This is a genomic window from Enterobacter sp. GD03975 (assembly GCF_029838645.1).
In the GTDB taxonomy this organism is placed as follows: Bacteria; Pseudomonadota; Gammaproteobacteria; order Enterobacterales; family Enterobacteriaceae; genus Enterobacter; species Enterobacter quasihormaechei.
The window spans coordinates 1-57,671 of record NZ_JAOBZC010000018.1 but is presented as its reverse complement, the minus strand read 5'-3'; the positions used below and the strand labels follow the sequence as shown (position 1 = coordinate 57,671).

At 55.1% G+C, this 57,671-nt stretch carries 43 protein-coding genes (1 of these 43 running past the window's edge); 22 read left to right on the top strand and 21 right to left on the bottom strand.

Features of this window, described 5'->3' with window-relative positions:
- A protein-coding gene (gene ilvY, locus N5C09_RS20335; RefSeq protein ID WP_063449990.1) for an HTH-type transcriptional activator IlvY crosses the window boundary here: on the bottom strand, window positions 1-556 show its 5' portion. The gene continues 335 nt to the left of window position 1, outside the view; only the first 556 of its 891 coding nucleotides appear in the window; it begins with the start codon at window positions 554-556; its stop codon lies beyond the left edge, outside the window.
- A gap of 152 nt (window positions 557-708) precedes the next feature.
- Between ilvY and ilvC the strand changes: the two genes are divergently transcribed.
- A complete protein-coding gene (gene ilvC / locus N5C09_RS20330; RefSeq protein WP_063865878.1) occupies window positions 709-2,184 on the top strand; it encodes a ketol-acid reductoisomerase in 1,476 nt (491 codons plus the stop codon).
- A gap of 38 nt (window positions 2,185-2,222) precedes the next feature.
- On the opposite strand, the gene trmL is transcribed toward ilvC, so the two are convergent.
- The 5 genes from trmL to lldP all read right to left on the bottom strand — a co-directional run bounded on the left by trmL (window position 2,223) and on the right by lldP (window position 7,874).
- Complete coding sequence (gene trmL, locus N5C09_RS20325; protein ID WP_022649772.1) at window positions 2,223-2,696, bottom strand: tRNA (uridine(34)/cytosine(34)/5-carboxymethylaminomethyluridine(34)-2'-O)-methyltransferase TrmL; 474 nt, start codon at window positions 2,694-2,696, stop codon at window positions 2,223-2,225.
- A 46-nt stretch (window positions 2,697-2,742) separates the two neighbouring features.
- Window positions 2,743-4,083: an aromatic acid/H+ symport family MFS transporter gene (locus N5C09_RS20320; protein WP_279749761.1), complete on the bottom strand. Its 1,341-nt coding sequence runs from the start codon at window positions 4,081-4,083 to the stop codon at window positions 2,743-2,745.
- A 181-nt stretch (window positions 4,084-4,264) separates the two neighbouring features.
- Window positions 4,265-5,452: an FMN-dependent L-lactate dehydrogenase LldD gene (gene lldD, locus N5C09_RS20315; RefSeq protein WP_063865875.1), complete on the bottom strand. Its 1,188-nt coding sequence runs from the start codon at window positions 5,450-5,452 to the stop codon at window positions 4,265-4,267.
- Window positions 5,449-6,222: a transcriptional regulator LldR gene (lldR, locus tag N5C09_RS20310; protein WP_063865871.1), complete on the bottom strand. Its 774-nt coding sequence runs from the start codon at window positions 6,220-6,222 to the stop codon at window positions 5,449-5,451. The genes lldD and lldR overlap by 4 nt, the downstream gene beginning before the upstream one ends.
- Entirely contained in the window at window positions 6,219-7,874 is a 1,656-nt protein-coding gene (gene lldP / locus N5C09_RS20305; protein ID WP_279749760.1) for an L-lactate permease, read from the bottom strand. Before lldP ends, lldR begins: the two co-directional genes overlap by 4 nt.
- A 1,097-nt stretch (window positions 7,875-8,971) precedes the next feature.
- Between lldP and N5C09_RS20300 the strand changes: the two genes are divergently transcribed.
- Genes N5C09_RS20300 through N5C09_RS20285 form a run of 4 tightly spaced genes read left to right on the top strand, consistent with a single transcriptional unit; the run spans window position 8,972 to window position 13,847 of the window.
- Window positions 8,972-9,553 carry a fimbrial protein gene (locus tag N5C09_RS20300; RefSeq protein WP_193528307.1) on the top strand — a complete coding sequence of 194 codons (582 nt, stop codon included), beginning with the start codon at window positions 8,972-8,974 and terminating at the stop codon, window positions 9,551-9,553.
- Window positions 9,554-9,583: 30 nt separating this feature from the next.
- Window positions 9,584-10,258, top strand: coding sequence for a molecular chaperone (locus N5C09_RS20295; protein ID WP_204644164.1), 675 nt, complete (start codon window positions 9,584-9,586; stop codon window positions 10,256-10,258).
- Window positions 10,224-12,743, top strand: a complete 2,520-nt coding sequence (locus N5C09_RS20290; protein WP_279749759.1) for a fimbrial biogenesis outer membrane usher protein — start codon at window positions 10,224-10,226, stop codon at window positions 12,741-12,743. Before N5C09_RS20295 ends, N5C09_RS20290 begins: the two co-directional genes overlap by 35 nt.
- Window positions 12,744-12,752: 9 nt before the next feature.
- Window positions 12,753-13,847, top strand: coding sequence for a fimbrial protein (locus tag N5C09_RS20285; protein WP_063865862.1), 1,095 nt, complete (start codon window positions 12,753-12,755; stop codon window positions 13,845-13,847).
- A 137-nt stretch (window positions 13,848-13,984) separates the two neighbouring features.
- Here N5C09_RS20285 and N5C09_RS20280 read toward each other — a convergent pair whose 3' ends face one another.
- The 5 genes from N5C09_RS20280 to N5C09_RS20260 form a co-directional block, all read right to left on the bottom strand.
- On the bottom strand, window positions 13,985-19,555 hold the full coding sequence (locus N5C09_RS20280; RefSeq protein ID WP_279749758.1) for a DUF3320 domain-containing protein: 5,571 nt from the start codon (window positions 19,553-19,555) through the stop codon (window positions 13,985-13,987).
- Window positions 19,556-19,823: 268 nt separating this feature from the next.
- On the bottom strand, window positions 19,824-20,186 hold the full coding sequence (locus N5C09_RS20275; RefSeq protein ID WP_063449976.1) for a YibL family ribosome-associated protein: 363 nt from the start codon (window positions 20,184-20,186) through the stop codon (window positions 19,824-19,826).
- A 58-nt stretch (window positions 20,187-20,244) separates the two neighbouring features.
- The gene (gene mtlR / locus N5C09_RS20270; RefSeq protein WP_063865860.1) at window positions 20,245-20,835 is read right to left on the bottom strand and encodes a mannitol operon repressor MtlR; all 591 of its coding nucleotides are present in this window, start codon (window positions 20,833-20,835) and stop codon (window positions 20,245-20,247) included.
- The gene (gene mtlD / locus N5C09_RS20265) at window positions 20,832-21,980 is read right to left on the bottom strand and encodes a mannitol-1-phosphate 5-dehydrogenase (RefSeq protein WP_279749757.1); all 1,149 of its coding nucleotides are present in this window, start codon (window positions 21,978-21,980) and stop codon (window positions 20,832-20,834) included. The genes mtlR and mtlD overlap by 4 nt, the downstream gene beginning before the upstream one ends.
- Before the next feature lie 102 nt (window positions 21,981-22,082).
- A complete protein-coding gene (locus N5C09_RS20260; protein ID WP_063865856.1) occupies window positions 22,083-23,990 on the bottom strand; it encodes a PTS mannitol transporter subunit IICBA in 1,908 nt (635 codons plus the stop codon).
- A 436-nt stretch (window positions 23,991-24,426) separates the two neighbouring features.
- On the opposite strand from N5C09_RS20260, the gene N5C09_RS20255 reads away from it, so the two are divergent.
- From N5C09_RS20255 to selB, 3 genes are all read left to right on the top strand, one after another.
- A complete protein-coding gene (locus tag N5C09_RS20255; protein ID WP_279749756.1) occupies window positions 24,427-25,035 on the top strand; it encodes a glutathione S-transferase in 609 nt (202 codons plus the stop codon).
- A 103-nt stretch (window positions 25,036-25,138) separates the two neighbouring features.
- On the top strand, window positions 25,139-26,524 hold the full coding sequence (gene selA / locus N5C09_RS20250; protein WP_193528311.1) for an L-seryl-tRNA(Sec) selenium transferase: 1,386 nt from the start codon (window positions 25,139-25,141) through the stop codon (window positions 26,522-26,524).
- Entirely contained in the window at window positions 26,521-28,359 is a 1,839-nt protein-coding gene (selB, locus tag N5C09_RS20245; protein ID WP_279749755.1) for a selenocysteine-specific translation elongation factor, read from the top strand. The genes selA and selB overlap by 4 nt, the downstream gene beginning before the upstream one ends.
- 3 nt (window positions 28,360-28,362) lie before the next feature.
- Here the strand turns inward: selB and N5C09_RS20240 are convergent, their stop codons facing one another.
- Complete coding sequence (locus N5C09_RS20240; RefSeq protein WP_063865848.1) at window positions 28,363-29,247, bottom strand: ROK family protein; 885 nt, start codon at window positions 29,245-29,247, stop codon at window positions 28,363-28,365.
- 166 nt (window positions 29,248-29,413) lie between these two features.
- Between N5C09_RS20240 and aldB the strand changes: the two genes are divergently transcribed.
- From aldB to N5C09_RS20220, 4 genes are all read left to right on the top strand, one after another.
- Window positions 29,414-30,952, top strand: a complete 1,539-nt coding sequence (gene aldB / locus N5C09_RS20235) for an aldehyde dehydrogenase AldB (protein WP_063865846.1) — start codon at window positions 29,414-29,416, stop codon at window positions 30,950-30,952.
- 244 nt (window positions 30,953-31,196) lie between these two features.
- Window positions 31,197-31,382, top strand: a complete 186-nt coding sequence (locus N5C09_RS20230) for a type II toxin-antitoxin system HicA family toxin (RefSeq protein WP_057979982.1) — start codon at window positions 31,197-31,199, stop codon at window positions 31,380-31,382.
- A gap of 14 nt (window positions 31,383-31,396) precedes the next feature.
- Window positions 31,397-31,801, top strand: a complete 405-nt coding sequence (locus N5C09_RS20225; RefSeq protein WP_193528314.1) for a type II toxin-antitoxin system HicB family antitoxin — start codon at window positions 31,397-31,399, stop codon at window positions 31,799-31,801.
- Between the two features lie 209 nt (window positions 31,802-32,010).
- Window positions 32,011-32,466, top strand: coding sequence for a 4Fe-4S dicluster domain-containing protein (locus N5C09_RS20220; RefSeq protein ID WP_279749754.1), 456 nt, complete (start codon window positions 32,011-32,013; stop codon window positions 32,464-32,466).
- A gap of 7 nt (window positions 32,467-32,473) precedes the next feature.
- Here N5C09_RS20220 and avtA read toward each other — a convergent pair whose 3' ends face one another.
- Both avtA and N5C09_RS20210 read right to left on the bottom strand, forming a co-directional pair.
- Window positions 32,474-33,727 (bottom strand): valine--pyruvate transaminase, encoded by a 1,254-nt coding sequence (gene avtA, locus N5C09_RS20215; protein ID WP_063865841.1) that lies wholly within the window; start codon window positions 33,725-33,727, stop codon window positions 32,474-32,476.
- Window positions 33,728-33,857: 130 nt separating this feature from the next.
- Complete coding sequence (locus N5C09_RS20210) at window positions 33,858-35,888, bottom strand: alpha-amylase (protein WP_279749753.1); 2,031 nt, start codon at window positions 35,886-35,888, stop codon at window positions 33,858-33,860.
- A gap of 313 nt (window positions 35,889-36,201) precedes the next feature.
- On the opposite strand from N5C09_RS20210, the gene N5C09_RS20205 reads away from it, so the two are divergent.
- Entirely contained in the window at window positions 36,202-37,026 is an 825-nt protein-coding gene (locus tag N5C09_RS20205; RefSeq protein ID WP_071888809.1) for a protein bax, read from the top strand.
- Window positions 37,027-37,061: 35 nt separating this feature from the next.
- On the opposite strand, the gene xylR is transcribed toward N5C09_RS20205, so the two are convergent.
- From xylR to xylF, 4 genes are all read right to left on the bottom strand, one after another.
- Complete coding sequence (xylR, locus tag N5C09_RS20200) at window positions 37,062-38,240, bottom strand: D-xylose utilization transcriptional activator XylR (protein ID WP_063449964.1); 1,179 nt, start codon at window positions 38,238-38,240, stop codon at window positions 37,062-37,064.
- 34 nt (window positions 38,241-38,274) lie between these two features.
- Window positions 38,275-39,456, bottom strand: a complete 1,182-nt coding sequence (xylH, locus tag N5C09_RS20195; protein WP_003860151.1) for a xylose ABC transporter permease XylH — start codon at window positions 39,454-39,456, stop codon at window positions 38,275-38,277.
- Complete coding sequence (locus N5C09_RS20190; protein WP_279749752.1) at window positions 39,434-40,975, bottom strand: xylose ABC transporter ATP-binding protein; 1,542 nt, start codon at window positions 40,973-40,975, stop codon at window positions 39,434-39,436. The genes xylH and N5C09_RS20190 overlap by 23 nt, the downstream gene beginning before the upstream one ends.
- Before the next feature lie 72 nt (window positions 40,976-41,047).
- Complete coding sequence (gene xylF, locus N5C09_RS20185) at window positions 41,048-42,040, bottom strand: D-xylose ABC transporter substrate-binding protein (RefSeq protein WP_279749751.1); 993 nt, start codon at window positions 42,038-42,040, stop codon at window positions 41,048-41,050.
- A 371-nt stretch (window positions 42,041-42,411) separates the two neighbouring features.
- Here xylF and xylA point away from each other — a divergent pair, with 371 nt between their 5' ends.
- Window positions 42,412-43,734 (top strand): xylose isomerase, encoded by a 1,323-nt coding sequence (gene xylA / locus N5C09_RS20180; RefSeq protein WP_063449989.1) that lies wholly within the window; start codon window positions 42,412-42,414, stop codon window positions 43,732-43,734.
- Window positions 43,735-43,801: 67 nt separating this feature from the next.
- Window positions 43,802-45,256 carry a xylulokinase gene (gene xylB, locus N5C09_RS20175; protein WP_279749750.1) on the top strand — a complete coding sequence of 485 codons (1,455 nt, stop codon included), beginning with the start codon at window positions 43,802-43,804 and terminating at the stop codon, window positions 45,254-45,256.
- Window positions 45,257-45,310: 54 nt separating this feature from the next.
- Here the strand turns inward: xylB and N5C09_RS20170 are convergent, their stop codons facing one another.
- A complete protein-coding gene (locus N5C09_RS20170; RefSeq protein ID WP_279749749.1) occupies window positions 45,311-46,306 on the bottom strand; it encodes an acyltransferase in 996 nt (331 codons plus the stop codon).
- 184 nt (window positions 46,307-46,490) lie between these two features.
- Here N5C09_RS20170 and N5C09_RS20165 point away from each other — a divergent pair, with 184 nt between their 5' ends.
- The 3 genes from N5C09_RS20165 (at window position 46,491) to glyS (ending at window position 49,947) form a co-directional block, all read left to right on the top strand.
- A complete protein-coding gene (locus N5C09_RS20165) occupies window positions 46,491-46,796 on the top strand; it encodes a YsaB family lipoprotein (RefSeq protein ID WP_063865825.1) in 306 nt (101 codons plus the stop codon).
- A gap of 160 nt (window positions 46,797-46,956) precedes the next feature.
- The gene (gene glyQ, locus N5C09_RS20160) at window positions 46,957-47,868 is read left to right on the top strand and encodes a glycine--tRNA ligase subunit alpha (protein ID WP_003860141.1); all 912 of its coding nucleotides are present in this window, start codon (window positions 46,957-46,959) and stop codon (window positions 47,866-47,868) included.
- Between the two features lie 9 nt (window positions 47,869-47,877).
- A complete protein-coding gene (glyS, locus tag N5C09_RS20155; protein ID WP_063449957.1) occupies window positions 47,878-49,947 on the top strand; it encodes a glycine--tRNA ligase subunit beta in 2,070 nt (689 codons plus the stop codon).
- A 128-nt stretch (window positions 49,948-50,075) separates the two neighbouring features.
- Here glyS and fadA read toward each other — a convergent pair whose 3' ends face one another.
- Both fadA and fadB read right to left on the bottom strand, forming a co-directional pair.
- The gene (fadA, locus tag N5C09_RS20150) at window positions 50,076-51,239 is read right to left on the bottom strand and encodes an acetyl-CoA C-acyltransferase FadA (RefSeq protein WP_063865822.1); all 1,164 of its coding nucleotides are present in this window, start codon (window positions 51,237-51,239) and stop codon (window positions 50,076-50,078) included.
- Window positions 51,240-51,248: 9 nt separating this feature from the next.
- Window positions 51,249-53,438 carry a fatty acid oxidation complex subunit alpha FadB gene (fadB, locus tag N5C09_RS20145; RefSeq protein WP_279749747.1) on the bottom strand — a complete coding sequence of 730 codons (2,190 nt, stop codon included), beginning with the start codon at window positions 53,436-53,438 and terminating at the stop codon, window positions 51,249-51,251.
- A gap of 190 nt (window positions 53,439-53,628) precedes the next feature.
- Here fadB and pepQ point away from each other — a divergent pair, with 190 nt between their 5' ends.
- From pepQ to hemG, 4 genes are read left to right on the top strand one after another with little or no spacing between them, the layout of a single operon-like run.
- Window positions 53,629-54,960: a Xaa-Pro dipeptidase gene (pepQ, locus tag N5C09_RS20140; protein ID WP_107534180.1), complete on the top strand. Its 1,332-nt coding sequence runs from the start codon at window positions 53,629-53,631 to the stop codon at window positions 54,958-54,960.
- Window positions 54,960-55,574 carry an IMPACT family protein gene (locus N5C09_RS20135; protein ID WP_064910954.1) on the top strand — a complete coding sequence of 205 codons (615 nt, stop codon included), beginning with the start codon at window positions 54,960-54,962 and terminating at the stop codon, window positions 55,572-55,574. Before pepQ ends, N5C09_RS20135 begins: the two co-directional genes overlap by 1 nt.
- Window positions 55,575-55,615: 41 nt before the next feature.
- Entirely contained in the window at window positions 55,616-57,067 is a 1,452-nt protein-coding gene (gene trkH, locus N5C09_RS20130) for a Trk system potassium transporter TrkH (protein ID WP_063865811.1), read from the top strand.
- A gap of 10 nt (window positions 57,068-57,077) precedes the next feature.
- Window positions 57,078-57,623 (top strand): menaquinone-dependent protoporphyrinogen IX dehydrogenase, encoded by a 546-nt coding sequence (hemG, locus tag N5C09_RS20125; RefSeq protein ID WP_064910952.1) that lies wholly within the window; start codon window positions 57,078-57,080, stop codon window positions 57,621-57,623.
- The last annotated feature ends 48 nt before the right edge of the window (window positions 57,624-57,671 follow it).

Genomic DNA, 57,671 nt, shown 5'->3' with positions numbered 1-57,671 from the left:
GTTTCTCAACAGATATCTGATTACGCACCGGGCAGGGCAGCGCCGGAGCAATCAGCACCACCGCCAGATTCTCCAGCATCGAGAACGCCACCGCGCCCGGCAGCGTTTCGGGCTTCCCGGCAATGGCCAGATCCGCTTCACCGGTCACGACTTTTTCCATGGCGTCGGCGGCATCGCCGGTAGTGAGTTTAATTTCAACCGACGGATGCTCCGCGCGGAAGCGGTCAAGAATGGGAGGAAGATGGCTATAGGCTGCCGTTACGGAGCAGAAAATATGGAGCTCACCAGAGAGCGACGGCCCCTTCTGGTCGATGGTGTGCCGCAGCTGCTGGTACTGCAACAAGGTTTGTTGGGCAAAAACCCGCAGCTCGTCGCCCGCTTCCGTAAGGGTAACGGTACGGTTATCGCGCACGAAAAGCGGCTGGCCGAGGTCTTCCTCAAGGCGCTGGATCTGGCGCGAAAGCGTGGAGGGGCTGACGTGCATCGCCCGGGCGCTGCGGCCAAAGTGACGGCTTTCCGCCAGGTGCAGGAACATTTTTAGATCGCGTAAATCCACCGATTCCACTCCCTCTTTTTTCATTGCAAAAATTGCAATGTGACGTTGTGAATATATCAATTTCCGCAATAAATTTCCTGTTGTAATGTGGGTACATTCTCGCTGAAACGCGAACCGAACAATAAGACACACAACATCACGAGGTATTACCCATGGCTAACTACTTTAATACACTGAACTTGCGCCAGCAGCTGGCGCAGCTGGGCAAATGCCGCTTCATGGCGCGCGATGAATTTGCCGATGGCGCGAGCTACCTTCAGGGTAAAAAAGTGGTCATCGTCGGCTGTGGCGCACAGGGCCTGAACCAGGGCCTGAACATGCGTGACTCCGGGCTGGATATCTCCTACGCCCTGCGTAAAGAAGCGATTGCTGAAAAGCGTGCCTCCTGGCGCAAAGCGACCGAAAACGGCTTTAAGGTGGGTACCTACGAAGAGCTGATCCCGCAGGCGGATCTGGTGGTGAACCTGACGCCGGACAAGCAGCACTCTGACGTTGTGCGTTCCGTTCAGCCGCTGATGAAAGACGGCGCCGCGCTGGGTTACTCCCACGGCTTCAACATCGTTGAAGTGGGCGAGCAGATCCGTAAAGACATCACCGTAGTGATGGTGGCGCCGAAGTGCCCGGGTACGGAAGTGCGTGAAGAGTACAAGCGTGGCTTCGGCGTACCGACGCTTATCGCAGTTCACCCGGAAAACGATCCGAAAGGCGAAGGCATGGCGATTGCCAAAGCCTGGGCAGCGGCCACCGGCGGCCACCGTGCGGGCGTGCTGGAATCTTCCTTCGTTGCGGAAGTGAAATCTGACCTGATGGGCGAGCAGACCATTCTGTGCGGTATGCTCCAGGCCGGCTCTCTGCTGTGCTTCGACAAGCTGGTGGAAGAAGGTACCGATCCGGCCTATGCAGAAAAACTGATTCAGTTCGGCTGGGAAACCATCACCGAAGCGCTGAAGCAGGGCGGCATTACGCTGATGATGGACCGCCTGTCCAACCCGGCAAAACTGCGCGCGTTCGCACTCTCTGAACAGCTGAAAACCATCATGGCGCCGCTGTTCCAGAAACACATGGACGACATCATCTCCGGCGAGTTCTCTTCCGGCATGATGGCGGACTGGGCGAATGACGACAAAAAACTGCTGACCTGGCGCGAAGAGACCGGTAAAACCGCGTTCGAAACCGCACCGCAGTACGATGGCAAAATCACCGAGCAGGAGTACTTCGATAAAGGCGTACTGATGATCGCAATGGTGAAAGCAGGCGTTGAGCTGGCGTTCGAAACCATGGTGGATTCCGGCATCATCGAAGAGTCGGCGTACTATGAATCACTGCACGAACTGCCGCTGATTGCGAACACTATCGCCCGTAAGCGTCTGTACGAAATGAACGTGGTGATCTCCGATACCGCCGAGTACGGTAACTACCTGTTCTCTTACGCATGCGTGCCGCTGCTGAAAGAGTTCATGACTACCCTGCAAGCAGGCGATCTGGGCAAAGCGATTGCGGAAGGTGCGGTTGATAACGCGCAGCTGCGTGACGTAAACGAAGCGATTCGCAGCCATGAAATCGAGAAAGTGGGCCAGAAACTGCGCGGCTACATGACCGATATGAAACGCATCGCGGTAGCAGGCTAAATACGACGAATCGGGTGGCGCAAGCCACCCGAAGTGTTTCAGCTACGCAGTATCGCGCCGGGATATCCCAGCTGGCGCCACGCCTCATACACCACCACCGACACCGCATTCGACAGGTTCATGCTGCGGCTGTCCGGCATCATCGGAATACGAATTTTTTGCTCGGCTGGCAGGGCATCCAGAATGGTGGCCGGCAGGCCGCGGGTTTCCGGACCAAACATCAGATAATCCCCGTCCTGATAGCTTACGGCGCTGTGCGCTGGCGTACCTTTGGTGGTCAGGGCGAACATGCGCTGCGGCTTCTCGGCGTCCAGAAACGCGGCGTAATCGTGATGACGAACGACGGCAGTAAACTCATGGTAGTCCAGCCCCGCGCGGCGCAGGCGTTTGTCGTCCCACGTGAAGCCCATCGGCTCAATGATGTGCAGACGAAAACCGGTGTTGGCGCACAGGCGGATGATATTGCCGGTATTGGGTGGGATTTCTGGTTCGAATAAGACGATGTTAAGCATGCTGCCCCCTTAATTGCGGGGGGCAGAATAGCAGAAAAGAGAGGGACTACGCGACGCCCGGTTCCTGTATACGGCAACGCAGCATTTTGTAGCAGGTCGCCGCCGCAGCCACCAGAGCGGGCACGCTGAGGATCATTAAAATACTGTCTGCCTGCCACTGCATGGAAAGAAGCTGGGCGCTGGTCATGGTGCCCGCCACGCCACCGAAGCGGCCGATCCCCTGCATCCAGGCGATACCCGTCGCGCGGCACTCGGTAGGGTAAAAGGTAGCGGCCAAAGTTTGCATGCCTGACTGCGCGCCGTTCATGGCGATCCCCATCAGGAATATCAGCCCGCCAAACATGACGATATGGTTATGCTCAATGCCCAGTAAAAGAATAAGGCCCATCGTCAGCACGAAACCACCCGCGACCACCTTATGCGCTTCCCAGCGGTCCATCATCCAGCCGGCGAGCAGAATGCCTGCGGTACCGCCGAAGGTAAACAGGGAGGTCAGCCAGGCGGACTCCACCAGCGCATAGCCCATCCCCTGCATCAGCGTCGGCATCCAGCTAAGCAGGACGTAGTAAATGACCAGCCCCATAAAATAGGTGACCCACAGCATCAGGGTACCGGGTAGCCAGGGCATGGAAAAAAGCTGTGCCACGCTCCCTTTTTTAGACGCCACCTTTTCTTCCGCCAGGAAAAAGCCCGTGACGCTATCGAGCGTGCTGCGGGCGAACCGGCTGGCGATGCGGCGAACCTGCGCGACGTCTTTCCCGCGCTGAACCAGAAACTTCACCGATTCCGGCAGCAGCAGCGCCAGCAGCACGGTTAAAATCAGCGGCGCAATCGCGCCGGTCAGCAGTACGCTTCGCCAGCCGTGGTGAGGGATAAGCCAGGAAGAGATCGCCCCGCCGCCCGCCGCACCCAGCGGAAAGCCGCAGTACATGGTATTGATCGCCATGGCGCGGCAGCGCTGGGGAGCAAACTCCGAGATCAGCGTGATGGCGTTAGGCATTGCGGCACCCAGCCCGAGGCCCGTCAGAAATCGCCACAGCGTCAGCGTATTCAGGCTTTGCGCCCAGGCCGTACCCAGGCTCGCCAGGCCGAAGAACAGACACGAAAAGACCAGCACGCGCTTGCGTCCCATGCGGTCCGATACCGGACCTGCAATAAGCGCCCCCAGCGACAGCCCCAACAGCGCCGCACTCAGCACCGGCCCCAGATCCTGTTTATCTATTCCCCACTCCGCCGACAGCGTAGGCGCAATGTAACCCATCGCTGCGGTATCGAACCCATCGATCGCCAGCACCAGAAAGCCCAGCACAATAAGAAGCCAGTGAAACCCTGAAAAGGGACTTTCATCGATCACCTGTTGAATATCCACCCGACCTGAATACGTCATATGCGCCTCTCCGATGTGATGTTGTTTTTGTGTTCTTGTATTTGCTTGTCTATACAATTGCGGAGGGGCAGGGTGTGTCAAATTTTCTTATCCAGAATGTTACGTAGGTGTTATTTTCGACAAAAAAAAGCGCCCGAGGGGAAAACCGGGCGCAGGGAAAAGGTGGGGTAACGGGAGAAGATCAGGCCGCGTCGCCATGTGACAGCGGAGCCAGCGCCGCCGGTAGTTTACTCAGCTCCTGTACCAGCGAATCCTTACTGATTTCGCTAATCGACTTCGCACCGGTCAGGGTCATCGCCACCTTCATCTCTTTCTCGATCAGGTTCAGCAGGTTCGCCACGCCCGCCTGACCGCTGGTGGCCAGGGCATAGAGGTACGCGCGGCCCAGCAGCACGCTGTCTGCGCCCAGCGCAATCATGCGCACCACGTCCAGCCCGTTACGAATACCGCTGTCGGCCAGGATCGCAATATCGCCCTTCACCGCATCGGCAATGGCGGGCAGCGCGCGAGCGGAAGAGAGCACCCCGTCGAGCTGGCGTCCGCCGTGGTTAGAAACGACGATCCCGTCGGCGCCGAAACGCACCGCGTCGCGGGCATCTTCCGGATCGAGGATCCCTTTGATCACCATCGGGCCATCCCAGAATTCGCGGATCCACTCCAGGTCCTTCCATGAGATCGACGGATCGAAGTTATTCGCCAGCCAGCCGATGTAATCTTCCAGCCCGGTCGGTTTACCCAGGTAGGCCGAAATATTTCCCAGATCGTGCGGACGGCCGTTCAGCCCCACATCCCACGCCCACTGCGGATGCGTCACCGCCTGCCAGTAGCGGCGCATCGCGGCGTTCGGGCCGCTCATGCCGGAGTGGGCGTCGCGGTAGCGGGCGCCGGGCGTGGGCATATCGACGGTAAAGACCAGCGTTGAGCAGCCCGCCGCTTTGGCGCGCTCCAGCGCGTTACGCATAAAGCCGCGATCGCGCAGGACGTACAGCTGGAACCACATCGGGCGCTTGAGGGTCGGCGCGACCTCTTCAATCGGGCAGACTGAGACGGTAGAAAGCGTAAATGGAATGCCTTTGGCATCCGCTGCGGCGGCAGCCTGCACTTCGCCCCGGCGGGCGTACATGCCGCATAAGCCAACGGGCGCAAGCGCCACCGGCATGGAGAGCGTTTCGTTAAACAGCTTTGTCTCAAGGCTCAGGTCAGACATATTCTTCAGCACACGCTGGCGCAGGGCCACCTCAGAGAGATCCTCCACGTTACGGCGCAGGGTATATTCGGCGTAAGCCCCGCCGTCAATGTAGTGGAACAGGAACGGCGGCAAAATGCGCTGCGCCGCGGCGCGATAGTCACTGGCTGCTGAAATAATCATGCTTTGTTCTCCCTGGAAATATCACTCTCGCCAGGCAGACGGGTAATACGCGCCTGTCGGGCCTGATCTTCATCGAATCGTTTAATGGTGGTGTGCACGAACCCGAGATGCGCCATCATCGCTTTACGCGCGGCCTCGGCATCGCCGGCAAGAATGGCGTTGAGCACGGCTTCATGCTGTTCGGTCAGCTGAGCGAAGACCGGCGGGACCAGATACATGCGCTGGCGGCTCTGCTTCACGGAGGATTGCAGCAGGTCGAAGAACCCGCGCATGGTTTGCAGCAGCACGACGTTATGGGACGCCTCGGCAATCGCCAGATGAAAACGCACGTCGGCCTGCGAGGCGATATCCGGGTCGCTGCTTTGCGTGGCGTCAAAACAGGCTTTGAGCTTCTCTTTGTCGGCGTCGGTCGCCCGCATCGCCGCGTGCCACGCGGTGCTGGTCTCGATGGCGTGACGCGCTTCGAGGATGTCAAAGCTGTAGTCCGGGTCGTTTTCCATCAGCGTTTTCAGCGGCTGAACGATGTTTTGTTCGGACCAGTCATCATGCTGCCAGCGCACGAAAGTGCCGCCGCCGCGACGGCTCAGCAGCACACCTTCGCTGACCAGCGTTGCCAGCGCCTCGCGCAGTGAATTGCGCGACACGCCAAGCTGGGCGGCAAGCTGGCGTTCGGCGGGCAATCTCATGCCCGCCTCCAGCTGTTGTTCTTCAATCAGCGCCCGCACGCGAGTGGCAATCTCGTCGGAAAGGCGTCTGGGCATCACTATCATGGAATCATCCAGGTTAAGACATAGGCCTGCAATGTGGTGATCACGCCCACCATGCAGGTAAATATCAGGCTGTGTTTAACGGTAAAGCGGAACAGATCTGACTCTTTTCCTACCAGTCCCACCGCGGCACAGGCAATGGCGATGGACTGCGGCGAGATCATCTTCCCGGTTACGCCGCCCGTCGTGTTTGCTGCCACAAGCAGGACGTCAGAAACGCCAATCTGCTGTGCGGCCGTGGCCTGTAAGGCGGCAAACAGGGCGTTAGACGACGTATCGGAACCGGTCAGGAACACTCCCAGCCAGCCGAGGAACGGCGAGAAGAAGGTGAATGCGTGCCCGGTGTGCGCCAGCGCTAACGCCAGCGTCGACGACAGGCCGGAGTAGTTCGAGATAAACGCGAACGCCAGCACCATGCCGATGGAGTAGATCGGCAGCATCAGCTCTTTAATCGTTGCCGCAAAAGTCTGCACCGCGGCGGCAGGCTTCATGCGCAGCCATATCACGGAAAGGATAGCCGCAAACAGGATGGCCGTGCCGGTGGCGGAGAACCAGTCAAACTTAAACACAGCCGCATACGGCGTGGCGTCGTGCACCACCGGCGGCATACGGGCGACCATCTTGTCGAGGAACGGCACGGAGATGTTAATCACCATGTCGTACAGCGCGCCGCCCGGGGCGAACAGCGCCTTAAACGGCGGTATGCTCCACAGCGTCACGGTGGCGGTCAGGAACAGGAACGGCGACCACGCGCGGACGATCTGCCCGGCGGTATAGCCGGTGCGGGCGAGGGTCTGATCCACGTGCGATGCGCCCATGTCCGCAAAGCGGAAGATACGTACCGGCTGCCAGCGCTTCAGGAACAGCGTCAGACAGACCAGCGACACCAGGGAAGAGATGATGTCCGGCAGTTCCGGGCCGAGGAAGTTTGAGCTGAGGTACTGGGCAATGGCGAACGAACCGCCTGCCACCATCACCGCAGGCCAGGTCTCCTTCACGCCGCGCCAGCCGTCCATAATCGCCATGATCCAGAACAGTACGATAATGGTCAGGAACGGCAGCTGACGGCCCACCATCTGGCCAATCTCGAAGCTGTCCAGCCCGGTCACCTGACCCGCAACCAGAATCGGAATGCCCATCGCGCCAAACGCCACCGGCGCAGTGTTCACAATCAGGCACAGGCCAGCGGCATACAGCGGGTTAAAGCCCAACCCGACCAGCAGCGCGGCGGTAATCGCTACCGGCGCGCCGAATCCTGCCGCGCCTTCAAGGAACGCCCCGAAGGAGAAGCCGACTATCAGCATCTGTAAACGCTGGTCCGGGGTAATAGAGAGGATCGACGAACGAATAATGTCGAACTGCCCGGTTTTGACCGAGATTTTGTAGACAAAGACCGCGGCGATGATGATCCACGCAATCGGCCACAGGCCGTAGAAGAAACCATACACCACGGAGGTCAGCGCGCGATCGACCGGCATTTTATAGAAGAACAGCGCCACCAGCAGGGCGATGGCAACGGTATACGTCGCCGCAAGATAGCCCTTCAGCTTGAGCTTAATCAGCGCAAAGAAGAAGAACAGGATCGGTAGCGATGCGATCAGGCTCGACAGCCAGATATTCCCGGCTGGGTCATAGTTTTGTTGCCAGAGGCTCATGCAGGTCTCCTGAGGACCACACAGCCTGGGTTGCGGGTGAGTCTCCGCTCAACTCTGCGTCACAGTCTGCGTAAAAGTGGTCCATCCAATTTTGTGTTGTAGGGGTTATGGTAATGAATGGTTAATCAAGTGTTGCTATTCAGCAATGGTTTTGTGAAGTGAAGCAGTAAAACTGTGAACGGTGGTTCGCTTTAAAGCGCATTGGTAGGACCAAAAGGCTCGTGCCGTCCGTCCGTTTGCGGCGCGGGCCGTAGCAGCGGGCTGCACATCTTTTCATCAATCGGAGCGGATGTGGCGTGTTAAAGACGATAATAAAAAAGCATCAATGCGGAACTTAGGTTAACAGTGAGATATATTTTTGTTTATATTAAGTGTGTAATTGATGGTTAACGTGTAGATAAAATGGCGGATTTCAGAGAAATATAAATTTTTTTTAGGTAAAAATGCGAAATCCAATATGTAGCAAAAAATTTTAATTAAGATAAATTTCACATATAGATTTTAACAGCGTATTACAAACGATCAATTGCTGATCAATAAGGAAATATCCTGCGTTTGGCTGATTTCGCAGAATAATGTCTAAGCATGGCATCCCGGTTCAACGTTTCCTTCTAATAATAATCCGAAATAAATTGATCAAACATTGATCAGTCAACTCTTTTTTTAATTTAGAAAGGGGATTAGAAGGGCACTAATAGTGTGGGACGTGAGGAAAACAGGTTAAATTTGTTGTTTTAATGTTAACTTTAAATGAGTTATAAGCGATGCTGCACGCCTTTTGGTGCGTAGACGTTATAGAGCATTTGATTTACTATTTATGAAGATGCTGCGTTACAAAAGAAATGACGTTCTTTTTTAACCTTAATGTATTCATTGTTATTTTCTGCCTGAAGCTATTCCTCTGTTGGGGAATAAATGCGTATGGGTCAAAGAAAATAAATGGATTACCACACCGGGATGGACCCCACGTTATTCTATGAGGTCGCGTCACCACCTCTATTTGTACCCTTTTGTGACGTTTTAATTCCTTATAGCAATGACCGTATTTGGCACGACAATTCTAAATCTGTTTAATGTACAGAGGGGTTTGCTTTCAAATGAAAATCAAAAATGTGGCGCTGGCGATTGCTGCGGCGGGGCTGCTGTTATCTTCTCAATCGGTACTGGCAAGCAATGATTCAGGTGTTAATACTAATCTGGATACAGGCGCAGGTACGCAGAGCACGGGCGGGGTAATCAACTTCACTGGCAAAATTACCCTTATTTCCTGTGATATTACTCCAGCGTCAAAAAACAAAACGGTAGACCTTGGGGCATGGGCGAAAAACTACTTCGATGAGCACGTCGAAACCACACCACGTGAGTTCAAAATCAACGTAGAAAATTGTCCGCCAGCGGTTGAATCCGTTGCGGTGCTGTTTGACGGCAATAAAGATGCGCAGGATGACACGCTGTTACAGGTCACGCCGGGTACGGGGATGGCGACGGGCGTCGGGGTGAAGCTTTATAACAGCGATCGCAGCACCTCTATTAAACCGGGCACGGTTTCAAAAACCACCGCACCAGATGGTGAAGGCAATGCAGAATTAACGTTCTATGCCGCACTGGACAAAGATGGAGCGGAAATCAACGCGGGCGATGTGAACGCCGTGTCTAACTTCCTGATGGTTTATAACTGATTTCACTTTCAGCCACCTCCAGAGATAATAATGATGAAACGTTTATCGTATATTATGCTCACTGCATTAATGATTAGCTCTGCGTCAGTTTCCGCTGGCGTTGTAATGGGTGGGACACGGATCGTATACCCGCAAAACAGCAAGGAGGTGGCATTTTCTGTTTCTAATATGGAAAGTGCGGTTCCTTACCTTATTCAGTCGTGGGTTGAAGGTGATGTGCAGGATAAAAATAACGCCGCGCCCTTTATCGTCACGCCACCGCTGTTCAGGCTTGATCCGGAGCAGACCAACACGCTGCGTATTCAATATACCGGCGCACCGCTGCCCACAGATCGTGAATCCGTATTTTGGCTGGATATTAAAGCGATTGCGCCCAAGCCAAAAGAGAGCAATAACGAATTACAGGTTAACGTCAAATCGAAATTTAAAATTTTCTACCGCCCGGACAACCTGAAAGGGGATGCCGCCACGGCCTGGCAGAAAATAACATTTTCGCGGACGGAAAAAGGGCTTAAGGCCTCCAACCCGACGCCATATTACGTCTCTTTTTATCGGCTGACCGTCGGTGGGCATAAAATTGAGCAGCCAGGCATGATCGGTCCAGGTGAAACCCGCGAATGGCCTGTGGCTGCCTCCGGTGGCGTAAGCTGGTCGGCTATTAATGATTTCGGTGCCATTACCGCCACCCGCTCTCAACCGCTTTAACACCATGCCTTTTCGCCTGTTTCGTTACGCGCCGCTTTCGGTGCTGCTGCTCAGCTTCAGCCGCGCCGGGATGGCCGAGGATTATTTTGATCCCGCCGCGCTGGAGCTTTCCTCTTCCGAACAGAAAACGGCGGATCTGCATTATTTCTCTGAAAAGGGCGGGCAAATGCCCGGCACCTGGCTCGTAACGCTGGAGATTAATGGACGCGAGGAGCGGCATCAGGAGATCGCCTTCGTCAATGAGAAAGGCCGCCTGCAACCCGTTTTTAGCCTATCGCTGCTGGAAGCGCTTGGGGTGAACGTGAGTGCGATTCCGGCATTCTCGCGGTTGCACGAGGGAGAGACCTTCACGCACCTCGACGATTTTATACCGGCAGCGCGAACCTCTTATGATTTCAACCAGCAGCGCCTCTTTCTCAGCCTGCCGCAGGCGGCGATGAAACACCGCAGCCGCGGCTACGTGCCGCAGTCGCAGTGGGATGATGGTATCCCGGCGGCATTTGTTGATTACAGCCTGTCGGGCGGCCAGGCCCGCCATCAGAGCGGCGTCACGACGTCCAGCTATCTGAGCCTGCGAAATGGCGTCAATCTGGGAGCGTGGCGATTGCGCAACACCTCGGCCTGGAGCCACAGCGACTCGGGTGGGGATCGTTTCCAGTCACAGAGCAGCTGGCTGACCCGGGATATCCGCAGCCTCAACAGCCAGCTGCGGATAGGCGATGCGTGGACCGCAGGCGACGTGTTCGATAGCGTGGCGTTTCGCGGGGTGCAGCTCTCATCAAGCGAGAGCATGTTGCCCGACAGCCAGCGCGGATTTGCCCCCACCATCCGCGGCGTCGCACACAGCTTCGCCAAAGTCTCCGTTTCGCAAAATGGCTATGTGATCTATGAAACCTGGGTGGCCGCCGGGCCATTCATCATTAACGATCTGTTCCCCGGTGCGCAAAGTGGCGATCTACAGGTTACCGTCACGGAAAGTGACGGCTCGACGCGCGTTTTTACCCAACCCTATTCTGCGGTGCCGTTTATGCGACGCCAGGGCAGCCTGAAATACAGCCTCAACGCCGGACGGTTTCATTCCGGCTCCAGCGATGCGCGTTCGCCCGAATTTGTTGAGGGCGCTTTCTTTTACGGTTTGCTTTCCAGGATGACGGTGTATGGCGGCTTTCGTACGGCAAACAACTATCAGGCCGGTGCGATCGGCATAGGCAGAGGGTTTGGCGCATTCGGCTCGCTGGGCATTGACGATACGCTGGCAAAAAGCCGTTTACCCAACGGCAAAAGCGCGATGGGGCAGGCGTGGCGCATTCAGTACCAGAAAGATTTCAGCGCTACCGGCACCGCCTTCAACCTGGCGAGTTATCGCTATGCCTCGCGCAATTACTACGAATTTAACGAACTGAATCAGTCCGACAGCCAGCAGCTGCAACTCAATAATCGCCGTAGCCGCTCGCAGGTCACTTTTTCACAGACGCTGGGTCAGTTCGGCAGCCTCAACGTCTCGGCGTGGATGCAGGATTACTGGCATACGTCCGGCCAGGATAAAACCATCCACATCGGCTGGTACACCAGCTGGCGGGGTATTTCCTGGGGCGCGGGGTATGACTACACCGACTCAGCGCTTGAGCAGCATCCCGATCGCACCGTGTCGTTTAACGTCAATGTTCCGCTAGGCAACTGGCTACCGGGCAGTTCGGTCAGTTACTACGCCAACCACAACAATCGTGGGATGACCACGCAGCAGGTGTCACTCAACGGCAGCGCGCTGGCGAACCGCAACCTGAATTACAGCGTTCAGCAGAGTAAGACCAGTGAGGGAGAGGCCGACAGCACCAGCCTGGCGCTGCAATACAACGGTGGCTACGGCAACGTCAGCCTCGGTTATGACCACAGCCGAAACGGTAGCAACGCGAGTCTTGGACTCGCCGGAGGCGTCATCGCCACGCAGTATGGCGTCACGCTCAGCCAGCCGCTGGGCGATACCGTTGCCCTGCTGCGCGTGCCCGGCGCGGCGAACGTTGAGCCGGAGGGCTACAACGGGATCCATACCGACAGCCGCGGCTACGCGGTCATGCCAACGCTCTCGGCCTACCGCAAGAATACCGTCAATCTGGATACGGCGACGCTTGGCGAGAACGTCGACGTCGAGCAGAGCGGTCTGACGCTCATTCCCACCAGCGGCGCGGTGGTGCTGGCCAATTACACAACTCACATTGGGTATCGCGTTCTGTTTTCCCTGCGCTATCACGGCGAACCGCTGCCGTTTGGCGCACAGGCTGAAGTGGTGGAGCAGAACCGCCGTTCAGCAAACCGAAGCATGGTCGCTGACGGCGGTCAGGCCTACCTGAGCGGGGTACCGGAGCGCGGCACCCTGCGCGTCACCTGGTATGAGGGCGGGGAACAGCATCAGTGCCAGACACCTTTCAGGCTGGGCGAAGCTCACATGGCCCCCGGCATCGCCACGCTGTCTCTTGCGTGTCATTAGAGGATTATCATGCGTCGTTTTATTCACTGGTTTTTCTATCTGAGCCTGCTTTCGCTTTTTGGCATGCTGAGTTTTCATGCCCATGCTCAGACCTCACCTTGTCGCACCACCCGCGATCAGTGGGTCGTTCAGGTGCCCTACGCCATAGGGTATGCGCCTGGCACGGCAGACTGGACGCCAGTTTCCGCGCCGATACAGTCTACCGGGGCGGATTTCTACAGCTGTGATGGCGGGAATGACGCCTGGCGTAGCATCGGCTTTGTCGACATGGATAACCCCGTCGGTACCGTGGTGGGTGAAGACGGCGCGGCGCGCCACGTTTACAAAACCCAGATCGACGGTATCGGCTACGCGCTGGGGTTCCGTGAGCAGCAGTACTGCGGCGCCGATGCGGTACGCTATATTGACGGCACCAGCCCGGTGGAGGGCAATGAGTCCCGGCGCATTTGCGACGCGTCGCAAAACCCCGCCTTTGCCAGCGCCTCAACGTACAAGATGCAGTTCTGGGTGGTGTTTTACAAAATCCCGACGACCAGCGCCATGCCTGATGATAACGCCAACTCCCAGGAGCAAAATGTCGGATCGCTGATCTTGCAGGCGGGAGAAAATAAAGCCAGCGCTACCAACGTGGCGACACCGGTACAAATCCATCTCGCCAGCTTCACCGTCAGGCGTACCAGCTGTTCAGTAGGCTCTCGCAGCATTCTTGTTCCCATGGGAAGCGTGAGCCAGCGTGAATTTCACGGCCCAGGCTCACGGGCCGGAGGCGGGCGCTTCAGCATTCCGGTGACCTGCGAAAATAATACGGCGGTGAAGATGGGTTTCTTTGGCGATACCACACCGGCCAACGATCGGGCACTGGCACTGACGAAGCAGGAGGATAGCGCCAGCGGTGTCGGAATCGAACTGCTTTACGGTGACAATACCGGTTCGGTTCAGGGGCAGGTGGTACAGTGGAACACCCCGCAGGTGTCAGCGCTTGGCCAGGTGGGGGATAACCAGACGCAGACCTTCTGGTTTGACGCGCATTACATTCAGACAGAAGAGAACGTCTCGGCGGGAAAAGCGGATGCGATGGCGACGTTTAACCTGATCTACAACTGAGTTTCCCCTGCCGCAGGGCAGGGGAGAGCGATCAGAATTCGGTCTTACAAAAGCCCGTCATCTCTTTCAGGCCCATTTCGCGGCGATCGCCCAGTAATGGGTAGTCTCGCGGAAAGGGTTAAATAAATGAGGATGAATTAAACAATATTTCTGATGCTATCAACCTGAGGCTCTTCAATCACAATAAGACCATCATGTTGCTTAAGGTGCTTATCTTTAATCTGTTGCTCAATAGTATCGGAGATGACTCTCTTCAGAACGCTGCTGGTTGATTTAAAACCTAGCATTCTCGACACAGCTGTAATGATTTCATCCTCTGTTGCGCCCAAGCTAGCCCTGACAATTTGCATTGCTCCAGCAGCGATTTCTTTTGGAGCAATCAATTCTGGTTTACGTAAACCCGTAGATATCACGTTCTGCCTGTTTCGAAGTTTAACCATTACTTCCTTATGAAAGAAAAATCCGTTTTCTTCGTAAATTTTATCTTTCTTACACGCAATTTGAGCAGCCTGGCTGACAACGCTTTCTATCCTAGCTCCTGCCCGTTGTAATCCCCATGCAGTACGAAGGCGTGTAATGACTTCATTAATGTGAATAGGTGATTCTGTGAAGACAACTTTTTCAATCATGTCAGCGAGAATACCAGTTGGTGTTTCATGTAAAGCATACGAAAGATGAGCATCAAGCTTTGCCTCTTCGTAATTGTTAGACTGATCGTTTGCGGTGTCGGCTCGATCTAAACCTATCTCAATAATATCTTCTCGTTCAACGGTAACGATATCAACAGGAACGGCTCGCGAATGATCTGCGTTATATTCTGTTCTGCCATTCAGCTCTGATTTTGCATTCTCAATAGCTTTGATAACTCTTTGCAATTGCTCCTCAGGCCTTTGGAACCAGTCAGTACTCCAGATACGGTGTATGATCCAGCCATGATCTTCAAGAACTGCCTGACGCAAACGATCGCGTTCTCGCGCAGAGCGAGAGGAATGGTAAGCACTGCCATCGCATTCAATACCTAGCAGATATCGCCCGGGTAGTTCAGGATCGGCAATCGCCAGATCGATAAAGAAGCCAGCAATCCCAACTTGTGGATGCACTTGATAACCTCGAGCCAGCAGGGCTGAAGCGACTTGTTCCTCGAATATACTGTCCATTGGGCGCCCGGAAGGGGAGGAGATTGATAATCGTCCTGTGCGCGCGTACTGAAGGAAAAGCTTAAACGCAAAAACGCCAACGCCTTTAGCACGCTCAAGATCAATATCTTCATCTGTGATCGATGCAAAAACCTCACATCGGCGTTTTGCACGGCTAATCAGCACATTCAACCGTCGTTCACCACCTTGCGAACCTAGAGGACCGAATCGCATTGCCAAATAGCCTTGTTTATTTCGCGCATATCCAACAGAGATCATAATGACATCACGTTCGTCACCTTGAATATTTTCAAGGTTTTTAATGAAGAATGGCTCGCCAGGATGAGAATTAAAGAAATCTTCATATTGAGGATTTAAACGGCGGAGAAACTCTAACTCATCCTGAATAGCCTTACGTTGTGAAACGGAGAATGTTGCGACTCCCAATGACAATTCAGGATTCTGCTGTACATGCTCAAGAATTGCGGTAGCAATCCTTTTCGCCTCAATAGGATTGGCATTACCTGAACCTGACTCGAAAATACCGTTTTCCACATAATGGAATCGCAAGCCCATACCAGCCTCTTCGGTATATGGGCTTGGGACGATAAACAGTTTATTTTCATAGAACTGACTATTGGAAACCGCAATAAGCGACTGGTGTCGACTGCGGTAATGCCAGCGAAGCATTCTTTGTGGCAAGCCTCTGGCAACAAACAGACCAAGTATGCTTTCGATATCGGCTACTTGCGTCGAATCTTCATCTCCATCATCGTTACTGGCTTCAGTCATACGAGAGAAGAAACTGGTTGGCGGTAATTGTCTTTCGTCGCCAACAACAACAACTTGCTGACACCGAGCAATTGCACCTATGGCATCGACAGGCTGAATCTGGCTGGCTTCATCCATTACAAGCAAATCAAATTTTTGCTTACCAGGTATCAAGAATTGTGCGACAGAAAGCGGGCTCATCATCATGACCGGTTTGATTGCCTGAATTGCTGGACCCGCTTTAAGCATCAATTGGCGAATAGGCATATGGCCTCTTTTCCTTGCCATTTCAGCGCGCAGGACTCCAACGGGACCAGCCGCTCCGATTTTTGAAGGAATACGGCGATGGTGTGCTCGGGCAACCTCAATACTTGAGCTTTTTATACGGCGTAAATCCATTTCGGCAAAGTACTGAACTTTTCGGTTATGAAGATCCCCGTCGAAGCGGGAAAGGGAAGGTGACTCTTTAGCCATTAAACTGAACAGCGATTCATAATAGGTATATTCGACAGAACTGTAACAAGTGGATAATGGTAAGCGCCCATCCTCAAGCCGTTCTACCACTTCTGACAGTCCCTGATTATTCGCCTGATTACGCCGGTGTTGCCAGACAACCCATTTAGACAATTGTTCGGCATTTTCAGTCCAGGAGGTTAGTTTGCTCAGAACGCTATCGATACGTAAATGTTGATTATCCAAATGGAATAAATCGTTGGTAGACGATTCGAGTTCGTTGGCCAGGTTTTCAAGTTCGTCAATGATAGAGACACGTGATGCTGAAAGTTGATTAGCAGAATTCAGTAACTCATCGCGATTGTTTATGGTTGCGCAGATGAAGCGTAATTCACCGTGTTTCTCCATCCATGTATAATCTCTAACGAGATTGTGCCAGTTTGACCGTGTGTCCAGCCATGCACTACCCAATGCTGCATTTCCCAATTCGGATTGAGATTCAATGACCTTCTTTTGATATTGCAGTGCAATAATCTTCTTAACCAGCGTCAGGCGTTCACCGGGGCGTTCTGCCGGTACTTTAAAGACCTGATGTGATGTTGAATCTATACGACTGAGTTTTTGCGCCAGAGCGTCAACATAGCTTAATGGAACACGCTTAATAGAATAATGATTATCAAACCAGGATTCAGCAGTTTCGCCAAACGCTTTCCAAAGTTGCTTCAGTTCGATGCCGGTTTGATTCAGAAGCTGATCCAGTTTCTGGCTAAGGTGCCTCAAAGTTTCACGATCAGACAGTTGGCTCGCAAGTATACGCGCTTCTGAACCAACATCTTTAAGCGTTGCCATCCATTCGACTAACGCTTTCAGCGCACCGCTGTCACTGTTCTCACCACGCCAGTGTGAGCGAAACGCACTATTTCCAAACTCGCTAGCGTTGGCGATATTTTTTCGTAGCATTTGCGCCTGAATTACATTATCCAAAAGCTCGATTTGCTGCTGAATAGGTTGATTTGTATCTCGAATGAGAGAGCGGACAAGCGCACGTGAACGGCGCCATTCGCTGTTCAAAATTTTGAACATCCCAGTATGTATCGCGAGGTTATGACGATGTTGTGTAAGGTCGGTATCCCAAATGGTTTCCGATACAAGGGGATCAATTTTCTGACGCAAAGAATTTAAATCAGCGATCGAAATGACTAACTCCCTCGCTTGTTCGACACCATGTTCCCATACAGAAGCGACAAAGGCTTGTGGACTCGCATCGGGAGCATCTGCCACACGTATGCTCAGTTCGATCAGATTTTTAATTTCATGGGATGAACGATAAAGAGCTTCAGTACCTAGTTCTTTCGTCAGATGTGCCACTGTTAACTGAATTTGGGGTAATAGCGGTAACAATGCTTTTGCGGCTGAGAAGGCATCTGGCGAAAGATCCTCCGGGATTGTTTGTAGCTCATCCCGGAATTCAAACAGAGGGGTGTCAAACTGATTGTCATGAAGCAGATCTTTAATTTCTTGGAAATTATCCTGATACGTTTCACCCTGTTCAATTAGACTTTTTATTTCGTTTAGAGAGTTAGTCCAGACAGGATTTACTAATGCTGCTTCCTCAAACTCAGGTGCCTGATTTATGAGGTTAGCAATCTGAACAATTTTGTCTGCCTCTTTGAAATGTACGGGTTCAGGTGTTATCCCAACTCGGGCAGCCAGACCCACTATAGTGTTTTGAAAGTCATGTGCTTTGTGCAACAACGTAGTGATTTTAGGCATTAGGCGATCGAGTTCACCAGGCAAAACGGATTCTCGTTTTACGCCATTCCACGGGTGATTATGGGGAAGCCCAATATCTTCAATTCGCTCAATAAGCTCTTTAACGAGATCCAGTCGTTTTATCAAATCGTTATTGCTCCATTCATCGAAGCCATAAAGAAAGAAGTCTGTAGGTGTTTGCCCATTTTGACGCAATCTTACCAATTGCCCGATGACCTGGTAGGGGGTCAAACCTGAAGGTGTGTAGACTTTATGGAGGCGCGCTGGGTGGGCATTGAGAGAATCACGGGCTTCTGTTAAGTTCTCAATCAATTCATCAGGAAATTCGCCGCGGGGCGAACCTAAATCCCATACTCGTTTCAATTCTTCAAGTAAAATTCGTTTATTGGCCTTATTGCTGTGAAGTTCTAAACAGGCATCACCCACTCCTGTTTGGTCGAGGCGCCGTTTGACCACTTCAAGAGCTGCCATTTTTTCTGCAACGAAAAGTACCGTTTTTCCATCTGCGATGGCAGATGCAATGATATTGGCTATCGTTTGCGATTTACCCGTCCCCGGTGGCCCTTGTATAACAAGGTTTCGACCTCTTCTTACTTCATGAATTGCGAGCGTCTGAGAGCTATCGCTATCCATTATATGAAGCATATCTCTCGGCGTGATAATGGGGTCTATAGGGCTATCTTCTGAGAGAAGTCCATCACTTTCATCGAACCCTTCTTCCATCAACGCACGGATAAGGTATTTTGATGTAATAGCTTCTTCATCGGGCCAGTGTGCAGGATCGAGATCTCGATACATCAAAAATTTAGAAAATGAGAACAAACCAAGGATTATGTCGTTGGGTATAACTTCCCAATCTGATTTCAATGCTATTGCTTGCTGTACAGCGTCAAAGTAACCACTTATGTTAATTTCATCGTCGTCAGATTGCATTACTGGTAATGTGATCTGGTGTACGCGTTCAAGGAAGGCTTCAAGAGAAAGGTTAGGGATGATGTCTTCTGAACGCGCTTTTAGTTTGAATCTTTCTCCAGCACTGCCGCGTTCCAGACTGACTGGCACCAGTATCAACGGGGCATAACGGAGATTCTCTTTATTCGCTGGATCTACCCACTTCAATGTGCCCAATGCCAAGAAAAGAATGTTTGCTCCTTGCTCTTCTTCAAGCGTTTTGGCGTCGTGATACAAATCGAGTAATCGAGTCTGCAATCCTTTAGGTGTCAAACGAGTCTGTAGTTTAGTATCAAGATGCTGCGATTTTATTTCAGCATCTGCTTCATCAAATTGATAAATAAAAGATTTTTCCTCTGAAAGAGTATCTTCTATCTCCAGGTCGTCTTCTTTTCCTGATTTACCATGTAAAAATGTGAACGTCTTTTTTTCATCGAACAGAAGTTTGTAGACCAGTTCAGAACGCTCATCAATCACTTCCAGGAAACGTGTATTCTTCGAACGTGGAATGTTGAGTAAGCGGTTCCTTGCCCCTAGATCCAGAAGTTCAGCCCTGGCTTTTTCAAGTTTTTGTTCTAAAGAAAGGGCGCTGTTTTGAAAGGTTGAGCTCTCAGTAGAATTCATAAAATTTATAACCTAATGCAATGACATACCATCAAGCCAAAGAAAATATATTATATTTCATTGGCGTGCCGTGTGTATTAGTTAGATCGCAAGAAATGAATGCCCACTTTACTCTTAACAATGAGAATTGTGAACCCGCAGAGTTTACTATTACTTGTTTACATTTTCTGGCAGCAGTCCGGTATTTTTAGGCAATAAAAAAAGCCCAATACATTCTTTGGGTGAATATATTGGGCTGGTCTGTATTTAATTTAACTTAAATTAAGTTTCAGAATTCAGTCTTACAAAAGCCCGTCATCTCTTTCAGGCCCATTTCGCGGCCAAGCTCGGTCATCGGGTGCACCACCACCAGGCCACGGACGCTTTTCTTCAGCTTGCCCATGTCGGCCTGCTCTTTTTTGGTGATCGCGCGGCGATGCGGCATGTTCATCAGCTTCTGTGCTTCTTTACTCAGCTTCTGGCCTTTCACTTCGCGCAGGCGCTCGATTTCCGCTTCCAGCTTCACGGACTCTTTTTCCAGCTCGGCGTATTTCTCGGCGGAATCGACCAGGGAGAGACCGGCCATTTGATGGCGGACCAGATCCAGACGGTCGCTCAGGCGTTTAATTTCGTTCTTTTCGACTTCTTTCATGACAAATAACTCTGAAAACGGGGAATTTACAGGGAAGGATACACCAATGTGTGCGGGCTTACTTCTGAAACGCTTTTTTTAAGCTGATTTTAGAAATCAGCTCAGTCAGGGAAAGCACCATGGTGGAGCGGACAACCTGTTGATAACGCAGCTTTTGCATCGCGTACAGCTCAGGGTCGCTGTTATCAAACGGAGGTGCAGGAGGCAGGGCGGATACGCAGTGCAGCTCGCCGAAGGGACCGAGGATCTCATCATCGGTAAAGGTATACTCGTTACCGTCATGATTGAGCTCTTCGCGCAGCGCCATTAAGAGCTCGGCGTCTTCATACTCCTGGCGGTTGAGCACGCCAAGACCGTAGATCAGCTTCAGCCGTACCGATAAATCGCCCAGCGGTCCGTCTCCGTCCAGCAACGGTTCAACAGCATACTTTACCGCGTAGTCGTCTTTGCGAAACACCTGAAGCACCAGAATGTTCACCGCCTCGGTTAACAGCTCGACGGCGGCAATCAGAAAGCTTCGTACGGTTTTGCCAGCATTCAGACGCTCAAGCACACGATTTTCAAAGGCCTGGGTTTGTTCCATTGTTGCCTGCATATCTGACAATCTGTTATTCGGGCGCAGGCTCACCTGCGCCGGATTCTGCATCATTTGGTTGCGTTGTATGCGTTAACCGCCTCCGCAACCACGTCGCTGCTGGCATCCAGACCGGAGATCTGCGCCAGCGCAGCCTGCGCGCCTTCGTCATCAATCAGCTGAGCCAGCTCAATCGCCTGCGGGTCCTGCTCGCTGCGGTAGTGCATCGCGGCAGCAATCCCTTTCACCAGGTTGGCGTGCGGCAGGCCGTATTCCAGCGTGCCCAGCAGCGGTTTAATCAGGCGGTCGCCCGCGCTCAGCTTACGCAGCGGCTGACGGCCCACGCGCTCAACGTCATCTTTCAGATACGGGTTTTCAAAACGACCGAGGATTTTCTGGATGTATGCTGCGTGTTTATCAGCATCAAAACCGTAGCGTTTGATCAGCACCGCGCCGCTCTCTTCCATTGCGCCTTTGACCACCGCACGGATGTTCTCATCGAGGATCGCGTCGCGAATGGTCTGATGACCGGCCAATTTTCCGAGGTACGCGGTTATAGCATGCCCGGTGTTCAGCGTGAAGAGTTTACGTTCGACAAATGCCATCAGGTTATCAGTGAGTTCCATTCCCGGAATGGTCGGCAGCGCGCCCTTGAACTGGGTTTTATCGACGATCCACTCGCTGAAGGTTTCCACGGTCACTTCCAGCGGATCGTTGGTGGCGGATTCGGACGGCGGAACGATGCGGTCTACGGCGGAATCCACAAACCCGACGTGCGCTTCAACCCAGGCTTTATCTTCCTCTGCAACGGCGGCAAGAACGTGGCCTTTCAGCTGCGTGGTGCCGCGCACCATGTTTTCACAGGCGATGATGTTCAGCGGTGTTTCAATGCCCTGTGCTTTACGCTTCGCCAGGCCTTTTGCGACCGCCGGGGCGATGCGTTCGAGCACTACCGGCCCTACGGCTGTGGTGACCAGGTCAACGTTTGCGATGAGGTCAATCACGTCGTCGCCAATGCTGCTCACCGCGTTCACGCCAGAAACCGTTTCAACCTGCTCGTTTTCACCGACTACATGTACCTGATAGCTATGACGGGCGTTCAGGGCATCCAGAACCACCTGATTCACATCGGCGAATGTCAGGGTAATGCCCGCGTCTGCCAGCAGTTTACCGATAAAGCCACGACCAATATTACCTGCGCCAAAATGTAATGCTTTCATAGTATTAACCTTCATCAATGTTTTTACCCGAGAGGGCTGGGGTGAGAAACGTTTTCCCCTCACCCTAGCCCTCTCCCCGTCGGGGAGAGGGAAGAGACGCTGTTATTTGTTGAGCAGCGCCAGCACTTCTTCAACGCTGGTGGTATTAGCCAGACGCTCGATGACCGTTTCATCATCCAGGGCGTTGGTCAGGCTGGTAATCACCTGAATGTGCTCGTTGTTGCGAGCGGCGATACCAATCACCAGACGGGCGATGTCGTCTTCTTCTTCACCGAAGCGCACGCCGTCAGGATACTGACAGAACACCACGCCGGTTTTCAGCACGCGGTCTTTCGCTTCAACCGTACCGTGCGGAACCGCGATGGATTCACCCAGGTAGGTAGGCGTCAGCTTTTCACGCTCCAGCATCGCGTCAACGTATTCAGGCTGAACGTAGCCACCTTTCACCAGCTGCTCACCGGCGAAGCGAATCGCCTCTTCTTTATTGGTCGCGGTGCGGCCGAGGAAGATGTTTTCCGCGCCCAGTCTGAACAGATGCGCGTTGCTCTCGTCAAAGCTGTCTTGCAGGCTGGAGCGCACCTTCACTTCGTTATCTTCATGGCGCTGGGCCGCAACCAGACGTTCGGTCAGGCTGGTGTACAGGCCGCTGTCCAGGAAGTTGGTCAGGGAAATGTGCTGCGCCTGCGGCACCTGACGCATGGCGCGCTCGGTCAGATCGCGGTGCGTGATCACCAGGTCAACGTCCGGCGGCAGGTTGTTAATCGCGCTGTTGGTCACGGAGATGTTGGTCAGACCCGCATCCTGCACTTTCTTACGCAGCACGCCGGCACCCATTGCGCTGGAACCCATACCGGCGTCGCAGGCCACGATGATTTTACGCACGTGGCTCAGGTCGTTAGAGACATCGCCTGCCGCCAGCGGCGTAGCGCCTTTGGATTCGGCTTTCATGTCGTGCATACGGCGGGTTGCCGCTTCGATATCGTCGTCTTCCTTCACCTTGCTGGTTTTCAGCAGGATAGCGGATGCCACGAAGGAGACCGCCATGGCCGCACAGATTGCCGCGATGTTCGCGAAGTACGCGCCTTTCGGCGTCATCGCCAGCACCGCCAGGATAGAGCCCGGAGAAGCAGGGGAGACCAGACCGCCGCCCAGCACGCTCAGGGTGAACACGCCGGTCATACCGCCGAGGATAACGGCCAGGATAAGACGCGGGTTCATCAGCACGTACGGGAAGTAAATTTCGTGGATACCGCCCAGGAAGTGGATGATAGCCGCGCCGCCAGCAGACTGTTTCGCGCTGCCGCGACCAAAGAACATGTACGCCAGCAGAACGCCCATGCCCGGACCCGGGTTGGCTTCAATCAGGAAGAAGATGGACTTGCCGAGATCGTGAGACTGCTGAATACCCAGCGGGGAGAAGATACCGTGGTTGATGGCGTTGTTAAGGAACAGGATTTTCGCCGGTTCAACGAAGATAGACGCCAGCGGCAGCATGTCGTGCGCCACCATGAAGTTAACGCCCGCCGCCAGCAGTTTGGACAGCACTTCAACCGCCGGACCAATGCCGAGGAACGCCAGAATCGCGAGGATCATCCCGATGATGCCCGCGGAGAAGTTGTTCACCAGCATTTCGAAGCCGGACTTGATCTTGCCATCGACCCAGACGTCGAATTTCTTAATCGCCCAGCCGCCCAGAGGACCGGCAATCATCGCACCGAGGAACATCGGCATATCCGCACCGACGATCACGCCCATGGTTGTGATGGCACCCACGACGCCACCGCGGTCACCGCCCACCAGACGACCACCGGTATAACCGATGAGCAGCGGCAGCAGGTATGTGATCATTGGGCCAACAAGTTTCGCCAGCGTTTCGTTAGGCAACCACCCTGTCGGAATAAACAATGCGGTGATAATACCCCACGCGATAAACGCGCCGATATTTGGCATCACCATGTTGCTGAGGAAACGACCAAAGCTTTGCACTTTGATCTTGAAATCGGATGACATAAAACACCCCTTCTTATGTTTACGCTTAGGCTTATGGCCCGAGGTTTATCGTTAATGTGCGGCGGCAGAGGTAGCCGGGCCCTGTTCTGATGCTGTGAAATCTGGCACTGAATCGTTCAACTGTCCAGACAGCGAAATTTTGTGTGATCGCAGTCACGTAAATGTAGGGGGTGTGGTGATTAATGAAGTGATGGAGATCACATAATGAGTGTGTAAAAAAAATACATCGCGCAAAATTGCGCCAGATTGGCGTGCTTTTTGTGATAATAATCACATTTCTAAGTTGGCGGTTTGTTTCTGGATTGTGATTTGATTCACAAAATATTTTTATACGGATTCCTCCCGTATCGCCTGAAGTCAGGAATGCGATACGCATACCTGCCTTTTTTCACGGCGTGATCCATACTGACCTCTTTGTGGGCATTAAGGATAAGCAATGAAACTCATCGGCAGTTATACCAGTCCTTTCGTGCGTAAGATTTCGATTCTCCTGCTGGAGAAAGGGATTGAATTTGAATTCGTGAATGAACAGCCCTACAACGCTGAGAACGGCGTTGCGCAGTACAACCCGCTGGGTAAAGTTCCGGCGCTGATCACGGACGAGGGTGACTACTGGTTTGATTCCCCAATCATTGCGGAATACATCGAGCTGCTTGGCGTTGCGCCAGCCATGCTGCCGGCGGATCCAAAAGCGGCGCTGGCGGTGAAGCAAATTGAAGCGCTGGCCGATGGCATTATGGACGCAGCGTTAACGTCCGTGCGCGAGCAGGCGAGGCCCGCCGCACAGCAGTCAGAGGATGAACTGCTGCGTCAGCGAGAAAAAATCAGCCGCAGCCTGGATAGGTGTGAACAGCTGATCCGCGACGGTAAAATCCAAAGCGATAGCCTGAATCTGGCGACGATCGCCATCGCCTGCGCCATTGGCTACCTCAATTTCCGCCGGGTCTCGCCTGGGTGGTGTGTGGATCGCCCGCTGCTGGTTAAGCTGGCGGAGACGCTCTTCCAGCGCGAAAGTTTTGCCCGCACCGAACCACCAAAGGCTTGATGCGGGTTATAACACTTCCCGGCAGGAGGCGGTACAATCCCCCCACATGTTAACTCCCTCTCCCGTCGGGAGGGGGGAAGATATTTACTCGCCAGGCGCATTCATGACTACTCATCATTCCCTCTACAGCCAGATCCCCGCAACCGATCGTCTGCTTCGTGACCCGCGCATAGCCGCGGTGCTGGCGCAGTTTGGCCATACTGCAACGGTCGACATGCTACGCCAGCTTCAGGATGACGCGCGTCGTCATATTCAGGCTGAGAACGCGCTTCCTGGCTGGTGCATGGCGTGGGAGCAGGAAGTTGAACGGAGGCTGAATGAGCGCGCGCAAAGCGCGTTGCGCCCGGTCATTAACCTGACGGGCACGGTTCTGCACACCAATCTGGGCCGTGCACAACAGGCGGAAGAGGCGATACAGGCCGTCACCCGGGCCATGCGCTCGGCGGTGACGCTGGAGTACGATCTGGACGGCGCCGGGCGCGGGCATCGCGATCGCGCGCTGGCCGATCTGCTCTGCCAGATCACCGGCGCGGAAGATGCCTGCATTGTGAATAACAACGCGGCGGCGGTGCTGTTGATGCTGGCGGCTACCGCGAGCGGGAAAGAGGTTGTCGTCTCTCGCGGCGAGCTGGTGGAGATCGGCGGGGCATTTCGAATTCCGGATGTCATGCGCCAGGCGGGGTGCACGCTGCATGAAGTGGGCACAACCAACCGTACCCATGCTAAAGATTATCGCGCGGCGGTGAATGAAAACACCGCGCTGCTGATGAAAGTGCATACCAGCAATTACCATATCGAGGGGTTCACCAAAACGGTGGATGAGGCCGAGCTGGCTGCCATTGGGCGCGAACTTAACGTGCCGGTGATCGCCGATCTCGGCAGCGGGTCGCTGGTGGATATGCGCCAGTACGGTCTGCCGAAAGAGCCAATGGTGCAGGAAATGGTTGCCGCGGGCGTAAGCCTGGTCAGTTTCTCTGGCGATAAACTGCTGGGCGGACCACAGGCGGGGATTATCGTCGGCAGGCGCGAGCTGATTGCGCAGCTACAGCAACATCCGCTGAAGCGCGCCCTGCGGGCCGATAAAATGACGCTGGCCGCGCTGGAAGCCACGCTGCGGCTCTATCTTCACCCGGAGAAACTGGCTGACCGCCTGCCCACGTTGCGTTTGCTAAGCCGTAATGCAGCCTCCATTCGCGCGCGCGCGGAAGCGCTACTGCCGCAGGTTGCTCCTCACTACCCTGAATTTGATGTTCGTATCGAGCCCTGTCTGTCGCAAATTGGCAGCGGCTCGCTGCCCGTGGACAGATTACCGAGCGAAGCGCTGACGTTCACCCCGCGCGACGGACGCGGAAGCCAGCTTGAGGCGCTGTCGGCGCGCTGGCGTGCATTACCGACGCCGGTGATTGGCCGTATCGGTGATGGCCGCATGTGGCTGGATTTACGCTGTCTGGAAGATGAAGTGCGGTTTCTGGAGATGATGTTGAAATGATTATTGCCACCGCCGGTCACGTTGACCACGGCAAAACCACGTTATTGCAGGCCATTACGGGCGTAAATGCCGATCGCCTGCCGGAAGAGAAAAAGCGCGGCATGACCATTGACCTGGGATACGCCTACTGGCCGCTGTCCGATGGCCGCGTGCTGGGCTTTATCGACGTGCCCGGCCACGAGAAGTTTCTGTCCAATATGCTCGCGGGCGTGGGCGGTATCGATCACGCTCTGCTGGTGGTCGCGTGCGATGACGGGGTGATGGCGCAAACGCGCGAGCATCTGGCTATCCTGCAACTGACGGGCAGCCCGCAGCTGACCGTCGCCCTCACCAAAGCGGACCGTGTGGATGAGGCGCGTATCGATGAGGTGCGTAAAGAGGTGCTGGCGACGCTCGATGAATACGGTTTTAAGGATGCGTCACTGTTTGTCACCGTGGCGACAGAAGGCCGCGGTATCGACGCCCTTCGCGACCATTTGCAGCAGATCCCGTCTTGTGAGCATGCCAGCCATCACCGTTTCCGTCTGGCGATCGACAGGGCGTTCACCGTGAAAGGTGCTGGGCTGGTGGTGACCGGCACCGCGCTGAGCGGCGAAGTGAACGTGGGCGATACCCTGTGGCTGACGGGCGTAAATAAACCGATGCGCGTGCGCGAACTTCACGCGCAAAACCAGCCGGTGGAACGGGCCCATGCCGGGCAGCGTATCGCCCTGAACGTTGCCGGGGATGCCGGGAAAGAGCAGCTCAACCGTGGTGACTGGCTGATGGCTGACGCGCCGCCAGAACCTTGCGGGCGGGCGATCGTCTCTCTCCAGACCCACACGCCGCTGACCCAGTGGCAGCCGCTGCATATCCACCACGCGGCCAGCCACATCACCGGGCGCGTGTCGCTGCTGGAAAACGATCTTGCCGAGCTGGTGTTCGACTCCCCGCTCTGGCTGGCGGATAACGACCGCCTGGTCCTGCGCGATATTTCGGCGCGGGAAACGCTGGCGGGCGCGCGCGTGGTCATGCTTAATCCGCCCCGTCGCGGCAAGCGTAAGCCCGAGTATTTACAGTGGCTGGGCGCGCTGGCGAAGGCCCGCGATGATAAGTCTGCGTTAGATATCCACCTTGAACGTGGTGCGGTGGATCTGGCTGCGTTCGCCTGGGCGCGCCAGCTCAGCGGCGAAGGATTGCGGCTTCTGACGCAGGAGCCAGGTTTTATTCAGGCCGGTAACAGCCTGCTGAACGCGCCGGTGGCGGCGCGCTGGCAGCGTAAGGTGCTGAGCACGCTGGCCACCTACCATGAACAGCATCAGGATGAGCCAGGCCCGGGCCGTGAGCGTCTGCGGCGCATGGCGTTGCCGATGGAAGACGACGCGCTGGTGCTGCTGCTGATTGAAAACATGCGCGCCAGCGGCGCGATCGCAAGCCATCACGGCTGGCTGCACCTGCCGGAACACAAGGCGGGTTTTACCGCCGAGCAGGACGCGGTCTGGCAAAAGGTGGCGACGCTGTTTGGCGATGAACCGTGGTGGGTACGCGATCTGGCGCGTGAAACCCATACTGATGAGCAGCTAATGCGTCAGGTACTGCGCCATGCGGCCCAGCAGGGCATGATTGTGGCGATCGTGAAAGATCGTTATTACCGCAACGATCGGATCGTGGCGTTTGCGAACCTGATCCGCGAGCTGGATCATGCGCGCGGATCGACCTGCGCCGCTGACTTCCGCGATCGGCTGAACGTGGGACGCAAGCTGGCGATTCAGATCCTGGAGTACTTCAACCGCATCGGGTTTACACGTCGTCGCGGCAATGACCATGTGCTCCGCGACGCGCAGTTATTTCCGTAAGCGTTAAGCGCTGCGCGCCTGCTTCTGCTTAGCCAGCCAGACCGCACCCAGCCTTCCCGCCTGGTTGCCCAGCTCGCAGGGGAGGATGGGCACCCGGAGCGCTTCCCACTCCTCGAATCGCTGTAAGTATTTATCCAGCAGGAGATAAATTTTCTCCTGCTCGCTAATGCCCCCGCCAATCAGCACCGCCTGCGGATCGAACATAGAGATCACGCTGTAGATGCCGCGCGACAGACAGTGCGCCCACTCTTCAATGGCCTCGCGCAGATGCACGTCGCTGTCCATGCGTTTAAACAGCTCCTCGCCGTCAGGCATTTCGTCTTCCGACACGGCCAGCGCGCGGCGGCAGGCTTTCATCAGGCCGCTGGCAGACGCCACTTCATGCATCGGTTCGCCCTCATTGCCCACGGGCAGCACGCCAAATTCACCCGCCCGATAGTGCGATCCGCGGTAGAGATCGCCCTCCATGACGATACCGCCGCCGATGCCGGTACCGATGGTGATGCAGACGAAATGCTCATAGTCCTTGCCCGCGCCCTGCCAGCGCTCGCCCAGCGCCGCGCAGTTGGCATCGTTTTCGATTGTCACGGGGAGATCGGTCAGCTGTGCGAACAGTTCGCACAGGTTTTCGCCGTCAAGATAGTCCAGCGCCCCGGCTTTGGCCGCTTCGCCGGTGTGGTGATTGATGTGTCCCGGAAAACTCACACCAATGCCGGCGATCTCGTGCTCCTGGCAGTACTTATCCACCACCGCTTTCCACTTCTCTTTGAAGGTGCTTTCATCGTCCGGCGTGTCATATTCATCGGATGTCAGTTCTTCGCCGTTTTCGTTAATTACGCCGTGTTTGATGTGGGTTCCACCCACGTCAAAGCCGATAAATAGCTGCATTGCATCGTTCCTCATGTGCCCCTGAACTATTAATTATGGCTCCGGCGGCAGAAACGAAACGTAAAGTACGGTAATCCGTGATGCGGCTCGTAAACCCGCTACCCGCTGGCGAGAAAATCACCAGCCGGAACTACCCTTGTTGTACACCTACTGCAAGGAGACGGTCATGACAAACAATCCTCCCTCATCGCGTATCCAGCCTGGCGAGTATGGTTTTCCCCTTAAGCTCAAGCCCCGCTATGACAACTTTATCGGTGGCGACTGGGTGGCACCCGTCGACGGTGAATACTATTCCAACCTGACGCCCGTCACCGGCCAGCCGTTATGTGAAATTGCCAGTTCGGGCAAGCGGGATATTGATTTAGCGCTGGATGCGGCACATAAGGTGAAGGATAAATGGGGACAGACCTCCGTGCAGGACAGGGCGGCCATTTTGTTCAAAATCGCTGACCGGATGGAGCAGAATCTGGAGCTGCTGGCAACGGCAGAAACGTGGGACAACGGCAAGCCGATCCGCGAAACCATGGCGGCAGACGTCCCGCTGGCGATTGACCATTTCCGCTATTTTGCCTCCTGCATTCGTGCTCAGGAGGGTGGGATCAGCGAGGTCGACAGCGACACCGTGGCGTATCACTTCCACGAGCCGCTGGGCGTGGTGGGGCAAATCATTCCCTGGAACTTCCCGCTGCTGATGGCGAGCTGGAAAATGGCCCCCGCGCTGGCGGCGGGCAACTGCGTTGTGCTGAAACCCGCGCGCTTAACCCCGCTTTCGGTGCTGCTGCTGATGGAGGTGATTGGCGATCTGTTGCCGCCGGGCGTCATTAACGTGGTCAACGGGGCCGGGGGCGAAATTGGGGAATATCTTGCCACCTCAAAACGTATCGCCAAAGTGGCGTTCACCGGCTCAACGGAAGTGGGTCAGCAGATCATGCAGTACGCGACCCAGAACATCATTCCGGTCACGCTCGAGCTGGGCGGCAAATCGCCGAACATCTTCTTTGCCGACGTAATGGATGAAGAGGATGCCTTCTTCGACAAAGCGCTGGAAGGGTTTGCGCTGTTCGCGTTCAACCAGGGTGAAGTCTGTACCTGTCCGAGCCGCGCGCTGGTGCAGGAATCCATTTATGAGCGTTTTATGGAGCGGGCGATCCGGCGCGTGGAGTCGATCCGCAGCGGTAACCCGCTGGATAACGTCACCCAGATGGGGGCACAGGTATCGCATGGCCAGCTGGAAACCATCCTCAACTATATCGATATCGGTAAAAAAGAGGGGGCCGATGTGCTGACCGGCGGACGCCGTAAGGTACTGGGCGGCGATTTACAGGAGGGCTACTACCTTGAGCCGACCATCCTGTTCGGTCAGAACAACATGCGTGTATTCCAGGAGGAAATTTTTGGGCCGGTGCTGGCGGTCACGACGTTTAAAACCATGGACGAGGCGCTGGAGCTCGCCAACGATACGCAGTATGGCCTGGGGGCGGGCGTCTGGAGCCGTAACGGTAATCTGGCCTACAAAATGGGCCGCGGCATTCAGGCCGGTCGCGTGTGGACCAACTGCTATCACGCCTATCCAGCTCATGCGGCGTTTGGCGGCTACAAGCAGTCGGGCATCGGGCGTGAAACCCATAAGATGATGCTGGAGCACTACCAGCAAACGAAATGTCTGTTGGTCAGCTACTCCGAAAAACCGCTGGGGCTGTTTTAAACTTCCGGCTCAGGCCGTCGCGGATGGCCTGAGCCGGGTTAAAGCCGGGTGGCGGCTTCGCCTTACCCAGCCTACGATAGTGGCCGCATTTTTATTTGCAACCTGACAATCTTCCCTCTTCTTTTCTCGATGCCTCTTCCTGTTTCGCTAAAGTCTGGCTGCGCTGCCGTTTTTAATGCGGTAGTCTCATTCAACCCAGTAGCGATGGTGTGTATCATGTGTATAATCAGGGAAGGATTGGGATGTGAAAAGTGCGGATATCATTACTGTTCTGGTTAGCCATGGCTGGAAATGTGTAAGAACGAAGGGAAGCCATCATCAGTTTCGCCATCCAGTGCAAAAAGGGTTAGTTACCGTCCCACATCCTAAAAAGGACATTAAACCAGGCACTCTCGCACAAATCTGGCGACAGGCGGGAATTAAACACTGATATCAGGAGTAGTTATGTTTTATCCGGCTTACATTCATTCTGATTCCGACGGTAGCGCCAGTGGTTTCTTTCCTGACGTTCCGGGGTGTTTTTTTGCGGGGGATTCACTGGATGATGCTTTTCAGGACGCACGTGATGCATTAACTGCCCATTTTGAAGCGTTGTTTGAAATGGATGAAATGTTGCCACTTCCGGGTATGGTTGAAGCGCATCTGGCAAGTCATCCGGAGGATTTCATTGGCGGACAATGGTTGCTGGTGGATATCAATATGAAACAGTTTGAAGGCAAAGTAGAGCGCATCAATATTACGATACCTCGCCGTTTGCTGGTGAAGATTGATTCCTTTGTCAGCGAGCATCCCCAATTTACTAACCGAAGTGCTTTTCTTGCAGAGGCAGCACGGCGTGTATTGGCTTAACGTTCTCCCTCTCCCGTGGGAGAGGGTCGGGGTGAGGGCAACAGGCCGCAGTTAATCAGCCTTCATCCACACATATCCGCATTTACCCTAAGCTAAAAGTATCCGCGCCCGCTCTTTGACCCACAGCATCCTTAACGCTTCGCACGCAAGGTATGATGCGCTAACGATAATTTAACGGACAGACTTTTAACCTGCGCGAGGCGTTATCCATGAACCGATTTATCATGGCGGATCCTGAAAAATGCATCGGATGCCGCACCTGCGAGGTGGCGTGCATGATGTCGCATGAAAGCACCGCCGCGCCAGACGCGTTTACGTCACGGATCCGGGTGGTTAAGGGGAACGCTTTCACCACGGCTGTAGGTTGCCATCAGTGTGAAGATGCGCCCTGCGCCAATGTCTGCCCGACGCAGGCCATTCGCCGCGCTGCGGGAGCATGGTTCGTTGAGCAATCGCGCTGTATCGGCTGCAAAAGCTGTATGGTGGCGTGCCCGTTCGGGGCAATGCAGGTTCGGGTCGTGGAAGGTCGCGTTCAGGCGCTGAAATGTGATTTGTGCGCGCATCGCGAGGGTGGGCCAGCCTGCGTTGAAGCCTGCCCTACCCACGCGCTGCGCTGCATCGACCCCGCCAGATTACGCGCGGAACGGGTGCGTAATCTGGCCTGAGGTCTTATTAACCCGCCTCGTGCCAGGCGTTCTCGATCTCTTCGGCGAGAATCTTCACACCCGCTTCGATTTTTTCCGGGTCCGGGACGTAGTTCATGCGCATGCACTGGTGCGTGTGCGGCCACGGCTTATCCAGCCCCGGGAAGAAGTAATCCCCCGGCACCATCAGCACGCCACGCTTTTTCAGGCGCTGATAAAGCAGCTCTGTCGTAATGGGTAGATCCTTAAACCACAGCCACAGGAAAATTGCCCCTTCCGGTTTATGGATCAGGCAGCGTTCTTCCGGTAAGTAGCGGCGAAGAATGGCGATGGTTTCCTGAACGCGCTGAGCGTAAAACGGCTTGATCACCTCATTCGACAGGCGCAGCAGGTCGTTGCGTCTGATCATCTCGCACATCATCGCTGGGCCGATCCCGCCAGGCGAAAGGCTGATAATGCCGTTCATGTTGGTAATGGCGGTAATGATCTTTTCGTTGGCGATAATGATACCGCAGCGGCTGCCCGGCAGGCCCAGCTTGGAAAGGCTCATGCAGAGGATGATGTTCGGGTTCCACAGCGGACGCGCTTCACTAAAGATAATCCCCGGGAACGGGACGCCATAGGCGTTATCGATCACCAGCGGGATACCATGCTGATTCGCCAGCGCATCCAGCTTCATCAGCTCGTCGTCGGTGATCACGTTGCCCGTCGGGTTAGTAGGGCGTGACACGCAGATCATGCCCGTCTCTTCACCGATATGCAGATGTTCAAAATCAACGTGATATTTGAACTGGCCCTCTGGCAGCAACTCGATATTCGGGCGTGCGGAAACAAACAGGTCTTCTTCGAGGCCGGCATCGGCATAGCCGATATACTCCGGTGCCAGCGGGAACAGCACTTTTTTCGTGCTGCCGTCGGCGCGGCGCCCGGCGAACAGATTGAACAAGTAGAAAAACGCGCTCTGACTGCCGTTTGTCAGTGCAATATTCTGTGGTTCGATATCCCAGCCCAGCGCTTCCCGCAGCATCGATGCCAGAAGCGTCAGCAGTTCTGTTTTACCCTGAGGGCCGTCGTAATTACACAGCGCATCGGTTGCTTTACCGTTTTCCAGCATGTCTGCCAGTAGCGCCTGGAAGTAGGTGTTCATCTCCGGAATCTGAGCCGGGTTTCCGCCGCCGAGCATGATAGCACCGGGGGTGCGCAGCCCGTCGTTGAGGTCCTCCATCAGGCGGGTAATGCCTGAATGGCGGGTAAATTTATCGCCGAATTGTGAAAACGTCATAGCAGGTGATCTGTCGGGCTTAATATGAAAGGCAGTAACCATAACGCCAGCACCGTGTTGGTGCAAATCGGCGGATATGGTCGGATTTGTTGTTTTGTATGGCGGAGCGGGATTCATGTAGTGAATTGTTCTACTGATTACCCGCCCACACCACCATCACCTTATCGCCCTTATGCTCGCGTACAAATCCGTACCCCTCTTTCAGCGACAGCGTGGTTTGCTTGCCTTCACCCATTGCCGGATGACGGGCGCGGAACTGCCCCAGAAGCTGCCAGTGGGCGACAGTTAACGCCTGTTTACCCGTTACGTCCTGCCAGTTCATATCCGAACGGGTTCCCTGTAGCGGATCGGACCCCGTCGGACCAAATGGACGCTCTGATTCATCGCCGTAATAGATTTGCACGCTTCCCGGCGCCAGCAGCAGTAGCTCAGCGGCGCGCTGGCCTCCTTCACGGAACAGTCGCGTATCGTGGGAGGAGAGATAACTCAGCACGTTAAAGCTTTGCAGTTTTTCGGCCATTTGCTGCCAGGTCAGATCCATATCCGCCAGACAGTCCACCGCTTTCGCCGCCTGCTCCTGATAGTCAAAATTGATCATCGCATCAAAGCCGTGGCGATAATAATCGCTCTGCATCACGCCGTGACCCCAGGATTCACCGGTCATCCAGAATGGCGCATCGTCGAGTTTTTTGTCCGGGTTGGCGGCTTTCCACGCGACCAGCGCCTGGCTGGCCTGCTCCTTCAGCTGCTGCCAGGCTTCAGGCTCAACGTGTTTAGCGGTATCGACCCGGAAACCGTCGATGCCGTAGTCACGTACCCACTGGCTGAGCCAGTGGGTCAGGTAATCTCGCGGCGTGAAGTTCGTCATCACTTTCGCGTTGGTGTCGGGTTTGTGTTGATAAAAGTTCGGCAAACCTGACGGGATCTTAGATTCCGTTTTCAGATCCGGCAGAAACGCCAGGGACATCGTTAAATCGTCAAAGCCGGGGTTGTCATAATCGCCGATATCGGTGCGGATCCATTTTTTTCCCCACCATTTTTCCCATGCAGCTTTATCACTGAAGTTGATGTAATCATTGAAGCTGTGCCAGCTTTGACCCGCGCCTGGCTTCCAGTCAGTCCAGCGTTCGCCGAGCGTTTTCTTCAGCTCATCACCCTGCAAATACAACGCGCCAAACTGATACTCCTGCATATCGGCAAGCGTCGCATAGCCCGCGTGGTTCATGACAACGTCAAACAGGACGCGGATACCGCGCCGGTGCGCTTCGTCGACAAGCTGGCGCAAATCCTCTTCGCTGCCCATGTTGGCGTCGAGCTTCGTCCAGTCCTGAGTGTAATAGCCGTGATAGGCGTAGTGAGGGAAATCCCCTTTGGTGCCGCCGCCCACCCAGCCGTGGATCTGCTCCAGCGGAGAACTTATCCAGAGCGCATTCACGCCCAGTTGCTGGAGGTAATCCAGTTTGCTGGTAAGCCCTTTAAGATCGCCGCCGTGGAACGTCCCTATCTCCTGCATACCGTCTTTATGGCGGCCATAGCTGTTATCGTTGGCAGGGTCGCCATTCACGAAGCGATCGGTCAGCACGAAATAGACGGTGGCGTTTTGCCAGCTGAACGGCGCGGGGTTGTCCGTCTCGGCGCGCTCAAGTAGCAGCAGGCCATTGCTGTTGGCGGCTGGCTGAAGCGTGACGTTGCCATTTTCAACGGTCGCGGTCTGTTTGCTGTAAAAATCACGCACCACCGTTCCTTCCGGGAAGGTGTTTGCTACGTCAAGCGTAAGCGGTTTACCGTCCCACTTCGGGCACTGGCGGGTGACGTCAGCGACAGGCTGTGGCGCCGCACTTTGTACCGTCAGCATCAGGGTTGGCGTTCCCGAGCGCGTATCAATACGCATCTGATAAACGCCGTCACGGAATAACCGCCACTGCGGCGGAGTGTCTTCGCACGGTTTGAGCGACAGCATCTCGTTGAGCTTAATGGCCTCTGTCGGCTGCCAGCACGCGTTGTCAAGACTCAACGTCAGTGGACGGATACCCTTCGCAAGCTTTGCCTGGCTGGTAAAGACGCCGGTACCTTCAGCGTTAAACGCGTCAAATCCCGGCGATGACCAGTCGGCATGCGCGAGTGCGGGTAACATCAGAACAGCTAATGCAGTGCGTTTCATTCCATTTTCCTGTCGCGGCATTTTTGACCAGTGTGCCATTCGGCTCAGGGGAAAAACTCCTCCTGTGAGGCTTTCTGCCAGGAGGACGCGAAGGGATGAGTGATCCCGCGCAAAATTAGGCTGTTATCTGCGATATCGCACACATTTTTCCAGTGTTGATGCTTTAATGAGCACGTTTCGAATGACATAGTTTCGGAATTGGACTATTTATATACGTGCTCTTGAAGACTATTTTTGGTACGATTTGAGATTCCGCTCTCAAATTTTGAAGAAAATAAGGTGTTGGAATGCTTATATCCGACCAGGAGACCTAATGATATCGACTCCCATTCGACGATATGGGGCCGCGATACTCATGTTACTCACCATGGCATTTTCAGGTGAGGTGCTTGCAAAGACGCACGCGGATACAACGAGTAAGAAAGCCCACGTAATAAAAACGACAAGCAGTAAGGTTAGCAGTAAACAAGAGTATTCTCGCAATAGTGCAAAGAGTAGTTCACTTCCTGATTTGCGAAAATACCCTTCCGGGACACCACGAAAAAAAGCGTTTCTCCGGACGGTAATGCCTTACATTAAAAGTCAAAATGCCGCGATTACTGCGGATCGTAACTGGCTGATTTCCAAACAGTACGATAGCCGCTGGTCGCCGTCTGAGCGCACGCGCCTGAAAGACATCGCCAAACGCTATAAAGTGAAGTGGAGCGGAAACACGCGTCGCGTGCCGTGGAACTCACTGTTAGAACGTGTGGACATCATTCCAGGCAGCATGGTGGCGACAATGGCCGCCGCCGAAAGCGGTTGGGGGACCTCGAAGCTGGCCCGCAACAACAACAATCTGTTTGGCATGAAGTGCGCCAAAGGTCGTTGTACCAATGCACCCGGCAAGGTGAAGGGTTATTCACAGTTTGAATCGGTGAAAGATTCCGTGAATGCCTACGTGGTGAACCTGAACACCCACCCGGCCTACTCCTCGTTCCGTAAGTCCCGCGCCCAGCTGCGTAAAGCGGATCAGGAAGTGACGGCTACGGCGATGATCCACAAGCTGAAAGGGTATTCCACTCAGGGACAGCGTTATAACAACTATCTGTTCTCGATGTACCAGGATAACCAGCGTCTGATTGCCGCGCACATGTAATGAAAAACGCCTTCCACTGGAAGGCGTTCTCTTTTCTAGAGCAGGACTTCACTGTACCGTTCCCGGTACTCCTTCGGCGTGGTGTCATATTCTTTCCTGAACACCGAATAGAAATACTGTAGCGACGGGTAGCCGCACATCTGTGAAATCTCGTTGATGGACAGCGAAGTGGAGATCAGCAGACTGCGCGCTTTCTCCAGCTTTTCTGCATGGATCACGGCATGTATCGTCTCACCCACTTCCTCTTTGAAGCGCTTCTCCAGATTCGAACGAGAAATCCCGACCGAATCCAGCACCTGATCGACCTTAATACCTTTGCAGGCATGATTGCGAATGTAGTGCATCGCCTGAATCACGGCCGGATCGTTTAAGGAACGGTAGTCGGTAGAGCGGCGCTCGACCACGCGAACGGGCGGAACCAGCAGGCGCTGGAGCGGGAGGGATTCATTATCTAACAGTCTGTGCAGCAGCTTCGCAGCCTGATAGCCCATCTGCCGCGTACCCTGCGCCACGGATGACAGCGCCACGCGCGACAGATAGCGCGTAAGCTCTTCGTTATCGATACCAATCACGCACAGCTTTTCAGGCACCGGAATATGCAAATGCTCGCACACCTGCAATACGTGGCGGGCGCGGGCGTCCGTCACGGCGATAATGCCTGTCTGGGGCGGCAGCGTTTGCAGCCAGTCAGCCAGCCGGTTTTGCGCGTGCTGCCAGTTTTCTGGCGCGGTTTCCAGCCCCTGATAAACGACGCCGCGATACTTCTCCTGGGCAACCAGCTGGCAGAACGCATACTCACGCTCCATTGCCCAGCGCTTGCCGCTGGTGGCGGGCAAACCGTAAAACGCAAAACGGTGTACGCCTTTCTCCTTTAAATGGAGGAAGGCGGTCTCGACCAGGGCATGGTTATCGGTGGCGATGTAGTGAACAGGGGGATAATGTTCCGGTGAATGGTATGAGCCGCCAACGCCCACGATAGGAACGTCGACGCCACTCAGCAGCTGTTCAATGACGGGGTCGTCAAAGTCAGCGATGACCCCGTCTCCCAGCCAGTCCTTAATGTTCTCCAGACGGGTACGGAAATCTTCTTCGATGAAAATATCCCATTCGGATTGCGACGCCTGCAAATATTCACCAACCCCTTCAACCACCTGACGGTCATAGGCTTTGTTGGCATTGAATAACAACGTAATGCGGTGACGCTTTTCAAACATGGCTCACTTTCCCAAATTAGTCACGATACGGTTCTCAGGCGCGCCGCTTGGTGGCAGAGTCCATCCAGACTGCCAGCAAAAGAATGGCTCCCTTGACGATATACTGCCAAAACGTCGGCACGTCCATCATACTCATCCCGTTATCCAGCGAAGCCATAATAAATGCGCCCATCACCGCCCCCGCCACGCTGCCAATACCCCCGGCGAGGCTGGTTCCGCCAATTACGCAGGCGGCGATGGCGTCCAGCTCGGCAATATTACCGGCAGACGGGGAACCCGCACCCAGTCGCGAGCTGAGGATCAGCCCCGCGATGGCTACCATCAGACCGTTAATGGCAAAGACGGCGAGTTTGGTGCGCTCCACGTTAATGCCGGACAAACGCGCGGCTTCCAGGTTGCCGCCGATGGCATAAATGCGGCGGCCGAAAGCGGTACGTGTGGCCATAAACATCCCACCTAACAGCAGCAGCGCCAGCAGCAGAACGGGCGTCGGGACGCCGCGATAATCGTTAAGCAGCCAGATGGCACCCAGCACAATCACGGCGGTAAGCGCCTGACGACCCACCACCGAGGTAGAAGCAGGTGAGGCCAGACCCAGCGCCTGGCGACGCATGCGTCCCCGCCATTGCCACGCTACAAACGCCATCAGCCCAACCACGCCGATCGTAAAACCGACGCCATCAGAGAGGTAGCTTTGGCCAATCTGGGACATAGAGGCGCTGGTGGGGGAGACGGTGGTGCCGTTGGTGATACCAATTAAAATGCCGCGGAAAGCCAGCATTCCCGCCAGGGTGACGATAAACGACGGGACTTTCCGGTAGGCCACCCACCAGCCGTTCCACGCCCCCAGCAGCAGACCCAGTACCAGCGTGACCGCAATCGTCAGCGGCAGCGGCCAGCCGAGCCAGACGTCAAAAATCGCCGCCACGCCGCCGAGCAGGCCCATCATCGACCCTACCGACAGGTCAATTTCCGCTGAGATGATCACGAAGACCATCCCCACCGCCAGAATGCCGGTGATGGCGGTCTGACGCAGCAGGTTAGAGACGTTACGTGCGCTCAGATAGGAGCCGTCGGTCATCCAGGTAAAGAACAACATGATGACGATAATGGCCGCAATCATCACGAATACTTGTAGATTCAGCGATTTAAGTCCTGCGAACGCACCGGGCGTCGGAACAGCGACTTTGATATCAGACGGGTTGCTTTTCGACATGGCGTTCGCTCCTTAGGGCAGCTTCCATCACCTGCTCTTGCGTCAGGTTCTGGTTGTTCAGGTTGGCTTTGAGTTTCCCTTCATGCATGACCAGCACGCGGTCGCTCAGGCCCAGCACTTCAGGCAGTTCGGACGAGATAACAATGACGGCAATCCCTTGCTGCACCAGTTGATTAATCAGCTTGTAGATTTCGTACTTCGCGCCGATATCGATTCCCCGCGTGGGTTCGTCCAGAATTAAAATGCGCGGATTAAGCAGCAGGCAGCGCGCCAGAATCGCCTTTTGCTGGTTGCCGCCGCTCAGGCGTCCTATCGCCAGCTCTGGCGAGGACGTTTTCACCTTAAGCCTTGCGAGCGACTGGAGTATGCACTGCTGTTCTGCGGCATCGTCAAGGCTGCTCAGCGTGCCGGAAAACTGGCTGAGCGCCGCCAGCGTGATATTTTTTCCCACCGCCATAACCGGCACGATGCCGTCTTTTTTGCGGTCTTCGGGCACCATGGCAATGCCTCTGGCAATGGCCTGCTGGCAGTTGTCGATTTTTACCGGCTGACCGTCGACATAAACTTTGCCTTCCCAGCGCCCCGGCCAGACGCCAAACAGACACTGTACGGCCTCGGTTCTTCCGGCACCCACCAGGCCCGCAATGCCGAGAATTTCGCCTCGGTGCAGCGAGAAGGAGAGGTCATTCACGCGCTTGATATGGCGGTTAACGGGGTGCCACGCCGTCAGGTTTTCCACGCGCAGGATCTCTTCGCCAATCGCGTGCGGCTCGTTGGGATACAGCGCGGTGAGTTCGCGGCCCACCATCATGGTGATGATGTCATCCTCACTCATGCCTTCTGCCTCACGCGTGCCGATGTGCTGCCCGTCGCGGATGACGCAGATGGTGTCGGAAATGGCTTTCACCTCGTTAAGCTTGTGCGAAATATAGATGCAGGCGATACCGTGGTTTTGCAGGTCGCGGATGATATTGAGCAGAACGGCCGTTTCCTGTTCGGTGAGCGAGGCGGTTGGCTCGTCGAGGATCAGCAGGCGTACCTGTTTATTCAGCGCTTTGGCGATCTCCACCAGCTGCTGCTGGCCCAAACCTAAGTCGCCCACGCGCGTATCCGGTGAGATAGCCAGGCTCACCTGAGCCAGCAATTTTTCGCAGCGCAGCGTCATGGTGTCGTAATCCAGCACGCCGTGGCGCGAGAGTTCGGCCCCAAGAAAGATATTTTCCAGCACGCTTAGGTGCTTCACCAGCGCCAGCTCCTGGTGAATGATAGCGATGCCTTTACGCTCGGTATCGCGAATGTGCGTGGCCTGGAGCACCTCTCCGGCGAAGACGATTTCGCCCTCGTAGCTGCCGTGCGGGTAGATCCCACACAGCACCTTCATCAGCGTGGATTTCCCCGAGCCGTTTTCGCCGCACAGCGACATCACTTCGCCGGGATTCAGCCGCAGGCTGACGTTGTCGACCGCTTTCACCGTCCCGAAGGCTTTGGTGATGCTTTTCATTTCAAGTAAATAAGACATAACTGCTCCGCATAGCCCGACAGATGAACAGGGCAGGTCGATGCGCCCCCGCCGGGCAGGGGCTGCGCTGGATTACAGTTCACTCTTCTTATGGAAACCGTCTTTCACCACCGTGGCGTCAATGTTCTCTTTGTTGACTTCGATAGGGGTAAGCAGGCGAGCCGGTACGTCTTTCAGACCGTTATTTAACGTTGCGTCTGCTTTAGGCTGTTGGTCATTGCCCAGCTCAACGGCAATTTCAGCAGCCGTATTGGCAAGCTCGGTAATGGGTTTATACACCGTCATGGTTTGGGTGCCCGCGATAATGCGTTTAACACCCGCAAGATCGGCATCCTGACCGGAGATAGCGATTTTTCCGGCCAGACCCTGCGCGCTCAGCGCCTGAATGGCGCCACCCGCAGTGGCATCGTTAGAGGCCACTACCGCATCGATTTTGTTGTTATTTGCGGTCAACGCGTTTTCCATAATTTTCAGCGCATTTTCCGGTAACCAACCGTCAACCCACTGGTCGCCGACGACCTTAATTTTGCCCTCGTCGATATATGGCTTAAGTACTGTCATTTGTCCCTGGCGGAACAGCTTGGCGTTGTTATCCACAGGCGAACCGCCCATCAGGAAATAATTTCCTTGCGGCACCTTAGCGACCAGGCTTTTAGCCTGTAATTCACCCACTTTTTCATTGTCGAACGAAATATAATAATCAATATCCGCATTATTAATCATGCGGTCATAGGCCAGGACTTTTATGCCTTCCTGTTTAGCCTCTTTCACCACGTTGCTTAATACCTGGCCGTTATACGGGATAATGACCAGCACATCGACGCCACGGTTGATCATATTCTCGATTTGCGACATTTGCGTCTCTTCGTTGCCGTTAGCGGACTGAACGAACACCTCCGCGCCGAGGGCTTCCGCTTTTTTAACAAAGATATCGCGATCTTTTTGCCAGCGCTCCAGGCGTAAGTCATCAATCGCCATGCCGATTTTGACCTCTTTGGCGTGGCCGGCAAAGCTTGCAAGCAGGAGAGTAGTGCAGAGCGTTAGGGTCAGGTTCTTTATCTTCATAATTATTAGGCCTTTTTGTAGGGGTATGTGTCGCTGAGATAAAAGAAACGTTCACTGCTGAGACGCAGCAAATTTTTAACGTGGAAAGGCCTGCTGGCAATTACAGATTTTTATCTTCTCATTACGATATTTGGTTTATTTCTGAATTTATGACCGCGATCGGATTTTAAAAAGCGTAACCTATTAATTACATTTGATTCTGGAATATGCGCCGAAAAATAGTTTGTCTGCACATTATTTTGCGAGCCAGCGCACAATTGTGCATTCTCTCAATAGCAGTGTGAAATAACGTAATTGAGCAACCCCCAATGTCTATTCACTATTACTCCAGAAGCAAGACCACGCCGCATACCCTGATTATGGAGCTCAATATGCAAGCTTATTTCGACCAACTCGATCGCGTTCGTTTCGAAGGCACGAAAACGACCAATCCTTTAGCATTTCGTCACTACAACCCGGATGAGCTGGTGCTGGGTAAGCGCATGGAAGATCACTTGCGCTTTGCCGCCTGCTACTGGCACACCTTCTGCTGGAACGGTGCTGATATGTTCGGCGTGGGCGCTTTTGACCGTCCATGGCAGCAGCCGGGCGAGGCCATTGAGCTGGCGAAGCGTAAAGCCGACGTCGCGTTCGAGTTCTTCCATAAGCTGAACGTGCCGTACTACTGTTTCCACGATGTGGACGTGTCGCCTGAAGGGGCATCGCTGAAAGAGTATCTGAACAATTTCGCGCAGATGGTCGATGTACTGGCTGAAAAACAGCAGCAGAGCGGCGTGAAGCTGCTCTGGGGGACGGCTAACTGCTTTACCAACCCTCGCTACGGTGCGGGTGCGGCAACCAACCCCGATCCGGAAGTCTTCAGCTGGGCGGCAACCCAGGTCGTGACTGCGATGAACGCTACGCATCAGTTGGGCGGCGAGAACTATGTTCTCTGGGGCGGTCGTGAAGGTTACGAAACGCTGCTGAATACCGACCTGCGTCAGGAGCGCGAGCAGATTGGTCGCTTTATGCAGATGGTTGTGGACCACAAACACAAAATCGGCTTCCGCGGCACGCTGCTGATTGAGCCTAAACCGCAGGAGCCAACCAAGCATCAGTACGACTACGATGTTGCCACCGTGTATGGCTTCCTGAAGCAGTTTGGTCTGGAAAAAGAGATCAAAGTGAATATTGAGGCTAACCACGCTACCCTGGCGGGCCACTCTTTCCATCACGAAATTGCCTCTGCGATTGCGCTGGGCATCTTCGGATCGGTAGATGCGAACCGCGGCGATCCGCAGCTGGGCTGGGATACTGACCAGTTCCCGAACAGCGTCGAAGAAAATGCGCTGGTAATGTACGAAATCATCAAAGCGGGCGGTTTCACCACCGGCGGCCTGAACTTCGACGCCAAAGTCCGTCGCCAGAGCACCGACAAATACGATCTGTTTTACGGGCATATTGGCGCGATGGACACCATGGCGCTGGCACTGAAGGTGGCAGCCCGTATGATTGAAGACGGCGAACTGGATAAACGCGTGGCGAAGCGTTACGGCGGCTGGAACAGTGAGCTGGGCCAGCAAATTCTGAAAGGTCAGTTATCGCTTGCGGAAATCGCGAAGTACGCTGAACAGCATCAGCTGGCCCCGCAGCATCAGAGCGGACATCAGGAACTGCTGGAAAACCTGGTCAATCACTACCTCTTCGATAAATAACAGTATGCAGCATGCAGGCCCGGTAAGCGCATCGCCACCGGGCATGTCTGTCAAAGGAGTCACCACAATGTATATCGGGATCGATCTTGGCACGTCGGGTGTGAAAGCCATTCTGTTAAGCGAGCAGGGCGATGTGTTAGCAACCCAGACTGAAAAGTTGCAGGTTTCACGCCCGCATCCGCTGTGGTCTGAGCAAGATCCGGAGCAGTGGTGGCAGGCGACGGACCGCGCGATGAAAGCCTTAGGCGAGCAGCACAGCCTGTGCGACGTGAAAGCGCTGGGCATTGCCGGGCAAATGCATGGTGCAACGTTGCTGGATAGCCAGCATCGCGTTCTGCGCCCGGCTATTCTCTGGAACGATGGCCGCTGTGCGGAAGAGTGTGCGCTTCTTGAAGCGCGTGTGCCCACGTCCCGCGAGATTACGGGCAACCTGATGATGCCCGGTTTTACCGCGCCAAAACTCCTGTGGGTGCAGCGCCATGAACCCGAGATTTTCCGTCAGGTGGCGAAGGTGCTGCTGCCTAAAGACTACCTGCGTTTTCGCATGACGGGAGATTTTGCCAGCGACATGTCTGACGCTGCGGGTACGATGTGGCTCGACGTGGCGAAACGGGACTGGAGCGAGGCGATGCTGGATGCCTGCCAGCTGACGCGCGACCATATGCCCGCGCTGTTTGAAGGCAGCGAGATCGCGGGCACGCTGCAATCATCCATTGCTGAACGCTGGAATATGCCGGCCGTACCGGTTGTCGCCGGCGGCGGCGATAACGCGGCGGGCGCCGTTGGCGTGGGGATGGTGGAAGCAGGGCAGGCGATGCTCTCGCTCGGCACCTCCGGCGTCTATTTTGCCGTCAGTGACGGCTATCGCAGTAACCCTGAAAACGCCGTACACAGCTTCTGCCACGCGTTGCCGGGCAAATGGCATCTCATGTCGGTGATGCTGAGTGCCGCTTCCTGCCTCGACTGGGCGGCAAAGCTGACCGGAATGGCGGACGTACCGGCGCTTATCGCAGCGGCACAGCAGGCGGATGATAATGCCGGTGCGGTCTGGTTTTTACCGTACCTTTCCGGCGAGCGCACGCCGCACAACAACCCGGAAGCGAAAGGGGTGTTCTTCGGGCTTACTCATCAGCACGGCCCGGCAGAGCTGGCGCGCGCGGTGCTTGAAGGGGTCGGCTATGCGCTGGCGGACGGCATGGATGTCGTGCATGACTGTGGCCTGACGCCATCCAGCATTACCTTAATTGGCGGCGGGGCGCGAAGCAGCTACTGGCGGCAAATGCTTTCTGATATCAGCGGGTTGCCGCTGGACTATCGTACGGGGGGAGAGGTTGGTCCGGCGCTCGGTGCAGCACGGCTGGCGCAAATCGCGGTAAACCCGGATAAACCACTGAACTCGCTTTTGCCCCAGCTTCCGCTTGAACAGCAGCATCGTCCTGATGCGAAAAACCATGCTCGCTATGCTGAACGACGAGTCGTGTTCCGCAAAATTTATCAGCAGCTTGCGCCTCTTATGTCCTGAAACCTCGCCGGGTGGCGCTGCGCTGACCCGGCCAATAACTCCCCGTCCATCTGGCTAGCTTACAAACCTGCGCGTATCGATTCTTTGCAGCAACATGGACAGCAGCAGGCTGACAGCCAGCGTAGCGGTAAATATCCAGATAATATCCAGCACCGGCCAGCTTTTCAGCTCAACGCCGCGGGTGCGCAGGGCGTGGATTACCAGCGCGTGAAAACCGTAAATACCCAGCGAGTGGCGAGAGATAAACCCCAGCACCGGAAGCGGACGTTCGTTGAGGGTGTTTTTCACCAGGGTCAGCAGAGAAATCGCGCAGATAAAGACCATCGGGCCGCAATACAGATACCAGGTATCGGCAAAGTTGCCGCGCCATTGCAGCTCGTGCAGCGTCCCGCGAGAGATAATAAACACACCGGCGATAAACGCAGCCGCGCAAAGCCAGTTCATTCCTCGCTTTTGCGTCTCCATCATGCCGATGGCGCGCCCCAGCATGCCGTACACCACATAATAAAACGTGTCGCCGTTGATATAGAGGTTAACGGGAAGCCATTCAAAGCCATCAACTTTTTGTGAGAGGGTATTCGGGTTTGCCACAATCCCGATGATCGCCATCAAGGCCAGCAGCATTTTACCGCTGACGTTTTTTACCTGAATTAACGGAGAAACCAGGTAAATAACGATTATCGCGAAGAAAAACCACAGGTGATAGAACACCGGTTTTTGCAGCACATTGAGCAGGGAACGTTCGGCGTTAATGGACGTGCACAGGATGATATAGATTAGCGAAATGGCGCTGTAAAACAGCAGACAGGAGACAATACGGATGAAATGTCTCGGCTGCGCGCTACGCTCACCAAAAAAGAGAAAACCGGAAATCATAAAGAACAGCGGGACGCTCACGCGGGAGGCCGAGTTCAGAATATTGGCGACATCCCAGTTAACGGGGCTGATACTGTGCGCGTTCGTGACATACCAGGTCGTTGTGTGGATCATCACCACCATCAGACAAGCTATTCCCCGCAGGTTATCAATCCAGTTAATTTTTGACTGCATCAGTTCCTCTGTATTCCTGATAAAGAAAGTGTGACTGCGGTAGCGTAAAACTTTTCCCTTGGAAAATTCTGAGTTTAGCCAGGCTGTCTTGTCGGGAGCTGGCGAGATTCGCAGAATGTTGAACATTAATCTATAAACGTGTTGCTACTAAAAATAACAGCCACTGACCGGGGCGGTAATAAAAATGATGATGAAGCGTGGGGCGTCACTCTTTCTGCTGCTTTTATTAGCAGGGTGCAGTGCTTCTCAGGAGGCCCCTGTCCAGAAAGCACAGCAGGGGAAAATGAGCCCGGAGCGTTCCCTGAATATGGAACAGCTGTGCATAGGTGAGGCGGCTCATCGCTATAATTCCGAGGCGCAAAAAATTCATATTAACGGCTTCGAGCGCTTTCAGGGCAGCTATGAACTGAAAGGCTATACTGCGCGTAAAGAGGGCTTTGTCTGCTCTTTTGATGCAGACGGCCAGTTTTTACATCTCTCGATGCGCTAAATTGCTCGGATAATCAGCAACCAGAGCCTTCACCGGTTCTGGCGGTAGACCTTATTCCCCAATTTTCCCTAAACAACCCCGTTTCGTACTGTATATCTTGCAGCCAGCGGGTATACTGATCCCTTCCATTTAAAACCACACGTATCCAGCACGAAATACTATGCAAAAGTTTGATACCAAGACCTTCCAGGGCCTGATCCTGACCTTACAGGATTACTGGGCTCGTCAGGGCTGCACCATTGTTCAACCTTTGGACATGGAAGTTGGCGCAGGCACCTCACACCCGATGACCAGCCTGCGCGCGTTAGGGCCAGAGCCAATGGCAACCGCCTACGTGCAGCCATCCCGTCGTCCGACCGATGGCCGTTACGGCGAGAACCCGAACCGCTTGCAGCACTACTATCAGTTCCAGGTGGTGATTAAGCCATCACCCGACAATATTCAGGAACTGTACCTCGGGTCACTGAAAGAGCTGGGTATGGATCCAACCATTCACGACATTCGCTTCGTGGAAGATAACTGGGAAAACCCAACGCTGGGTGCCTGGGGTCTGGGTTGGGAAGTGTGGCTGAACGGCATGGAAGTGACCCAGTTCACTTACTTCCAGCAGGTCGGCGGTCTCGAATGTAAGCCGATCACCGGTGAAATCACCTACGGTCTGGAACGTCTGGCAATGTACATTCAGGGCGTAGACAGCGTTTACGACCTGGTGTGGAGCGACGGCCCGCTGGGTAAAACCACCTACGGCGACGTGTTCCATCAGAACGAAGTGGAGCAATCCACCTATAACTTCGAATACGCGGACGTGGACTTCCTGTTCACCTGCTTCGAGCAGTACGAGAAAGAAGCCCAGCAGCTGCTGGCGCTGGAGACTCCGCTGCCGCTGCCTGCCTACGAGCGTATTCTGAAGGCTGCCCACAGCTTCAACCTGCTGGACGCCCGCAAAGCCATCTCCGTGACTGAACGTCAGCGCTACATTCTGCGAATCCGTACCCTGACCAAAGCCGTTGCAGAAGCTTACTACGCGTCCCGTGAAGCCCTTGGCTTCCCGATGTGCAACCGAAACAAATAAGAGGCGGCCATGTCTGAGAAAACTTTCCTGGTGGAAATCGGCACTGAAGAGCTGCCACCAAAAGCCCTGCGCAGCCTGGCTGAATCTTTCGCTGCGAACGTCACTGCCGAGCTGGATAACGCTGGCCTGGCGCACGGTAAAATTGAGTGGTTTGCTGCGCCGCGTCGTCTGGCGCTGAAGGTGGCAAACCTGGCGGCGTCTCAGCCGGATCGTGAAGTTGAGAAACGTGGCCCGGCCATTGCTCAGGCGTTCGACGCGGAAGGCAAGCCGAGCAAAGCGGCAGAAGGCTGGGCGCGCGGTTGCGGTATCACCGTTGACCAGGCCGAGCGTCTGACCACCGATAAAGGTGAATGGCTGCTGTATCGTGCCCACGTGAAAGGCGAAAGTGCGGAAGCGCTACTGCCAGATATGATCGCGACTTCGCTGGCTAAGCTGCCGATTCCTAAGCTGATGCGCTGGGGCGCGTCCGACGTACACTTCGTGCGTCCGGTGCACACTGTGACCCTGCTGCTGGGCGATACCGTTATTCCGGCAACCATTCTGGGCGTAGCGTCCGATCGCGTGATCCGCGGCCATCGCTTTATGGGCGAGCCAGAGTTCACCATCGACAATGCCGACCAGTACCCGCAGATCCTGCTGGAGCGCGGTAAAGTTATTGCTGACTACGAACAGCGTAAAGCCAAAATTAAAGCGGACGCAGAAGAAGCGGCGCGTAAGATTGGCGGTAATGCCGATCTGAGCGACAGCCTGCTGGAAGAGGTAACTTCTCTGGTGGAATGGCCGGTTGTGCTGACCGCGAAATTCGAAGAGAAATTCCTGGCCGTTCCGGCAGAAGCGCTGGTTTACACCATGAAGGGTGACCAGAAGTACTTCCCGGTTTACGCCAACGACGGCAAGCTGCTGCCAAACTTCATCTTCGTGGCGAACATCGAATCGAAAGATCCGATCCAGATTATCTCCGGTAACGAGAAAGTGGTGCGCCCACGTCTGGCGGATGCCGAGTTCTTCTTCAACACCGACCGTAAAAAACGTCTGGAAGATAACCTGCCGCGTCTGCAAACCGTGCTGTTCCAGCAGCAACTGGGTACGCTGCGCGACAAGACCGACCGTATCGCGGAGCTGTCCGGCTGGATTGCCCGTGAGATTGGCGCGGACGTGAACCACGCTACCCGTGCGGGCCTGCTTTCCAAGTGCGACCTGATGACCAACATGGTGTTCGAATTCACCGACACCCAGGGCGTCATGGGCATGCATTACGCGCGTCACGATGGCGAAGCGGAAGACGTGGCGGTGGCCCTGAACGAGCAGTATCAGCCGCGCTTTGCCGGTGACGATCTGCCGTCCAACCCGGTTGCCTGCGCCGTGGCGATTGCCGATAAGATGGACACCCTGGCGGGTATCTTCGGTATCGGTCAGCATCCGAAAGGCGATAAAGACCCGTTTGCGCTGCGTCGCGCCGCGCTGGGCGTGCTGCGTATCATCGTCGAGAAGAACCTGAACCTCGATCTGCAAACGCTGACGGAAGAAGCGGTGCGTCTGTACGGCGATAAGCTGACCAACGCGAAGGTTGTGGATGATGTTATCGACTTTATGCTCGGTCGTTTCCGCGCGTGGTATCAGGACGAAGGTTACTCCGTTGACACCATTCAGGCGGTGCTGGCGCGTCGTCCGACCCGTCCGGCAGATTTCGATGCGCGTATGAAAGCGGTATCCCACTTCCGTACGCTGGAAGCGGCGTCTGCTCTGGCTGCGGCCAACAAGCGTGTATCTAACATCCTCGCGAAATCCGACGAGACGCTGAACGAGCGTGTAAATGCCGCGACGCTGAAAGAGCCGGAAGAGATTGCTCTGGCGATGCAGGTTGTGGTGCTGCGCGACAAGCTTGAGCCGTACTTCGCGGAAGGCCGCTACCAGGAAGCGCTGGTGGAGCTGGCGGAGCTGCGTGACATCATCGACGCCTTCTTCGAGAAAGTGATGGTAAACGTGGAAGATAAAGAGTTGCGTATTAACCGTCTCTCTATGCTCGAGAAACTGCGTGAGCTGTTCCTGCGCGTGGCGGATATTTCGCTGCTGCAATAATGTAAAAAACCCGCCCCTGACAGGCGGGAAGAACGGCAACTAAACTTTATTCTTCGTAGGCCGGGAAAGCGCAGCGCCTCCCGGCAAAAGCCCGATGGCGCGAAGCTTATCGGGCCTACGTTATAGCCTTACACTCTCTCAAACACCGTCGCGATCCCCTGACCCAACCCGATACACATCGTTGCCAGCCCGAACTGGGCATCTTTGCGTTCCATCAGGTTGATCAGCGTGGTGCTGATACGCGCCCCGGAGCAGCCCAGCGGATGTCCGAGGGCGATCGCGCCGCCGTTGAGGTTAATCTTCTCGTCGATCTGATCCATCAGGCCCAGATCTTTAATGCACGGCAGGATCTGTGCGGCGAAGGCTTCGTTCATCTCGAACAGATCGATATCACTTGCGCTCAGCCCCGCTTTTTTCAGCGCCAGTTTTGACGCCGGAACCGGACCGTAGCCCATGATCGACGGGTCGCAACCCACGACCGCCATCGAACGCACGCGGGCGCGTGGCGTCAGGCCTAATTCGCGGGCGCGGCTTTCGCTCATCACCAGCATCGCGGCGGCGCCGTCGGACAGGGCAGAAGAGGTGCCCGCCGTTACCGTGCCGGTGACCGGATCAAAAGCCGGACGCAGGGTAGAAAGCGCGTCGACCGTGGTTTCAGGACGGATAACTTCGTCGTAGCTGAACTGCTTCAGTACGCCGTCCGCGTCGTGTCCGCCGGTTGGGATAATCTCATTCTTAAAAGCGCCAGACTGCGTGGCGGCCCAGGCGCGGGCGTGAGAGCGCGCGGCAAAAGCATCCTGCATTTCGCGGCTGATACCGTGCAGGCGGGAGAGCATCTCGGCGGTCAGGCCCATCATGCCTGCGGCTTTCGCCACGTTGCGGCTCATGCCAGGGTGGAAATCAACCCCGTGGCTCATCGGCACGTGGCCCATGTGCTCGACGCCGCCGACCAGGCAGGCCTGCGCATCGCCGGTCATAATCATACGCGCCGCATCGTGCAGCGCCTGCATCGACGAACCGCACAGGCGGTTGACGGTAACGGCCGGAACCGAATGCGGGATCTCCGCCAGCAGGGAGGCGTTACGGGCGATGTTGAAGCCCTGCTCAAGGGTCTGCTGCACGCAGCCCCAGTAGATATCGTCGAGCGCAGCGGGATCCAGCGCCGGATTACGCGCCAGCAGGCTACGCATCAGGTGCGCGGAGAGATCTTCCGCGCGCACGTTACGGAACGCGCCGCCTTTTGAACGGCCCATCGGGGTGCGAATCGCATCAACAATGACAACCTTTTCCATTGTGACTCCTTAAGCCGTTTTCAGTGCGCCAACCGGACGGGCTGGCTCAACTGCTGGGTAGTAGGGTTCGTTATGGCGCGCTTTGTTACGCAGGCCTTCCGGCACGTTGTACAGCGGGCCGAGGTGCTGATACTGCTGCGCCATATCGAGGTAGCGGGCACTGCCGAGCGTATCCAGCCAGCGGAACGCGCCGCCGTGGAACGGAGGGAAGCCCAGGCCGTACACCAGCGCCATATCCGCTTCTGCCGGGCTGGCGATAATGCCTTCTTCGAGGCAGCGCACCACTTCGTTGATCATCGGAATCATCATGCGGGCAATAATTTCGTCGTCGGTGAAGTCGCGTTTCGGCTGGCATACGTCCGCCAGCAGGCCATCCACCGCCGGATCTTCCTCTTTCTTCGGCTTGCCTTTGCTGTCTTCTTTATAACGCCAGAAGCCCATGCCGTTTTTTTGCCCGAAGCGGTTGGCGTCGAACAGGGCGTCAATCGCGTCGCGATAATCTTTCTGCATGCGCTGCGGGAAGCCCGCTGCCATCACCGCCTGAGCGTGATGCGCGGTGTCGATCCCGACCACGTCCAGCAGATAGGCCGGGCCCATCGGCCAGCCGAACTGTTTTTCCATCACTTTGTCGATCTTGCGGAAGTCCGCGCCGTCGCGCAGCAGCTGGCTGAAGCCGGCAAAGTAGGGGAACAGCACGCGGTTAACGAAGAAGCCCGGGCAGTCGTTAACAACGATTGGCGTTTTGCCCATTTTGCTGGCCCACGCCACCACTTTGGCGATGGTGTCGTCGGAGGTTTTTTCCCCGCGGATCACTTCGACCAGCGGCATACGGTGCACTGGGTTAAAGAAGTGCATTCCGCAGAAGTTTTCCGGACGCTTCAGCACGCTTGCCAGCTCGCTGATAGGAATGGTGGAGGTGTTGGAGGCCAGCACGGTCTCAGGACGCACCTTCTCTTCCGTTTCGGCCAGCACCGCTTTTTTGACTTTCGGATTCTCAACGACCGCTTCAACCACCACGTCCACGCGATCAAAGCCGCTGTATTCCAGCGTTGGCTGGATGGTGGAGATCACGCCGGAGAGTTTCATACCGTCAATTTTGCCGCGCTCAAGCTGTTTATTCAGCAGCTTGGCGGCTTCGGTCATGCCCAGCGTCAGGGATTTTTCGTTGATGTCTTTCATCACCACCGGCACGCCTTTCCAGGCCGACTGGTAAGCGATACCGCCGCCCATAATGCCGGCGCCAAGCACCGCCGCGTGTTTTGGCGTTTCAACGTTTTTGGTCAGCTGCTTAGCTTTGCCCTTCACGAACTGATCGTTCAGGAAGATGCCAACCAGCGCGCGGGCTTCATTGGTATGCGCCAGCGGGACAAAGCTCTGGTTTTCAAGCTTCAGGGCTTCATCACGGCCCAGACGGGCTGCCGCTTCAATGGTTTTCACCGCCGTGATTGGCGCCGGGTAGTGTTTACCCGCCGTCTGCATCACCATGCCTTTGGCGATAGTGAAGCTCATGGTGGCTTCAATCTTGCTGAGCTTTAACGGCTCCAGCTTCGGCTGGCGTTTGGCTTTCCAGTCGAGATCGCCATTAATCGCCTGACGCAGAATGGCGAGTGCTCCTTCAACCAGCTTCTCTGGTTTCACGACGCCGTCGACCAGGCCGATTTTCTGCGCCTGTTCTGCACCCACGTCTTTACCGGCAGCGATGATTTCCAGGGCGCTGTCCGCACCCAGCATGCGTGGCATACGCACAGAACCGCCAAAGCCCGGCATGATGCCCAGCTTGGTTTCCGGCAGGCCGATACGCAGGTCCGGCGTTGCCAGACGGTAATCTGTCGCCAGCACGCATTCGCAGCCGCCGCCCAGCGCGTAGCCGTTAACGGCTGAAATCGTTGGCACAGGTAAATCTTCCAGACGATTAAAGACGCTGTTGGCAAAGTGCAGCCACTGGCTCAGCTGCTCCTCAGGAACCTGGAACAACGACAGGAATTCGGTGATATCCGCACCAACGATAAAGGCCGCTTTGTTGGAGCGCAGCAGCAGCCCTTTTAAATCTGATTGCTTTTCAAGTACATCCAGCGCCTGGCCAAGACTGGCCACCGTCGCGGTATCAAGCTTGTTCACTGAGCCGGGGGCATCGAACACCAGTTCGGCAATGCCATCTTCCAGCCAGTCTACGTACAGGGTGTCGCCTTTGTAGAGCATGTCGGTCTCCTGAATCCAGCAATTGGATCTGGTCATACCAGATGAGACGGAGTGTGGAATTTATGTTAAAAAAATGCAAATTACTCATTAAGAAATTGCTGCGCTGATCACGGTCGGTGGAAATCACGCAGTCGGAGTGAGGTGTGCTAAGATGCGATGACTTGAGGTCAAAAAAACGAAAGGAAGAATGATGGACTCACTGGCTTCGCTTTATAAAAATCATATCGTTACCCTACAGGAACGTACCCGCGATGTACTGGCCCGCTTCAAGCTGGATGCTCTGCTGATCCACTCCGGCGAGCTGATGAATACGTTTCTTGATGACCATGCTTATCCCTTCAAGGTTAACCCGCAGTTTAAAGCCTGGGTGCCGGTGACACAGGTTCCAAATTGCTGGCTGCTGGTGGATGGCGTGAACAAGCCGAAACTGTGGTTCTACCTGCCGGTCGATTACTGGCACAACGTGGAACCGCTGCCGACCTCATTCTGGACCGAAGAAATTGACGTGATTGCGCTGCCAAAAGCGGACGGCATTGGCAGCCAGCTGCCAGCGGCGCGCGGCAACATCGGCTACATTGGTCCGGTTCCCGAGCGTGCGCTGGGTCTGGATATTCCGGCAGATAAACTTAACCCGAAAGGCGTGCTGGATTATCTGCACTACTATCGCGCCTACAAGACTGACTATGAACTTTACTGCATGCGTGAAGCGCAAAAAACGGCGGTGAATGGCCACCGTGCGGCGCATGAAGCGTTCCAGTCCGGCATGAGCGAGTTCGATATCAATCAGGCCTACCTGACCGCGACCGGCCACCGCGATACCGATGTGCCTTACAGCAACATCGTGGCGCTGAATGAGCATGCCTCTGTTCTGCACTACACCAAACTGGATCATCAGGTTCCGGCTGAGATGCGCAGCTTCCTGCTGGATGCCGGCGCAGAGTACAACGGCTATGCGGCAGACCTGACCCGTACCTGGGCGGCGAATGCGGATACCGATTTCGCGCAGCTGATTAAAGACGTGAACGATGAACAGCTGGCGCTGATTGGCACCATGAAAGCGGGAACCAGCTATGTGGATTACCACATCCAGTTCCATCAGCGCATCGCGAAACTGCTGCGTAAGCATCAGATTGTCAAAGACATGAGCGAAGAGGCGATGGTGGAGAACGATCTGACCGGGCCATTTATGCCGCACGGTATCGGCCACCCGCTGGGTTTGCAGGTTCATGACGTCGCAGGCTTTATGCAGGATGATACCGGTACGCACCTGGCGGCACCGTCTAAATATCCTTATCTGCGCTGCACCCGCGTTCTGGCGCCGCGTATGGTATTGACCATCGAGCCGGGCATCTACTTTATTGAATCCCTGCTGGCGCCGTGGCGTGAAGGCCAATTCAGCAAGCACTTCAACTGGGAAAAAATTGACGCGCTGAAGCCGTTTGGCGGCATTCGTATCGAGGATAACGTGGTTATTCACGAGAACAGCATTGAGAACATGACGCGAGATCTAAAGCTGGCCTGATGGAAAGCTGGCTGATACCGGCTGAGCCGGTCACCTTTGTTGAGGAAATCAAAAAAAGCCGCTTTATCACGCTGTTGGCGCATACCGACGGCGTGGAGGCGGCGAAGGCGTTCGTCGAGTCCGTTCGTGCGCAGCACCCCGATGCCCGCCACCACTGTGTGGCGTGGGTTGCAGGGCCGCCGAATGACTCACAGCAGCTCGGGTTTTCTGATGACGGTGAACCGGCGGGCACGGCCGGAAAACCGATGCTCTCCCAGCTAATGGGCAGCGGTGTGGGTGAAATCACCGCCGTCGTTGTGCGCTACTACGGTGGCATTTTGTTAGGCACAGGCGGCCTGGTTAAAGCCTACGGCGGTGGTGTTCAGCAGGCGCTTAATCTTCTGATAACGACCCGCAAAACGCCGCTGACAGAATATACTTTGTTATGCGATTACGCCCAGCTATCGGGTATCGAAGCACTGCTTAAACAGTTTAACGGCGTCATCGCACACAGTGATTATCAGGCAATGGTGCAACTACGCGTGGCGCTTCCTCAGGCGGAACTGGCTGCTTTTTCAGCAAAACTCGCTGATTTTAGTCGCGGTTCATTGCAATTACTGCCGATTGAAGAATAATCCCCACCTCATCATTTTGAATACCTAAGGAAGCGGCAGAGATGCATTTTCGTGCCATTACCCGAATCGTTGGATTGCTGGTCATACTTTTCTCCGGGACGATGATCATCCCCGGACTGGTGGCGCTCATCTACCGGGACGGTGCGGGGCGTGCATTCACGCAAACCTTTTTTGTCGCGCTGACGATTGGCTCGCTGCTGTGGTGGCCAAACCGTCGTGAGAAGGGTGAGCTGAAATCCCGTGAGGGTTTTTTGATTGTGGTCCTGTTCTGGACGGTACTGGGAAGCGTGGGTGCGCTTCCGTTTATCTTCTCTGAACAACCGAATCTCACCATCACGGATGCGTTTTTTGAATCGTTCTCCGGTTTAACGACCACCGGCGCCACCACGCTTGTGGGGCTGGATTCGCTCCCACATGCGATTCTCTTTTACCGGCAGATGCTCCAGTGGTTTGGCGGTATGGGGATCATCGTCCTGGCGGTGGCTATCCTGCCGATTCTGGGCGTCGGGGGGATGCAGCTTTACCGGGCAGAAATGCCTGGCCCGCTGAAAGATAACAAGATGCGCCCGCGTATTGCGGAGACGGCGAAAACCCTGTGGCTTATATATGTCCTGCTGACGGTGGCCTGCGCGCTGGCGCTGTGGTTCGCCGGGATGCCCGCGTTCGACGCCATCGGGCACAGCTTCGCGACTATCGCCATCGGCGGGTTTTCTACCCATGATGCCAGCGTCGGTTACTTCGACAGCCCGACAATCAATACCATCATTGCCATTTTCCTGCTGATCTCAGGCTGTAACTACGGTCTACACTTCTCGTTGCTCAGCGGACGTAGCCTGAAGGTGTACTGGCGCGACCCGGAATTCCGGATGTTTATTGGTGTCCAGCTGACCCTGGTGATCATCTGTACCCTGGTACTGTGGTTCCATGATGTCTATAACTCGGCGGTCACGACCCTGAACCAGGCCTTCTTCCAGGTGGTATCGATGGCGACAACCGCCGGTTTCACCACGGACAGTATTGCGCGTTGGCCGCTGTTCCTGCCGGTGCTGCTGCTGTGCTCTGCGTTTATCGGCGGTTGCGCCGGTTCGACGGGCGGTGGTCTGAAGGTGATCCGTATACTGCTGCTGTTCAAGCAGGGGAACCGTGAGCTGAAACGTCTGGTCCACCCGAATGCGGTTTACAGCATTAAGCTGGGGAACCGCGCGCTGCCGGAGCGTATCCTCGAAGCGGTGTGGGGATTCTTCTCCGCTTATGCGCTGGTCTTTATTGTCAGTATGCTGGCGATTATCGCCACGGGTGTGGATGATTTCTCTGCCTTCGCCTCTGTGGTGGCAACGTTAAACAACCTGGGGCCGGGGCTGGGCGTTGTGGCGGATAACTTCGCCAGTATGAACCCGGTGGCGAAGTGGATCTTAATTGCCAATATGCTGTTTGGGCGTCTTGAGGTCTTTACGTTGCTGGTGCTGTTTACCCCAACATTCTGGCGTGAGTAAGGAGACATAAGTGAAAACGTTAATTCTTTTCTCAACGCGTGACGGTCAAACGCGTGAGATTGCTTCTTATCTGGCTTCTGAACTCACAGAGCTGGGCATTTATTCTGATGTGGTGAACCTGAATCGCACAGAACAGATTGCCTGGCAGGATTACGACCGTGTGGTCATTGGCGCTTCAATTCGTTACGGTCATTTCCACCCTGCGCTGGATCGTTTTGTGAAAAAGCATACGGCGGAACTCGCGAAGCGGCCTGGCGCGTTTTACTCGGTCAACCTGGTTGCCCGTAAAGCGGAGAAGCGTACGCCGCAGACCAACAGCTATACGCGCAAGTTTTTGCTGAATTCGCCATGGCAGCCCGATATCTGTTCTGTCTTTGCGGGCGCGCTGCGTTATCCGCGCTATAGCTGGTATGACCGCTTTATGATCCGCCTGATCATGAAGATGACAGGTGGTGAAACGGATACGCGTAAAGAAGTGGTCTACACCGACTGGGCTCAGGTCGCCAGTTTTGCCCGTGAAATTGCGCGTTTAACGGACGATCCGCGGGTTAAATAAGCGTTAAGTTTGAAAAGTGAGCGAACGAAAAGTTTTTTGTATTTAGTG

Coding starts and splice junctions, on each gene's coding strand:
- ilvC (WP_063865878.1), top strand. CDS start 709: ATGGCTAACTACTTTAATACACTGAACTTGCGCCAGCAGCTGGCGCAG.
- trmL (WP_022649772.1), bottom strand. CDS start 2,696: ATGCTTAACATCGTCTTATTCGAACCAGAAATCCCACCCAATACCGGC.
- N5C09_RS20320 (WP_279749761.1), bottom strand. CDS start 4,083: ATGACGTATTCAGGTCGGGTGGATATTCAACAGGTGATCGATGAAAGT.
- lldD (WP_063865875.1), bottom strand. CDS start 5,452: ATGATTATTTCAGCAGCCAGTGACTATCGCGCCGCGGCGCAGCGCATT.
- lldR (WP_063865871.1), bottom strand. CDS start 6,222: ATGATAGTGATGCCCAGACGCCTTTCCGACGAGATTGCCACTCGCGTG.
- lldP (WP_279749760.1), bottom strand. CDS start 7,874: ATGAGCCTCTGGCAACAAAACTATGACCCAGCCGGGAATATCTGGCTG.
- N5C09_RS20300 (WP_193528307.1), top strand. CDS start 8,972: ATGAAAATCAAAAATGTGGCGCTGGCGATTGCTGCGGCGGGGCTGCTG.
- N5C09_RS20295 (WP_204644164.1), top strand. CDS start 9,584: ATGATGAAACGTTTATCGTATATTATGCTCACTGCATTAATGATTAGC.
- N5C09_RS20285 (WP_063865862.1), top strand. CDS start 12,753: ATGCGTCGTTTTATTCACTGGTTTTTCTATCTGAGCCTGCTTTCGCTT.
- N5C09_RS20280 (WP_279749758.1), bottom strand. CDS start 19,555: ATGAATTCTACTGAGAGCTCAACCTTTCAAAACAGCGCCCTTTCTTTA.
- N5C09_RS20275 (WP_063449976.1), bottom strand. CDS start 20,186: ATGAAAGAAGTCGAAAAGAACGAAATTAAACGCCTGAGCGACCGTCTG.
- mtlR (WP_063865860.1), bottom strand. CDS start 20,835: ATGATGCAGAATCCGGCGCAGGTGAGCCTGCGCCCGAATAACAGATTG.
- mtlD (WP_279749757.1), bottom strand. CDS start 21,980: ATGAAAGCATTACATTTTGGCGCAGGTAATATTGGTCGTGGCTTTATC.
- N5C09_RS20260 (WP_063865856.1), bottom strand. CDS start 23,990: ATGTCATCCGATTTCAAGATCAAAGTGCAAAGCTTTGGTCGTTTCCTC.
- N5C09_RS20255 (WP_279749756.1), top strand. CDS start 24,427: ATGAAACTCATCGGCAGTTATACCAGTCCTTTCGTGCGTAAGATTTCG.
- selA (WP_193528311.1), top strand. CDS start 25,139: ATGACTACTCATCATTCCCTCTACAGCCAGATCCCCGCAACCGATCGT.
- selB (WP_279749755.1), top strand. CDS start 26,521: ATGATTATTGCCACCGCCGGTCACGTTGACCACGGCAAAACCACGTTA.
- N5C09_RS20240 (WP_063865848.1), bottom strand. CDS start 29,247: ATGCAGCTATTTATCGGCTTTGACGTGGGTGGAACCCACATCAAACAC.
- aldB (WP_063865846.1), top strand. CDS start 29,414: ATGACAAACAATCCTCCCTCATCGCGTATCCAGCCTGGCGAGTATGGT.
- N5C09_RS20225 (WP_193528314.1), top strand. CDS start 31,397: ATGTTTTATCCGGCTTACATTCATTCTGATTCCGACGGTAGCGCCAGT.
- N5C09_RS20220 (WP_279749754.1), top strand. CDS start 32,011: ATGAACCGATTTATCATGGCGGATCCTGAAAAATGCATCGGATGCCGC.
- avtA (WP_063865841.1), bottom strand. CDS start 33,727: ATGACGTTTTCACAATTCGGCGATAAATTTACCCGCCATTCAGGCATT.
- N5C09_RS20210 (WP_279749753.1), bottom strand. CDS start 35,888: ATGAAACGCACTGCATTAGCTGTTCTGATGTTACCCGCACTCGCGCAT.
- N5C09_RS20205 (WP_071888809.1), top strand. CDS start 36,202: ATGATATCGACTCCCATTCGACGATATGGGGCCGCGATACTCATGTTA.
- xylR (WP_063449964.1), bottom strand. CDS start 38,240: ATGTTTGAAAAGCGTCACCGCATTACGTTGTTATTCAATGCCAACAAA.
- xylH (WP_003860151.1), bottom strand. CDS start 39,456: ATGTCGAAAAGCAACCCGTCTGATATCAAAGTCGCTGTTCCGACGCCC.
- N5C09_RS20190 (WP_279749752.1), bottom strand. CDS start 40,975: ATGTCTTATTTACTTGAAATGAAAAGCATCACCAAAGCCTTCGGGACG.
- xylF (WP_279749751.1), bottom strand. CDS start 42,040: ATGAAGATAAAGAACCTGACCCTAACGCTCTGCACTACTCTCCTGCTT.
- xylA (WP_063449989.1), top strand. CDS start 42,412: ATGCAAGCTTATTTCGACCAACTCGATCGCGTTCGTTTCGAAGGCACG.
- xylB (WP_279749750.1), top strand. CDS start 43,802: ATGTATATCGGGATCGATCTTGGCACGTCGGGTGTGAAAGCCATTCTG.
- N5C09_RS20170 (WP_279749749.1), bottom strand. CDS start 46,306: ATGCAGTCAAAAATTAACTGGATTGATAACCTGCGGGGAATAGCTTGT.
- N5C09_RS20165 (WP_063865825.1), top strand. CDS start 46,491: ATGATGATGAAGCGTGGGGCGTCACTCTTTCTGCTGCTTTTATTAGCA.
- glyQ (WP_003860141.1), top strand. CDS start 46,957: ATGCAAAAGTTTGATACCAAGACCTTCCAGGGCCTGATCCTGACCTTA.
- glyS (WP_063449957.1), top strand. CDS start 47,878: ATGTCTGAGAAAACTTTCCTGGTGGAAATCGGCACTGAAGAGCTGCCA.
- fadA (WP_063865822.1), bottom strand. CDS start 51,239: ATGGAAAAGGTTGTCATTGTTGATGCGATTCGCACCCCGATGGGCCGT.
- fadB (WP_279749747.1), bottom strand. CDS start 53,438: ATGCTCTACAAAGGCGACACCCTGTACGTAGACTGGCTGGAAGATGGC.
- pepQ (WP_107534180.1), top strand. CDS start 53,629: ATGGACTCACTGGCTTCGCTTTATAAAAATCATATCGTTACCCTACAG.
- N5C09_RS20135 (WP_064910954.1), top strand. CDS start 54,960: ATGGAAAGCTGGCTGATACCGGCTGAGCCGGTCACCTTTGTTGAGGAA.
- trkH (WP_063865811.1), top strand. CDS start 55,616: ATGCATTTTCGTGCCATTACCCGAATCGTTGGATTGCTGGTCATACTT.